A 57671-nucleotide genomic window follows, 5' to 3' on the forward strand; every position below is an offset into this window, starting at 1 on the left:
AGAACAGCAAAATAGTGTCCCCTAGTTCCCTTCCCCTGGCCCTAGTCGCAGATTTGGTTTAAATAGTGCCCCGTAGTTCCCCTCACTCGCCAACAACACACCCTTGAGGAACGACCGTCCCCGCCAGATGTACCAAAGCACCAAAGCACCAAAGTCAGCTGCCCACCAAAGTTTTAGCTTCTAACAAATGCCACAACAAGCTTTTCTGAACATGCATTCTGTTCTCAGCTTGCTGATAAATAATAGAGTGCTCCGACTCAATCAAATCCTCTTCGATTTCATAGCCGGGATGAATGGGCATATCGTGCATGATATAAGGAGAATATCCGCTTAAATTTTGCTTATTAATTTGAAACGGCATCATAGTGCGAATCCTTCTATTTTTCTCCTCCTGATAGTCGGCATCATAAAAATGCTCCATATCAACCCAAGTGTCGGTATAAATAAAATCCGTTCTGCTAATAGCCTCAGACATACTGCTCAAGGTTTCAACGCACCCACTTGCATAGGCCGTACGCATCAATTCCTCATCCCATGAAGCCTCATTCACGATCGGAGTTACTAAAAAAAGTTTAATGCCTAATGTCACACAACCTGCTACCAAGGAATTGGCAACATTATTATGGATTCCTACATAGGTTAACGTTACGCCATCAAAGCTGCCTTTTACCTCGTAAATCGTCATCAAATCAGCTAATGCCTGACACGGGTGGTATTTATCGCAGCATCCATTAATGACAGGGACACTCGAATATTTCGCTAACTCCAGTAAATCAGCATGCTTCTTTAATCGAGCCATGATAACGTCACAGTTTCGTGAGGCATAACGAACTTCATACTGAATTGGGGATAGGCTAAAATTACTCGAATCCCAATCCATGGTTACAGCGTAACCGCCCATTTGATTCATGCCAGACTGGAAAGACAGATTGGTTCGTGTCGACGTTTTTTGAAAAAGCATGAATAACCCTTTTCTTTCAGATGAGTGGTAAAAATCCGTTGGATTGCGCTTGATTTCAATCCCTTTTTGAATAATGGCTAACAAAGTATCCTTATCGAGTTCTTTTAAAGACAATAAATGAGGAGTCACGCGATCACCACCATGTATATTAATACAATAAAATGAATATAAATTCATTTTATTGCAGGAATAAACCGGTGTCAACGGTTGAATCATTACAAGCAATCCTACTCCCCTACCATCGTCGGTGATTGCAAATGGAATCAACTCCCCGCTGCCTCAAAAATCACCGGCTGATCCCCCAGCTTCATTTTAACCGAATAGTAGTGCTCCCCTAGTGGAGACCTCTCCACATGCCCACCAGTAACTGTGCAGGCGCGCACCCAATCCGGCAGCTTGACGACGATATCCGTCTCCCGGTTAGCAGTTAGCTCCGCTCGGAACATCCCTGACTCGGTGTCCCACTTCATAGTGACTTTGCCCGTATGAAATCTCCAGCGGGACAATTTCCCTCGCTTCAATCTTCCAGGCAGCGCAGGCAGCAGCTTGATTATTCCCGGCGATACCTGGAGCAGCATCTCTTGAATGGCGTTCACCCAACCCAGATTGGCATCGAGCTGCACGGGCGCCGTCGGCATGTTCATCGACAGCCCCATCCCCCGCCAATCATTATGCAGGGTGAACAAGTTGGGCAGCAGGGTAGCTCTCGACATCATGTCCAGACAGTCCAGCGAGGCGTCACCATCGCCAAACCGAGCATACATTGCGGCCATGTGCGCGAGTGACCAACCGGTTTGCGCTCCGATCTCTCGTTTTCTCACGGCCGCCTCAAAAGCTTGAAACAGGGCGGAATCCGTCTCCCTAGTCACTTCGTGCCCTGGAAATACAGGATACAGATGCGACAAATGCCTGTGAGCGTACCGGTCCTCAAAATCTGCATGCACCCACTCACTCACCGCACCGTCACTGTTCACCCTATAGTCAGGCAGACGATTCAGCATGTCCTGCCATTCCTCGACTTCCTTCCCGGCATCCCCAACTGTTTGAACCGCCTCTATCAAATGTCGCAACAATTCCTTCAAAATAGCGATATCCATCGTCGCGTTTATCGCTGTAGGCATCGGATGCGCCAGCGGCTTGCCGTCCTTCGGCATATAATTGAGCGGTGTATTTTCCGGTGAGACAGAAGGGTAAATCTTGTATTGGCCCCTTTCGTCAAGGACAAGGAAATCTTTATAAAATTGCAGGGCTTCTCTCATGAACGGCAGCGCTCGCTCTTCCAGGAAGCCGGCTTCTTGCGTAAACTTAGCGTGTTCAACATAATGTTGTGCCAACCATCCAGCAGCTCCCGTCCAGTTTAAAATAACCGGTACGATCTGACTGGGAACTCCGACGCCTGCTGTCGTGCCTGCCGGTATGTAGATTCCCCGGCAGCCGTACAGCTTGCGGGCATTATCGCGGAAATCCTCCATCAGCGACTCGTAATACCGGAAAAGCGAAGGGACCAGCTCGCTTAATCCACCGACATGCGCATGCCAATACATCATTTGGATGTTCTCGTTAGCCATGTTATGGCTCCAGACCAGACGATAGTCTCCTCCCCATAATCCATACAAACCGAAGGGCTCAGCCTCCTCCGCCGTTGAGGTGCCGCTAAGGAATAAATACCTGCCGTAAGCCCACATTTTCCGGATAAGAGTCTCAGAAGCTTCTCCTTCATAGGCATCCAGCAGCAACCGCTCGTTCGAGCGCGAGTCCGGCTCTTCATCACCCAGAACAAGCTGCGCCGAGCGATAAAGCGGTCGATGCAGCGCGACATGCCGTTCCAGCAAGCCTTCATAAATAGCGCCAGCACCCATTTCCTCATCACGAAGCAGATCGGCAAGCTCCAATTTCAAACGAGGCCAATCTTCCGCTCGCTTCCCATGTGTAAATACTTTAACGAACACAAGCACTCGACTTGCTCCCATGAAACGGATTGCGCCATCTGCTCCAGTGGCTTGTCCGCCATCCGTTTGTCCGCCTTCCTGCACAACCCTCAGCACAGCTCCAAAATCAGTTCCGTCATCGTTAGCTGCCGAATACCACGCATAAGCTTCATCCGCCCCTGTTTCCACGGAGCTCTCCAGCTCCTTGTACTCCGGCGTGTCCGCCCAGCGGTCGCTTGGATGAAGCTGCAAACCGATTTCGCCGGTTATGCCGCTCCCCCCTACTCCGTTAATCGCATATACGATGCAATTATCGGCACGGGAAACGAACAGTTTCCGCTTATACCGGCAGTCTCCATCATTCCAAGCTACCGTTATTTCGCCGCTATCCATATCAAGCGTGCGGCTATACCCGCGAAAAGCCTGCTTGCTGGGCATCGTCAGACGGATGGCGGCCAGTGGAAAACGGGAGGCCAGCTTCGTCCCGTATCCCTGCTCTTTCAGGGCATTCGCCAGCTGCCAACTCGCTTCCTGATAGCGCCCCTCGTCCATCAACTTCCGCGTCCGCTCAAGCGTGAAGCTGACATCGGGAAGCTCATCTCGTTGTCCCCAGTGCCACAACTTCGCATGGTTCAGCAGCACCGTTTCCTCCTGAACACCACCGAATACGGACGCGCCAAGCACGCCGTTCCCGGCAGGCTGCGCCTCGCGCCACATATTCCGCCACCAGGAGGCCGGGTAGCTCATCGTCAGCTTATCTTCGTTACGATTTTCCAGTTGATCCGGCATCTTATTCCTCACAAGACTCGCGCAGCTGCTCCATCTCAAGTGTGGCAAGCAGCAGCGGAGCAACCCCCATCAACACATCGCTTACGATCGCTTCGCTTAAATAATACGCATAAGAGCCGTCACGGTATTTTCGGCCGCCAAGGCCCGCACCATGACAGATCTGATGCAGATGCACACCCTGCTCATCTTCCGTCACGAAACGCTGCAGGATACCTTCATAAGCTCGCTCTACGACACTCCGGTCGATTTCCGCCAAATAGTGCAGCCTGATTCCCTTCGCAATCGCATAAGTCAACATGCAGGAGCCCGACGACTCCAGATAGTTCCCTTGTTGGCCATTGCAATCCATAACCTGGTACCAAACGCCGCTTTCTTGGTCCTGCGCACGTACAACGCTATTGGCCATCCTTTCAAAAATACCCATGAGCTGCCCGCGTTTCGGGTGCCCGATTGGAAAATACTCAAGCGCGTCCACCAGCGCCATGGCATACCAGCCCATGGCCCGTCCCCATACATGTCTCGATTGGCCTGTTCCGCTGGCGCACCATCGCTGCTCTTGGGTTTCGTCCCAAGCATGATGCAGCAGACCCGTCTGCGGATTGCGCGTATGCCGCTCGACCAGCAGCAACTGATGAGCGGCCTCATCGAACCAGCTGTTGTCTTGGAAGGTGTGGGCATATTCAGCCATAAAAGGCGAAGACATATATAAGCCGTCCAACCACATTTGGAAGGGATAGATTTTTTTATGCCAAAATCCACCTTCACTCGTACGGGGTTGACCAACAAGCTGAGTGAGCAGCAACCGCGCCGCAGCCTCATATTTCGCTTCGCCTGTTTCCCTCCATAAACGGAAAAGGTTTTTTCCTTTATTAATATGATCAAGGTTGTAATCGTTAAGCTTGTAACCGCGTATCGAGCCGTCTTCTTGAATAAATACGTCCATATGCCGCTTGACGAAATCATGATATTTCGCATCGCCCGTCCAATCCCCCAGCTTATCGATGGCTGCAAGCGCCATTCCAGCGACATATCCCCATTGGTTGGCCATTTTCGGGTGGTAACCGTCTTGACTCTGCGACAAAATCGCTTCGCCGACCTTGACGGACATTCGTTCGATTTTCGTATCCAGCATGGAAGCCTTCATGGCTTATGCCCCCTCTCGCTTCATTTGTTATGGCGTGAATAACGGCAATACGGTAAAGTCCTCCGGGACATGAACCAAATACAAATTCCCATACCCGTTTTTGTCGCTCGTAAATAGCACACGCTTGCCTTGCGCATCAAAACGCGGATGGGCATGCACTTTCTGCGAATGAAAGCTGCAGCGCAGCTCGCACAGCATGCGAGGTCCGTTGTAAACCCCCTCCTGTTTTTTCCATATGCTCAGCGTCTTCACCGCACTTTTGCCGTCAACAATGGCTTGCCCCAAACCGTCTGCATACCCATGCCACGTATCAAAATGAAAATTCGTTTCTTCCAGCTCTGTATTGTCATACCGGATGCTGCCGAAGAAATTCGTTCCGTTCGTACGGAACCCGTGGTAGCCAATCGTTACGCCGTCAGGATAAAAAAATTCGTGGCCGACCTTCTCCTCCGGCTCAAGACGCTCACGAATTTTCCACGCTTTGCCGGTGCGCAAATCCAGTCCCCAAATGCGATGATCAACCAAGTGCCAAGGTCCCTCATGACAAAAAGTCATCAGCCAAGGCTCTTTGGGAGACGCATTGATATGCGTAATAAAGCGATGTGCTTCATAAATGGTTTCTGCGCCTCCATTCACTGCGTCAATGCGTATGATCATGCTGTGGGGAGCCGCTTCCATGAGTTCTCGATGTCCCACATAACCGTTGCCGAGATCCAGTCGAATCCGGTGCGATAAGTCTTCTTGGACACATGTACAGACATGCCGCCCATCGGCGCTGGCGCTTACATTACCGAGGTGATATCCCTGTGGCGCTTCATAAACCACTTTTTCATCGAAATCTCCGAGTAAATCCAGGCGAATAATCCGCGTTCCGAGCTTAATGTATACAGCGCTCCCATCCGGCAGCAAACAAGCATCGATATGATCATTTCCCGGGTAATTAGTCAGCTGCGTAATCTCTCCGCTCTCCACATGCATGCTGTACAAATTGGTGCTGTTGCCACGATCCGAGACGAAGATAAGACGCTGTTCATCATCATACCAACCGCTTTCCGTAAAATATAAATGATGGCTGTGTGACTTGTAATCCGTCAGCTGTATCACTTCAAGGCCAGTGAATCGGTCGGTTGCCGATTTGCGTTCCGAGGGCCATATTGTTCCTTTTCCCATACGCTCTCCTCCTGATTATTCATTTCGTTCAACCTGCAAGTTGACTTACAACCAAGGCTTTAATCCATCCCATTTCACGTTCCAGCTGCCATCCTGCGGAAAACCCGGGTTATTCAAATTCGAGCCACCTTCCCAGCCGGCAGCCATCATCGCAACAGCCGTCAGTAACCCTCCGTTACCTGGCAAATACGCTGACAAACCCGGCCGTTGATAGTTATGACCATTGGTTAAATACGTATTTTTGGCAGCATCCATCAACAGGAAGTCGACGGCCAGATCCGGTTCACCAAGCCTTGCCGCCGTCATGGCGCACATTGGGAAGTCCCATCCCCAGGCGGATCCCCATTTCCATACCTCTTTCACCTTCAACAGCGTGTTAAGCATCACTTCGCGATCAATCATCGTGCCAGGTAAAACGCCAAGCGCACCGAGCATGGAGGGATGATCATGATTCTTAGCTGTAAAAGTATCCGGACACAGCTCATGGGCCAGATACACCCCTTCTGCCTGCGGAGGAGCGGCCATCATCCTAGCAACTTGCACCCACTTTGCATCAGGTTTCTCTTGTAACAGTTCCGCCCAACGAATCGCGATCTCCAGGCCATATTTCCAGTACTCGAGCTCGTACGGAGGATTTTTACTGCCTGCAAGCGAGTGGCACTCCTGCGCCGGGATTAACGGCGGGCCTAGATCAAAGACTTGCTTCGCTTCGTCCCAATGCGCATAAGAGACCATGAAATCCGCCGATTCATAAACAATATCGCGGAAACGCTCCAGCAGCTCTCTTGTCGGCTGAGCTTTATAACATAACTCAGCGAGCGTCATCGGGTGCGGCTGCTGCCAGATCAACCCTGGCGCGACAGGCGAAGGGCACGGTTTTCCTTCAAAGTCGACCATTTTGGGCCAGCGGGCGCCTTCATATCCTTGCGATTGAGCGAGCTCGCGAGCAACCGGTAAGATCCGGCTGTACCAATCCATGCTTTTCAGCAAAATATGTTCCCTTCCCCACAATGGAAAATGCGCTCCATGCCACCAATGCATCTCCAAGTGGGATTTGCCGAACCAGCTGTTGTACATAAGTCCTGTCTCTTGCGGCGGCAAGGAGCCGCCACTGTGCATAGCACACAGGAACTGCGACAGCACAACGCGTCGTTCAAGCTCATAGGCTCTGGGGTCCGAGCTGCCAGAGAAATCGATTGCCGCCCCGCCGAGCCAAAATTGCTCCCAGTGGAGTTTGCTTGCTGCCATCGTCTCTTCAAATGACGGCGCTGTATGTGCCGATTCTGGAGCAAAAGTTACAGAAAATTCAATTAATTTAACTTGCTCTGATGGAGGGAGCAGCGTGAACTCATGCGCTCCTGTCCGCATAAGGCTGCCGGCACTCCATGCCCAGCGCACCTCGTATTTATCTTCGTCCATCGTACGTACCAACAAGGCTTCGCTGCCGCTGCCTTCGCGCAGTTCCGTCCTGTGCCTATCGTCGTTCTCCCAGTCAGGAAATACAGCCTTCGCCCAGCCTGTATTCGTCATATCGGGCGCCGGGAAACGCATGAACACTTGCAGCCGGCCTTGTGCAATTAAACCGGATTCCACCCGCACAGCCATCGCATCAATGGAGGGATGGCAAGCTGTGGTAACATGAACCGGGACGCCTTGAATGGCATACGAGCTAGTCAACACGCCCGACCAGAGATCGAGCTGCTGGCTGATCGGCGTCACATCGGCCGCTTCCGCCACTTCACCCGATTCCAGCAGGAAGCGAAAAGAAACTCGGCCTAATTGCAGGCGATGCGGGTTCATCCTCAGCCAGTGATAAGCCTCCGCCGTACTCCCGGGTTTCATCGGGTAACCAACCAGTCTGCCATGCGTTTCGAACATTTGGTATTCAACATCTTGATCCGTAAATCGATTTCGACCGCCCGTATAGTGCCAACCCCAATTGGACTGTGTGCCAAGCGGTACCTCATATTGATCCGGGAATGACTGTAGTCCGGTGATGTCCGCACTAAAGGCGAATTCGCCGTTCCCTACGGAAAATGGGGACAAAGGGTCCCATTTGTTCAACTCGGGATTATGCCGTTGTACGATCTGTCGTCTGTCCATAGTTCCTCCTAGGTTCGCTTATCCGATTCGACTGACGCAACTTGTCTATTCCAGCATCGCGTCCGTACGGGTTCTCATCATATCCCGGTATTTGCCCGGGGTTATATTCTTGAATTTGCGGAAGCTTCGAATGAAGCTGTTCTCATGCTGGTAACCAACCATGACCGCAATGTCCGAAATCTTGTTTTCGGTCTTCAGCAGCAGGTCCGCCGCACGTTCCAAACGCAGGCGCGTCAAATAGTTATAGATCGTTTCTCCCGTTTCCTGCTTGAAAATCTGACTTGCCAAGCTGCTGCTAATTCCCACATCGTCAGCAATCTCCGGAATCCCGATGGTCTCGCTCAAATGCTGCTTCATATACTCAATCATGCGGTGGCATGTAATAAAATCCTTGCTTTGAATGAGTTTGTGGAAGCGCTGAACCAACGGCTGAACCCGCTTACAGAGATCCTCTTGGATATCCCCCAGATGAAAGGTATAGTAGCTCTCGAACGCGCTGCCCTCCGCACATTCGTCATCAGCCTGCCATAACTGCTCTATGCGTTCAAGCACAGCCCGTAAAAACGTTAAAGCCGCTGATGGATACCCGTATTGGCTTCGAACATCGGAGATTAGACGTTCAACCGCTTCCAGCGATCCGGTTTCGTCCCCCGATTCAATCAATTGCGAAAGCTCTTCCAGCTTTCCTTCATCCACGACCGTCTCCCTAACTTCATGCCCCGATACTTCATGAAACGGGATAATCTGCCCATAACCTTGATACAGCCGGTAGTTCAGGGCATTCTCCGCTTCCAGCATCGCCTGGCGCAGCCGGGCAACTTCCGTTTGAGGGGTACTTACTCCCACCGAAACGCTGAACTTGAGCAGTCTGGAAACTACCTCAACAGCTTCCTCCAGCTTGCGCTCAAGCACGGTTCCCGCTTCAAGCGGTTGTAACAATATCGCCATCTTGTCTTTGCCAAAATCGGCGCATACAACCCGCCACCTCTGCTCGAACAGCTCGGCGACGATGTTCGCCATGGCGAACTTTAATAACGATTGATCGTCGCCCGTGTACTTCCGCGACCAATCCTCATATCGGTCGATTGAAATGACCGCTACCGTAACAGGCTCAGATGACCATTCGCCAAAGTAACGATGCCACTTTTCCTCAATATCCCGCTTGCCGGTCAAGTTCCCCGTGTACATATCGTATAGCAGTTTGGATGAAGCCTCTGACATCGTTTCTCTGACGAGCTGAGACAGATGGGCATGGTTGCTAAGCAGTTCACCGGCCAATTTCTCCAAATCGATGCCTTCGGGATTCATGGACTTGCGGTCGTAGCTGCTAAACAGCTGCATCAGCCTGCGGGCCGGTCGGAAAGCAGCGGCATTAATATAGAAAATCGTCGCGCAACCGAGCGCCAGCGCAGCTACGGAAACGGTCAACACGACATTGCGCACCTTCTTGGACTTAGCTAGTAAACTGTCCTGCACGACAATGGATACGTATTTCCAGCCCGTTACTGGCGAAACAAGCTGATTCACCAGCAGTTTTCGGTACTGATGGGTAATGTCACTGCTGCCATCTTCCCGAAGTTGAGCCAACGCCTGTCGAATCGACTCCTGATCGAAATCATAGTTGGAGACCGCGTACAGGATCTCATCATGCTCGTCGATGATGTAGCGCATCCGATTTAAATTATTGAGCACGGGAGGATTCAGCTTAGCGAACAATTCCTCATCCTTGAGATTGACAGTGACAATCCCCTTAAACTGGCCTTGAATCATAATTTTACGAAACAGCGTAACTTCGGAGCCCTTTCTACCCGCGCCTTCCGGCACTTGACGTTTTTTGATGACCGTCATCCCGTCGCCGAACTCGTCCACCACGTTAATCCAATCCGAATCGTCAAAGTTCAGCTTGTTCGAGCTGTAGCCCTGCGGAATCGCAATGAAGCTCCCTTTTGTCATGTCATACACATAGATGCTCTTGATATATTTAGAATTGCCTATTAGGGTTGACAGCAACTGATAAATGTCCGATATGTTGGCGTACGAATTCTGCACCTCACTGGTCAGAAACTTATAAATATTGGTGTTCAATGCAACCTGAATGGCAGCCTTATCACTCTCTTTGATCGCGTCATCAATGACGTTCATATTCAATTGAAGCATTTGGCGCTGCGGCTCGCTGAGTTCTTCCTGCAGGACAGACTTTGACGTATAGTAGGATGTCAAGCTGACGGCCAGAATAATGAGAAACACCGATATGGTTAAAATGAGTACGAGCCGGGTCTGCGTATGGGCTAAATTGTATTTCAGCCACTTCTTCAAGGATTGCGTCACGTTAGAGTTCCCACCTTATTAGGAGATCTTACCATTATAACGCGATCTGTTCCCTCGCGACACGATCCTTTCCAATGATTCCCTCTCATTCTCACTCTTGAACACCTCAGCTTTTCATACCTAAGCTGTTCATCATGGCGTTCGCTTCAATGCCGGCCAAAAGCACAATGCCAATCCCGTGTGTGTCATTCAAGTTCCAGCCAAGCTCATGCTTATAATAAGCGTTCGAGTAGGACCAGCTGGAGCCTTTGCATACGCCGTACAAGTTCCCGTGCTTATCGATGACGCGAGCGCATAAGCCATTCCAGCCGGACATCACCGCCCGAGTGAATGCTTGTGGCTCCAGCAACCAACCGTGCCGCACGCCGAGTGCAAAACCGTACATGAACATGGATGTACACGATGCTTCCTCATATGACTCAGGATCTGTCAATACCTGGTGCCACAGGCCGTTTTTGCCCTGCAGCCGGAGATACCCTTCCGCCAACTCCCGGTAAAAGCGAAGGATCTCCTTGTAGCTGGAATGCCCTTTCGGCAGCGCTTGCAATAACACGGAGAGCGAGAAAAAGACCCAGCCGTTTCCCCGCCCCCAAGTCGTCAATGACGGCTTGCAGCTGCTTACGTCATACACATGAGACATGATTTGCTGCTCAGGCATATATAAATACTTTTTATACAAAAGCAGTTGACGGGAAGCTTCCTCTACATATCGCATATCCCCGGATAGCTCGCTATAACGGCATAGGAACGGCACACTCATGTACATATCATCGCACCACATCGTGTTATGCATACTCGGGGATACGCCGATACGTCGGTAAAGCGTTCCGTCTTCCAGACGATCCTGTACATTCATAATGTAATGGGCGATGTCGTCTGAAACCGCACGCGCTCCCTTCAACTGCCGTAACCTGTTCGCTAGAATAGCAAGTGCTCCGAAAGACCCACAGTCATCCAGGCTGTCAATATGCGATAACTGATTATTTAATCCTGCCGCTCCAAATTGCTTCCGATCCCAGAGGGAATACGCATAGGTTGACGTCGCAAATTCCACGTGACGAGTTACGTAATCCGTCATGTCGCTGCGCGCTAGCAAACGGCTTGTCTCTAGCAGCCCGAACAAGGTTACGCCAAGCGGGTAGTTCCAACGGCCGAAGAGCTCGTTCTCCAGAAAGGGTCTAACGAAAGCTTCAGGCTCATTCGTTGTCCAGAACACCTCACCTGAAGAGCCGGCCGCAACCGTATCCATCTTCATGTAGTCATTAGCTCGCAGCTCGGCGTCAGCAGCGAAAGGCCCCAGATGCAGCCATTTGCCTGCATAGCCATGGACTTTGACCGGCGAGTGCAGTACGGCATTCGTCAAATTCTCATGCAGCTGAAACCCCCAACTCTCCTCACTGCACGTGCTGTATGCCACGAGGCTTCCGCTTCGCCGGCACGATTCTAAATTAAAACTGAACGAACCTGCCCCGGCAGCTTCATAAACCTTATGTCCATTCCAAATGAAGGTTACAGGGCCATAGGCGACCCCCGATATGGTAACAGGACCGGTCATCGCCGGGTCGACTCGGACGGATGTCCAAGAGATAGCCTTTAAACCCGGGGACAAACCGTAGAGTTGTTCCAACCGGCCTTGCCAGTCACTGGTGTCTGCGCGCTTCGGCAGCCAAGACGCCGCACCACTTACTACTTGTTCACTCATCGTCGCAGCTGGCATTTGTGGAAGCGGACTATCCATCGGAGACGTATAGATCCAGCCCTCTTCCCCCTGACGCTCTAGTGAAGGCGCAAGAAAGGTATAGGGCTTATTCTTGCGATTGCCAGAGCCAATTTCCGCTCCGCATCGTCCATCTGCACGTTGGCCAAGCTCCAAAAGAAAATGGTTCCAGCCCCGCACCAGCCCAATCTTCAGTTTCAGCGGAGGTGCCTCTTCCGCTTCCTCTTCAGGGGCAGAGCCAAAACGCTGCTCCCCGTTGTGGTACAATCGGACAGGCCCGAGACATCGAAGCAGAAAGATAAACTCTTGCGGCTCCTCGATCCACAGCTTCGCCCAGGCATATACACGCTGTCCCGCATGCATCTCCGGAAAAATACGTTCAATCGGAAACGAATACGTGTGATTTTCCAACTTGCGGATTTCACTAGCCCGTGTGACTCTGTATACCGGACCGTGAGGCGGATGCTCACCAATATAACGTTGAGCCATTACGGTCAGAACATGGGGAATGTTGGTTCCATCCGTTTGGGCGGCCATACTTTCCTCTGGATCTATATAGCGGGTTAAAGATGTCGTCATTGTCCTGCCACTCCTTTCCCGCTTAAACTGAGAGCCTTCTCCGTGAATCCTCCATGAAGCACTTCCTCAATGGTAACCGGACGGTGTTCCTTCACAGAGCGCCATACAGCTTCCCCAGTCGCCACGGAGAACGCGCCATCCACAGCTCCGGATAAAATTCGATAAGGCCGCAGACGATCTTCGCCCATAAATAAATCCTCCAGCAATAGCGGGTCTCCGCCTCCATGCCCGCCTTCTCGGTGCACGACATGGATCGTTTCCTTAGAGCCAAACAGCGGGAAATAATCGATGGTCTGCACCGGCGTCGGAAATGGGGTGCGGCTCGGCATATGATACTCCACCGACTCAAGTCTCCCCTTTGTGCCGTTAATAGCCAATCGATATCCCTCGTACGGCAAAGAGAAGTTAACCGAATAACTGAGGAGTGCGCCACCGTTATATTTGACCGTTGCTGCATAGGTATCCTCGATATCAATTTGTGAATCGAAAATACATTGATCAGGCCGATAGTCCGAGTAAGGAAACTTGCTTTTCACTGCACCCAGCGAATCTAGATGATCGTCCTGCACTTGAATATTTTTGCTCCGTGTGTTCCAACGTGAGTAGTAGTCGCATTCCGCCTTTAGCTCACAGGTCGTGCAGAAACGGCCATCCTCCTTCTTGGGGTTCGCTTCCCCTTCAGCTCCATAATAATTCAAGGCGCCATATGCGAACACCTCGACGGGCTGCTGCTCGATCCACCAATTCACCAGATCGAAATGATGCGTGCATTTATGGATGGATAACCCTCCGGACAGCTCTCTAACTCGATTCCAACGTTTAAAATAACTTGAACCATGATAGGTATCGAGATACCAATTCAAGTCAATCGAGGTAATCCTGCCAAGCTTGCCTTCCAGTAGCATTTCCTTAATTTTCGTATGAATGGGCGCATATCGGTAATTGAAAGTAACGGTGACCGTCCCTTTACTTGCTGACTCCGCCTCCAATACACGCCTTGCGTCCTCTCCTGTTGTCACCATCGGCTTCTCCGTGATCACGTCTAAATCATGCTCAAGGGCTGCTATAATATATTGCGCATGTGTATCGTCACGCCCAGCGACAATGATAACGTCCGGGCGCGTCTCTTCCACCATCCGGTCAAATTCATGCTCGCCGTAAGTACGGACTTCCTGCTGCTCTGGAAATCTCGTTCGAAACAGTTCAAAGCGAGCTTGGTCGCGATCCAGTAAGCCGACGAGCTCGCTTCTTGCGGAGAATGTCGACGTAATGGGCTTGGCGAACATGCCAAGCGCTCGACCGCTTACCCCGCAGATTGCATATCGCTTTTTCATGAGCTACATCCCCTTCTATGGCTGCTGTCATTAATCTTCTCAGCGCGTTCGGGCCCGCAGGAAACTGAACCGTCTCTGCGGGCACACCATACGCCGGATACGTTGTTACTTCTTCACTTTTGCGTACCATTCTTGGGCGCGCTGCGTGACCTTGTCGCCTCCCGATTTGTTCCAACGATCCACAAACTCATCGAATTTCGCCATCGGCCATTCACCGATCACAATTTTGGTCAAATATTCTTGGAAAAGCTTATGCGATTGAATATCCGGGAAACCTTCGTATACCGTGTTGGGCAGTCCGTCTCCTGCGATTCGTCGGGCATCCGCTGTATTGACGGTGAAAATATCCTGCACCATCTTCTGCATATTCTCTGGAATGGTTTCCTTGATCCGGATATCCATATCTTCTTTGGTCGTCAGGTTACGCATGCCGAGAGCAAGAGGGCGGCTGTCCTCTGGTGGCAGCAGAACCTTTTTGCCATTCACGACTTGATGTTGAAGTCCTTCAATCCCAAACCGGATGAACTCATCGTTGTTTGTATCATAGAAGAAGTCGAGCAGCTTCAGGGATGCTTCGGCTTTGTTTTTTGCTGCTGCAGGAATGATCCATTCCGGCTCCCCCATCGTTTTCATCGTAACAAAACCTTGGAAACCGTCTACTTTAGGCACGGGCATGCCAACGATATAAGCATCAGGAGCCCCCTTCAGCATCGCTGTATAGCGATCGCGCACACTTGCCGGGAGGTGGTACCAGCTGCCAACCAGATTATTGTTGATTTTGGCCTGCCATACGTCCCCTTTGTTAAGGAATGTCTCGTTATCGAGCAGCTTCTCTGCATACAACTCGCGGATATATCCGATAGCGGCCTTCATGTTAGGGGTAACGCCCGCATACTGAATTTTGCCGTCATACAGGTCCCACTCCGGACTCCCCTCCCACATGGCGACACCGTACATGCCAAACAGGTGATCCATCCATTTGCCGAATTCCCGGCCTGAGGTCGGCAGCTCGTCTTTTAAACCGTTGCCGTTTGGATCCTTGTCGCGGAAGGCCTTCAGTACTTCCTTATAATCAGCTGCTGTCTTCGGCATAGGCAATCCGACCTTATCCAGCCAATCCTTACGAATCATCGGTGCACGTTCAGGGACGAGAAACACCTTCGGCACATAATAAATATGGCCATCGGACGAGGCCGAACGAACGACATCCCACGCCTCCTTGGGAATGTTTTTCCATACATTAGGTGCGTACTTTGGAAGAAGATCTTCCAATGGCAGCGCTCCGCCTTGTTTGATCAACGTCTGCTCAATGCCGCCAATCGGACGAAGGATGTCCGGCAAATCGTTCGAAGCAATCATCAGATTGAGAAACTCTGTCGGTTCTGAGCCCGGAGGTGTGGTCGTCAGTTGATATTCTACACCCGTTTTCTCAGCTACATATTTGACGTGCGCGTTATTCGCATCCGGAATGGTGCCTACGCCCATATGACTTTTGAACACCTTTACCTGTACAAGCTTGCCGTTCTGGGCGGCGCCTTCCGCGACTGGGGTTTTGTCACCGGTTTGCGCACAACCCGCAAGGACTGTAACTGCAAGCAGCGAAGCCGCCGCCGTAATCGCTCCCTTTTTCCCGAATAAACGTTTCTTCATGCATGTATCCTCCCTTTTTATAGCACATCATATGATAAAGCCAGCCGTATTGCGGTCTTTACTCTTTCAGCGAGCCTAGCATGGAACCCTTTACAAAATACTTCTGCAAGTACGGGTATACTAAAATAATCGGCACTGTTGCGAACAGTATTGTTGCCGCTTTCAATGTTGTCGTATTGAAATCGTAATCGCCAAGGAACAGATTCACAGCAGCCAGTTCCTCCGGTGACTGCAAGTAAGCGCGCAGCTTCATTTGCAGCGGCCATTTGTTGGGATCACGGATGAACAGCACGGCTCTCTGGAAAGTATTCCAATACCCGACGGCATAAAACAAACTAACCGTCGCAAGCACCGGCTTGGATAAAGGCAGATAGATCCGGAACAAAATACCTGCATCGGTGCAGCCATCCATTCGCGCTGAATCATCGAGCTCCGCCGGGATCCCCATAAAAAACGTTCGAATAATAATCATGTTAAACGTTCCAATTAATCCTGGCAAAATAAGCGACCACAGGGAATTCATCATGCCCAGCTCCCGAACGGTCAGGAAAAAGGGGATCATCGGCGCATTAAAAATCATCGTAATGATCACAGCCAGCATAAACGGCTTGCGAATGAGAAATTCCTTGCGGGACAGCGGAAACGCTGTCAATACGGAGAACAGCATGCTCAGCAGTGTCCCAACAATCGTGATGTATAGCGTTACGCCAAATGCGCTCCATAATCCCTTATTTTGCAGGATATGCCCCCACGATGCCCAGGTAAATTCTACCGGTAGCAAGAACACTGTTTTCGAATCCGCCGCAAGGGGTGAACTGAGCGAGACCGCCAACAGATGGACAAGCGGCATCAACATCGTGCCTGCCGCTGCGGCCAGGAACAAATAGTTGACTACTTGAAAAACCTTTTCTCCATACGTCTGTTTCATCACCACAACCCCTGTTCTGTCTTTCTGGCCATTCGGTTAAAAATCCACAGCAGCGCGAAACCAATGACGGACTGGAATAATCCAATCGCTGTCGTAACACTGTACTGACCCTGCAGAACCCCTGCCCGATATACGTAAGTCTCAATAATATCACCCACGGAATACGTCATAGGCGTTAATAGGTTATAAATCTGGTCAAAACCAAGCTCAAGGAAATTGCCGATGTTCAGTAGAAATAACACCAGAATCGTAGGAAACAGGACCGGCAGCGTAATATGAAGCGTCTGCTTCCAGCGGTTCGCCCCGTCCATCACGGCCGCCTCATACAGGTTCGGATTGATACCGGCAATTGCGGCAAGGTAAATAATCGTGCCCCATCCGACTTCCTTCCAAATGCCCGACAAGACGACAATCGTACGGAAATAACTCTGCTGCTGCATAAACAAAATCGGCTCGAAACCGAACCATCCCCGGACCAAGTTCGCTACGCCTTGCGTGGACAATAGTTCAAAGACGATGCCTCCGACAACGACCCACGATAAGAAGTGCGGAAGATAGAACATGCTTTGTACGACCCGTTTGAACAGCATCAGCCTCACTTCATTGAATAGAAGCGCTAGAATAATCGGTGCAGGAAATCCGAACACGAGGTGATACGTGGCGATCGTCGCCGTGTTTCTTAAAACATGATAGAAATCTTGATACGTGAAGATGAATTTGAAATTATCCCATCCTACCCAAGAACTTCCCAGCATGCCTTTGAAAATTTGATAATTCTGAAAGGCGATGACACTTCCCATGAGCGGCACGTATTTAAAAATAAGGTAATACACGAGCCCGGGGATGATCATGAGATAAAGCATCCAATGCTTTCGCATATTTAGGAGATATCGATTTTGCGCTAACTTCGCATTGACATCTCTGTGCGTGATTCCGGGCTTAGCCTCCGTATACAACTTTGCCACTGTCGCAAGCCTCCTTCACGTCTAGTACCGCAATCTTACCCGCTGGGGAGATGCCATGACAATCGTTCAATCCTCTATGGGATGAACCGATCCGCGATTTGCACATTTTTCCAGGATTTGAGAGCGAGAGCAAGAAAGTGTTAGTGCAAAAATGTCTCAATTCGACGAATTGTGCATCCTTTGGAGCATCGGTTCATTGCTAACGAATCCTGCTAACACGTGAAAAAGGAGCTATTTCTATGAAATAGCTCCCTGTAGGTTTGCTGGGAGGAAGGGACCCTTGGAGGAGTTCATTTCTCCTCCGTCGTTTAGCTTGTTAAGAGCCTAGTAGGAGCGAATTTTGGGGGTGGAGAAAACCCAGCGCCGCTAAAAATTCAGCGTCACTGAGACATTTGGCGATGGGGGGGTAACCTCATACTAGCGTTAAGTTGGTCAACGATGCATCCTTGAGGAACTACAGGGCGCTAATCTAGCAAATTCAGCCCGTTTCCGCGTTTGAGCGGAACTACAGGGCATTATTTGATTACCTAATCCCGTTTTCTTTAAGAAAACGGACAAATAGCGGACCACAGTTCCCCTCCGCTCGAAAATGAGTTTATTTTGATGAAATAACGCCCTGTAGTTCCCCCTCGCTGGGGGCATGGGTTGGTGTGCAGGGAAGCTTCGCTTACTCCATAACCAAAAACAAAAGCCGCCGGATGATTCCGGCAGCTTTTGTTTTTGAGTTTACGCTGATTCTATTTTCCTATCACCTTGAAACCTTTACTTAAACACATTAATTTTTCTGAGAATCTTATAAATATCATCATAAATGATAATGTTACCTTTTGGATCGATAATAAATCTTTGCGGCGCAAGGCCAATTACGATCCGATTGGGCTCAAATCTCTCCAAATCAATATCTTCAGTACGAGTAGGAAGAGAAATATAATACGGAGTTGGCGTAGGGTCAAACGTATCGGTCTTGAAGTTATATACACCCTTATGGAACACGGCATCATCTAAATTAGCGTACTCTTCCAGTTTCCCTTTCACATCAACACGGTAGAATTTATTACCCGCCACTAAGTAGAAATTACCTTCATGCGCTATTGCGGTTTTAATATTGTCTACATTAAGGGTTGCCACACTGCTCGCTCCTACACCAGGAGTTACCAATTGGATCGTTTTGTTTTCCTGATCAAGCACATACAACTGACCTTTATCCATAAGTGAAGTTAGGTGGTGCGTACGTATACCATCAACACTAGTATGATTTGACAGAGCTTCTCCTTCATGTGCTGTATAGATAATACCTTTGAGCGAGCTGCTAATATAATAGGTCTGTCCATCATCTGACGGCTGAATGAAATCAAACTTGCTTCTCAATTTGCTAGAACTATCGTAGGCAATCAGTTTCACACTTGGATAAACTTGATAAGATACTGTTATTTCTTGGAGAAGATCGTTTCCCATAACAAAGATTTTATCCGAATTCCGATCGTAATATAAAGAGTTTGGAATGAATTCATCATATCGAAAATTCTGCGACAACCCCTGAGCATCCTTATATTTAAAATTGAAATCTTCTTTACTAAAAGTTAACAACAATTCTGTTTCTAATTCATTGCCTTTACTTAAAGTCATTTTCTTTACGGTAAAATCTTGCGGGGAACTTTCAGCTAAAAAGTACAAGTTGTTTTTACCATCTGTGGTCATAACTACGCCTTCTGAATAAGCCCCACTAAATGAATATTTAGAGTGATTAACGAATTGAGGAATTCTTACAATAGTTTCGTTCGTCAAATTATCTACTGTCGGCTTTCCCAGACGCTCTGCAGTTGGCTTTACGTTATCTGGGATTGTCGACACCGCGGGTACGCTCATAATACTAATCTCATGAGCTTGATCGTCAAAAGAAACGGTCTGATGGAAATTTTCTGCAATAAACCGAATTGGCACTAATGTCGTATCATTTTCAATGACTGGCGGTTGTTCCAAATTGATAGAAGCATCATTAACTTTTGCTGATGTGCTTCCGATTTTCATGATAATGTGTTGTGAAGCAAGCGTTAATTGCACACTCTGCGTGTTTCCATCCCATATAACCTCGGCGCCTAAAGCCTCCGTTACAATTCTCAGCGGAACCATTGTCGTGTTATTCAGCAAGTGAGGAGCCATTCCAAGTGCAATCGACTTGCCGTTAACTGAAGCTTGGGTGTCATCTAATTTAAGCTTGATGACGGTTTTGTCATTCGATACCGATGCCATAGTCGTTAAAGTGCCATAGTTCCAAGCAACTACAGAAATTAAAGCAATCAAAATCATTTTTCGCAAGTAGATCAGCATGTTGTTCTTCCCCCAAATTCCACATCCAATAAATTACCATAATTATCTATTGAATCTAGTAAAAAGACAATAGATTACAAAGTCTTTTATTACGCCCGTCTCTGTTTTTCCAAATACTTCAAATAAAACATAACTCCCGCTCTGTCTACACTGGAAAATTGATGGGGATCATCCTTCATTAGTTGTCTTAATTCATCTACAGCAATCCATCTCGGGTTCTTAGTTTCATCACCTGATTGCACTAACTCCCCTTGCACTTTACAACGGAAGTAGACGCCAACCGAATCAAAAGGGCCGTTCAGGGTCTGATAAGCCCCGAAGGGTTTTACACATTCCACTTCAAAACTCGGATCGATACCAACGGTATCAATTTTTGTATCCTCACCTTCAATTTCTACAACATCAAGACCAGTCTCTTCCTTTACTTCTCTAATAAGCGCTGCTATTAACGATTCGTATTGCTCTATTCTCCCACCAGGTAGTTCAATTCGTTGAGGTTCACCAGGTTTATTTCTTGTCTGAACGACAATTTCGATTGTTCCGTCTTGCATTCTTTCAATGATCGCACGAGAATTAACGAAGAACATCCGCCATCACAGCACCTTTCTTTTCTTTTTCTTCCATACTAGTTTCTAGATTTCCCTAATAATTCCTTCGCATCACAAATCACCTTTGACAGCCTCACTTTTATGGATCCTCATCCATTAACAGGAAAATGCCACCACAAAAAGCCTGTCACCCACAGTTCCAAAAGAACACGCAGATTCACAGGCCGAGTACATTTTAGCCGTCAGGCCATTCCAAAACGTTCTAACCCCCGCTTCGCATGCGCTTCAACTCACGCATTACCTTCCCCACTGAGCCGGAAGGTACTCCGAACGCCTCATGCATCGCACGATACTGGGCGTATAACCTGTCGTAAGCAGCCTTGTGCTCACGATTCGGACGGATGGACTGCTCCTTCGTTTGCCCCATCGCCCGAATACCGTCACTCAGGCTGTCGTAGCCGCCTGCATCGCTGCCCGCTGCAGCCGCTCCGCAGATAGCTGCGCCAAGAGCTACAGGTTGGGACGACTTCGCCACCTTGATGTCCAACCCCAGAACATCGGCAAAAATGTGCATCAGCAGCTTATTTTTTTGCGGAAGTCCGCCGCACGCATAAAGAGACTCTATCTGCACTCCGCTCTCTTCAAAGGTTTCGATAATCCGTCTTGTACCGAAAGCTGCCGACTCCAGCAACGCGCGATAGATCTCAGCGTGCGTTGTACTCAACGTCAGCCCGACAAGCAGTCCGGATAACGCTTCGTCCAGGATGGGCGAACGCCCTCCGTTCCACCAATCGAGCGCGAGCAGACCGGACTGACCTGGACTTAACTTACCCGCTTCACGCTCCAACCAGTTATGAACGCCTATTCCGTCGGCGGAAGCTTGACGCGTTATCTCTTCGGATACCGATGTGTTGACGAACCATGCGAACATGTCGCCAACAGCCGGCTGACCCGCTTCATAGCCGAACATGCCTGGCACTATGCCGTCTTCTACCACACCGTTAACCCCTTGAATGAGATGTTCTTCGTCGCCGAGAACCATGTGGCAGAGTGAAGTTCCCATAGCTAGAACCATACTGCCTGGCTCAGTGACACCACAGCCGAGTACGGCGGCATGTGCATCAATGATGGCAGTGGAAATAGCTGTACCTGGTAGCAAGCCAAGCTCTTTGGCCATCCGCGATTCCAATCCCCCAGCACGGGAACCAACGGACACTACGGCGCCAGCCAGCTTGGTTTGGTACAAACTTTCAAACCGCGGATCTAGTTGCTTCAGGAACTCCGTGGACGGGTAACCTTCCAGCTTGTGCCAGATTCCCTTGTAGCCTGCACAGCAGCTGCTCCTGGCCAGCTCCCCGCAAAGCTGCCAGACGACCCAGTCCGCCGCCTCCACGAAACGATCCGCCGCTTCGAATACAGCCGGTGACTGTTCGGCTGTCTCCAGCAGCTTGGGCAGAAGCCATTCCGAAGAGATGCTGCCGCCGTAACGGGGAAGGAAATCCTCGCCCCTCTCTTTGGCCAAATGGTTTATACGCTCCGCCTGCGGGGCCGCCGCATGATGCTTCCAAAGCTTGGTCCAGCTGTGCGGATCGTTCCGATACTCCTCGAAGAAGCATAATGGAACGCCATCCGCATTCACGGGCAGCACCGTGCAAGCGGTGAAGTCAATACCGATGCCGATCACAGACTCCGGCGGAATTTCCGCCTGCTGAAGCACTGCAGGGACCGATTGGCGAAGCACATCCAGATAATCCCCTGGATGCTGCAGAGCCCAATCCTTAGCAAGCATCACTTCCGAACCCGGCAGCTGACGATCGATTACACCGTGTGCATAAACCGTTATATGTGCTGCTATTTCCTCACCGGTCTGCACATCCACCAACACTGCCCGGCCGCTTTCCGTGCCATAATCGACGCCAATCGCGTACTTTTTGCCCCCAATTTGCATCATGCTTGCCCCCTCAACATTTCCATAGCAACAGATACACCTGCATAATCCCCAACCTGTTCCCCCAACCCGGCAGGCACGATCTCGCAAACATCTAAGGAGAACGATAGCGCCTCCTGCCTCAATGTTGCCATTACCAGGGGCTCCAGCAGCTTGTGCTGCCGTCCATAGATACTGCCAATTACAATTTTCTCCGGATTAAGCACATCAATTAACATAGCAATCCCTTGCCCCAAGCGGCGGCCTACCGTCTCATACACGTCAATCGCCATGGAATCCCCTGCTTCCGCAGCCTTTCCTACCGTTTCCGCCGTCAAGCTGCTCAGATCGTTCATTGTTTGGCAATAAGAAGGTGGTTTGCCCTCCTGAATGGCTTGAAGCGACATCTTGCGAGCAAGCTTCGCTATACCGCCGCCACTGCAGAAGCCCTCAAATGAACCCGCCTTGCCATATCCCCAGGGGCCATCGGCGTCCAAACGAACATGCCCTACTTCACCTGCCATATCATTCTTACCTACATAAAGCTGCCCGTTAAGGATCAGTCCCGCTCCCATTCCTGTACCGAAAGTAAGGAAGATCATATGGCGACAGCCTTTTCCCGCTCCAAAACGCCATTCGGCTAAGGCGCAAGCATTCGCATCATTCTGTAATCCGACTGGAACACCGTAACGTACATGCAGAGGAGATACGACATCAACATGATCCCAGCCGGGAAGATTCGGAGGCGAGAGAATGAGACCCGCTTGACTGTTAAGCGGACCTCCACAACTGATACCTATGGCTTCAGGTGTCCGATCTGGATAACGCATAAACATCGTATCAAGAGATGAGCAGATTTCACCAATCGCCATCTCCGGCCCGGATGGGGTCGAAAAGCTTATTTTATCCAGGAATACGACGTTATCCTTTTCTACAATGGCCAAACTCACTGCGCACTTTGTTCCACCAATATCGACTGCAGCAACAAGGGTCATTTTGGGAAAAACGCCTCCTCCAACATCAGGCATAACGCATGATAGATAGGCAGATGCCTCTCTTGAATGTCGAGGGTTTTCTCCCAAGGCACACATATCGTCACATCACATAGAGACTTCAATTTACCGCCGCTATCCCCCGTGAAACCAATGGTTTTCAACCCTTGCACCTTGGCAACCTGCAGAGCCCGAAGGATATTCGTGGAGTTGCCTGATGTACTGAATGCAATCAATACATCCCCTGAACGGCCGTAACCATACACTTGCTGGGCAAAAATCATTTCTGGATCAACATCATTGGCATAAGCACTTATCAAAGCTGAGTGACTTACGAGTGAGATCGCCGGCAGCGCCCCTTGGAGCCTAACAGCAAGATCCAACCCTTCTCCCGGAAATTCACGTTCAAAGCGATCGCTTACGGATGCGGATAAAGGCCTTTTGGAGATAAATCCCTTCATCAGTTCGCCTACAACATGCTCACAATCTGCGGCACTTCCACCATTACCACATAATAACAGCTTGTTTCCTTGATGAAACGAATGGTTTAGCAGCTCAAACCCCAATTCAATATCTGGTAAACAGCCTATTAATTCTGGATAACGTGTCGTCATTGAACTCAAAATAGCGTTCATTCCGTAGTACCCCCTTAATCAAGTTACTTTATTACTCGTGCAAGTGCCGTATTGTAAATCGTTTCAATCTCGGTAGCCCCTTTGGCTTTACATTGCTTGATAAAAGTATCCCAATCGTTTAATGCCCCTTCACTGACAATGAATTTGTCCATATTTTGAGTTAAATAGGCATCCAATTGTGTGCGGAGCTGTTTAAGCCGATCTCGTTCCTGTTTATTAAATGGAGGATCATTGATCTCCCGGTAATTCACCCCGTCAGCCAGATCCTGGGTTGCTTTCTCAGACCACTTAATTAGTTCCGGTGCAGAAGATAACAGGATTGGATGGTCGTCAGATTGAAACGCTAAGCCAAGATAGCCGGTACCAAGGGCTGATTGCATCGAGCGAAAGGGATCTTGTTTATCTTTGAACTTCAGCTTTGTAGCATCCGATATCTGATATTCGCCGCCAACCAGCGTGTAATCCACATTTTCAACTCCGAAACTGGTTAGATTCGTCCCCTCTTCCCCATACATCCAGTCTATGAGCTTAATCACTTCTTCCGGATTCTTCACCTTAGCGCTTATTGCGTACATTTCACCAAGGTGATCAAGTTGATAAATCGTATTGCGTTTAACTCCTTTATCACTCGCCAATGCAGGTAACAATTCAAACCTGGCTTCAGGTTCTTTCGCCTGAAGTGCTTTATTAAAATTTGCTCCGAATCCATTATTATCTTGAAAAAAGAACGATTTGCCTGAGCTTAATTTCTCCTGCCAAATTTGTGAGGTGGCTACAGCATAATCAGGATCGAGGAGTTTTTCTTTGTAAAGTTTATGAAGATAGGCGATAGCCTCTTTGAATTCAGGGGCAAAAGGACCAAATTTATATTGCTGCGTCAGCGGTTCATAGTAAATTTTAGTACCCGTAATATTCGTATAGCCACTTCCAAAGCCGAAAGCAATAGGATTGATCAAATTTTCGGTTCCTGTTTTACCATTCGCCGCTCTACTCGTAAAAGGATAAGACGCTGGATAAGCTTCTTTAAACTTCTTGAGTACCTGATATAGCTCTTCGTACGTCGTTGGCGCTTTTAAATGAAGTTTCGCTAACAAATCTGTGCGCATCATCGGCAGCAGACCAGATTGAACGCTCCATTTCGTTACTAAAGGGAAACCGTACAGCTTGCCATCCACTTTCGTTTTATTGATTTCCGGCTTTTGCGCGATGAGCTTATGGAAATTCGGCATTTTATCCAAATACGGAGTGAGATCCAGAAAAATGCGGGTATCCGCAAAATCCGTAAGATCATTTTGATTGACCATCATGACATCGGGAATCGAATTTGTAGCCATTAAAGTTTTCTTTTTGTCCTCATAGTTACTTTGTGGAACGCTTTGTAAGGCAATCTTGACGTTTTTTCTTTTTTGAATTTCTTGAACAACGACCGAATTTGCATCTAACGCTTGAGAAGAATGCTCGTATCTCATCCAAGAAAGCGTCATCGGATTGTCCGACGGTGAAGAGCTTACTCTCGCCGATGGCTTGACTGTACGATTTGGTATGTGATCACACCCCGCTGCTAAACTCCCTACTACAACCAGCGAACAGCAGGCAGTTACCAATCTCCTGTTTCTGAAATCCATGGTGGTCCCCCTCAATAACCTGGATTACTTCTGGCCATTTTTATTGTATAAGCGACTTGCCTCGCTTTAAAAGAACCAAATCAGCCTACGATGAACCATTCTTCCACTTGAGTCTCCATGATTCATTCTTCTACCTTGCCTGAATCGTCCATTTCCAGGCTATTTCTGCTTTCCGCCGTGTATCTGCCGATATTCATTGGGTGAAATGCCCTCATGTTTTTTGAATAAACGCAAGAAGGTTGTGCGGCTGAAAATGCCGATCTGATCTGCAATATCACTAATCTTTATATCCGTATCGGCTAACAGTTCTTTCGCTTTAGCAATCCGAATCAGGCTGATATAGTCCGAAATGTTCGTCCCTGTCGTCTCTTTGAACATCCTGGAAACATACTTGGCGGACAGACCTATTTCGTTTGCAATGACCTCCAAATATAAATCCTTTTCATAATGCTTCTCAATATAAGCCGTAATAAGCGATACGACCGTACCTGATTTGCTTTCGGGTTTATACAACGTTTCGGTGATCATCTTATCGTAAAACTCAAAAATCATTTTCAACCTTGCATCAAACTCTGTCGGCAATAGCTCCTTTTGGCTTAAAAAATCATGCTCGTTAGCCTCAAGAAAGTCATGCATACGAAGTCCTTTTTCAGTCAAATAACGATTGCCTGTATGGAAAAACTCCACGAGCAAAGCTCCAAGAAAGTGATAAGAAACCCCTCTCGCTTTATTCAAAGCAATTATTCCTTCCAGCTCTCCCCGTAAGCCATCCCGATCGCCTGATTTCAGCTTATTGACGATTTTGGTCTCATCCAGGAAAGAATAATAGTAGTTCTGGTCGATATCCAAATGCGCTGCATCGACGATGACCGTCTTGGATGAATCTGTCCGCTTATCTATGGCCGTAATAGCATCACTATAAGATTTGGAATAGTCCTCAATCTTGTCGTATCTTTTTCCTAAACCAATAACTAATTCACAGTACATGGTGTCGTAAGCAAAGGTCATTTTAATCATCTCTAGAGCTTGTTCAAGTTGTTCACGATCTGCCTCGCTCTTCAAATTGACCATGCAAACATACAAGTAGGGCTCATATTCCACCAAATAACAATTCACATACTTTTTCATAATGCCCCACAGCACGTTCTTCATCTTCTCAAAAATTAATAAGCGGTCCGCCTCCAGAATGTCATGATAGAATTGATCCCTGAACATAAACACAAAGCAGCAGCATAGATAGGTACCTGTATGAAAATCAATTTCTTTTAGAATCTGGTTAACCGCATACGGCTGTCCGCCTCGAACTCCTTTAATTAAATTCGTGAAAAACTGCTCAAGAATTTCCTCTGAGAAGGTATGAATTTTCATATTCGCATCCTTATGCTGCTGGACCAATTGGCTGACGCTATTCCCTATCCGTTGAAGTTCGCCGCTGCGTGGGGTTTCTTGGTTGCCTTCCTCAATTCGTTCCGTTTTTTGTAAAATATCTCTGATATTTTTGATCGGGTTATACAGCCGAACGCTGAATATGGCAGAAAAAGCAATGCCAATGATGATTAAACTGATACAAATCCAGATGATCAAGCTAAAAATGCTCGAAGACTCCTGGTTAAAAGAGCTCACCGGTGTAATCGAATAATACTTCCATCCATATTCGGAGGTCGTTTGAACAATCCAATTCTGCTCTTGGCCGATGTTGAGCGCTCCGTTACTTGCTTTTTCCTTTGAAAAACGAGCAACAACTTGCTCCACACCCTTTTCATCCAAACCGCTGCTTTGTAAAATGATCTGATTATCTTTATCCATAACGATATATTGGGTAGTCGAGAAAATGGAGTTGTTTTGCAGCGTGGCTGCGATTGTAGGGATAGAAATAGTCGTCACCATCGTTGCCAAATGACCATTCAAATATTGGGTCGTAACACTCGGAATGACATCACGATTCGTATTCATATTCGGGTTCGCCACTCTCGTTGGCGTTAGCAATTCGAACAGGCTGCTTTCGTGTAATTGTTGTCGCCAGAAATCTTTATTGTAACCATCAAATTTGTAGAAAGTGTCAAAGAAAACATCGAAGTCAACCATGCCGTCACTAAAATAAACACGCTGATCATCCACAAATAGAAAGATATTGTCGACAAAGTGGCTTATTGTATTGCGATTCCCCGCAATGGATCTCACAATCGAAGGCAACTTAATTTTCTCTTCATCCGTTAGTAATGGATACGGTCGTAAATATTGTTGAATGGTATCACTGAGCAGCAAGCTGTTGTTGGTTGACTGTGCCATGCCTAAATAGATATCAATGGTTTTGGAGGAGGCAACCAAATTGTCCGTAAGCTTTCCGGAGGCATCCTTCTTAATTAATTGATCCGCATTCAAATAGGCGATGACTCCGAGGATGACAATCGGGATCAGCAAAGAAAGGAAATAAAGCAGGATCTTAAAAAACAATCTATTTTTATTCAACGTTTGCTGCAAGTGTCTCCAATTCAAGTTTTACTCCCCCATTATGAATGCTCTACCTTTAATAGTAAGCGGTTACAAATACTATTATTCTAATCTTTCTACATGAATCCTTCTTCTAAAAGGAAAATAAAAGGATAAGCAGGAAGCACGATAGTGTGCTTCCTGCTTATGTGTTAATGCTGGAATGAAAATTGCTGCGATAACTTCTTGGAGAGACGGTATAACTCATCCACTTCGAGTTTATTCGTGGCTGTGAACTCGTCATGATTTCTCGCGCGCGAGTGATAATTCGAACTAATGCCTTCCTTCATTTGATAATATTTCGCGTTAATCGGATATAACTGCCGCTCAATAAATGAAGCTACACTCAGCAAGTCGCTCAAATGCAACGCTTCTTCAGGCTGCTCCTTCCAATGCTGCAGAAGCCAAGCATATAGATCCGGATGAAAGTTGGCCATAACCCCGCTGTAACCGTCAACGCCCAGCTTCAATGTTTCCAAGAGCGTAGCGGTATTGGCATTGAATAGTTTTAATGAAGTTCCTTTGATCACTTCCAGCTTTTCTTTGATCATCTCCACATCGCATGAAGTATCCTTTAAGAAGAAAAACCTTCCGGTATCTGCACACCACTTCAATGTCGATGGCGTTAATAGCCGCTTATAAGGAAATGGACATTCATAGATCCCAAGCGCAATATGCTCCGGCAGTTGTTCGATCAGCTTCTGAGCATTATCCTTCCACACTTCATCCGACTCATCTTCGTCCGCCAATCGGTTCGAGATCAAGATAACCGCCTCAACGCCTGTTTCTGACATCGCCGTCACTTCTCGAACTTGGTCTTCAATCGAGTGAGCGGTGTGTCCCGACGCAATGACGGGAACCCTTCCCGCAGCCTTCTCCACGACATAAGCGGCAAGCTTCACGCGCTCTTCCAAGCTCAAGAAAAACATTTCGCTGGACTGGCAGACAGCAAATAATCCGTCCACTTTGTTATGAATAAACCATTCAACCATACGTCCCATCGCATCAAAATCTATCTCGCCTGACTCCTTGTACAAAGTGATCATTGTCGGCCATACGCCGTTGGGGTTGTTAATCTTCATTGGCTCTCTCTCCTCCATATGTTTCATTTCTATAAAATTCACTTCCTCAATCGGCTCATGCAGCTTGGAAGGCAGGAAGAACGTTTTGATCTCACATTTTCCAAACGTGCTCCGCCAGCTGCGATTCAAGGAAGGCAAGCTCAATTCCGTCTCTACTTCCCTTCCATAAATCTCTTGGCAGCGGAGAATCCATCCATTCCTGACCTCGGCCGGTTTAAAGGCTACTGCAATCACATGGTCTGACGATATGGAAATTCCCTCCGAAATCTGCGGCAAATCCCCCTCGTGATACGTTTCCCACACTTGGAGCAGCGGATTATGCAATTCATAGGCTTTACGTACAACTCCGCTATTTTGCCAAGAACCGCTATGCGGCGAAAGGACATACGAAAATTCCTGTACGCCTTGATCCATAAATTCCACTTCTTCGTCGCGTTCGCCGAAATGATCGGCATAAATCGGACTTCGTACCACTGTCATCCTCAACTCATTGCCTTGCACATCGTATCCATATTTTGCATTATTGATCAGAGAAAGACCGAATGTAGCGGACTCCGTACTGTCCGATGTACCTGGCTTACTGCCGGAAAGATTCACCCACATTTGTCCAGGCACCTCATTTCCATTAGCAGGACGTTCGATATACCCATATGGAATTTCAAACACGGCTTTAGGTTCCTCCACATGAACAGGGAAAGCAAGCTTCAGCATCTTATGCTGTTCTCTCCAGTCCAGCCTTACCTTGACATGTACATCAGAGCTGTCAGGCTGTAAGCTGATATCCTGGCGAAGTACGGAATTTCCATAATAGCTGGTTACTCTGATCGTCGCTTGCAGCGGTCCATGCTCCAGCACCTTTAATTCAGCGCCTCCGAATTGTCCCAGCTCATCGCGATAGTGCGTAAGACCATGTCCCCAGGTATCGCTGTGGCTTTCATCCAAGACAATTGGCACCGCTCCGTCGCCGGCCAGTACTTCTCTGCCGCCATTCCGCTTGTCAATCCAACGACGGATATATCCCTTAGCCGGATCGAGTTCAAGGCATACTTGAGAATTCTCCAGCAAACATCCCTCAGCCCTGACAGCATCCGCTCTTTGTACAACGTCAAAAGCTTTATCACGATAAACCCAAAAGACTTGATAGCCAAAAGCCGGAATTTTCCCTTTGATGAGAGTGTCCCATTTATCACCGGTATTGGTCCGCGAGGCCCTGACCGTTTGAATCGGAAGAGGACTGCCAGCAGCATCTGTCACACCAGCCACTTTCTTGTTCATGACAATGGGTGCCTCCACTTCCCACGATAAGGGGTTAAACACCACTAGCGGCGACCCTAGATCATCTTGCTCCCAGAGGTGCCAATCCTTCTCTTTGCTTAATGATTTTATACCCGGTTTCATCGTATGGATGGACCAAGATATCTTTTGAAAAGCGGCGTTTATTGCTTTTGCTCCTATACTCGACGCTTCGCCGTAAAAATCCCGAACATCGTCAAAAGCTTCCTTGATACTGCAACCGCCCATAATATCGTGAAAATGATTAAACATCACGTTTTCCCACGCGCGATTAAGCGCTTCCATAGGATACGGCAAACCTCGCATCAAAGCAGCCAAAGAAGATATTTTCTCAGCCGTAAGCATCTGGTGCTCGACTCTGCGGTTCGCGGCTTTGGATTCCGAGTGCGTGGAATAACAACCGACGGCATGCATCTGCATTTCATCCTTAATGACAGGAATATCCGGATTCAACTGCCTCATTTCTGAGAAATATCGATTCGGAGAACTTAACTGGATGCCATCCATGTCAGGCCGTTCTTGGAGCTGGTGGATGAGCTCGAGATTCTGGATGGTCGGTCCTCCCCCATGATTGCCAACTCCGTAGAAGGACATAAACGCATGCCCGCCTGCAACTGCCATAGCTCTGTGACTACGAATCTTATCTTCCATGCCATTGCTCGCCCAATTGCCGTAACTGTCGGCTAACCTGAACGTCATCACGCGGCTGCCATCTTCCGATTCCCACCAAAACAAATCATGTGGCAGGGTCTTCTCATGAGCACCTGGACGCATAAATACGTAGGAATCCATCCCGCCTAGCTTCAATAGCTGCGGCATCATGCCGTGGTGACCGAACGAATCCACATTGTATCCGACACGCGCCATCACGCCGAATTTTTCCAAAAAGTATCGTTGTCCGTATAAACTGTGCCGCGCGAACGATTCGCCCGACGGCAAATTGCAGTCCGGCTGGATCCACCACCCGCCTGTAATAACCCATCTTCCTTCGGCAACACGCAGCTTAATTTCGGCAAACATCCCAGGGGCGTTCTCTTCCACCCATTTGTAGTACGCCGCGCAAGCACATGTAAATACAAAATCAGGATACTCATTCAATCGATCCAACGCAGAGCGAAAAGTTGCCTTGATTTCCGCATATCCCTCTTGCCAGCGCCATAGCCAAACCGGATCCAAATGAGCGTTTCCTATTAAATGAAGCTTCGTTTCGGCAGCCATGTTATCCCCCTAAATGAGTAGACTTTAACCTTTTACAGAACCAAGCATTGCTCCTTGTACAAAGTATTTCTGCACAAACGGGTATATGACAAGCACAGGCAAGATCGCAACGAACACGCAGGCATACTTGATATTTTCCGTCATGACCGCCATCCCAGCCTCAGCTGCTCCAAGCTGTGCGGATTGTGTAGCCATATCTCCCGATATGACGATATTGCGCAAGATGATTTGCATCGGGTACAAACTTTTCTCATTTAAATAAATAAGGGCAGGAAAAAAGCTGTTCCAGTGCGCCACCGCGTAAAAAAGAAACATCGTGGCCATAACAGGCAAAGAAAGCGGCAGCACAATTTTGGTGAAAACTCGGAACTCTCCTGCGCCGTCCATAATGGCAGACTCGTGCAGCGCTTCTGGAATATCTTCAAAAAATGTTCTCATAAGAATCATATTGAAAACATTGATCGCAGTCGGAATTAATATCGCCCATACCGTATTGACCATTCCTAATGCATGAACCACCATATACCGCGGGATAAGTCCACCGTCGAAGAACATGGTGAATACCACAAACAAGGCAAGAACAGACCGTCCATACATATGCTTACGGGACAAAGGATAGGCGCAAAGAGCCGTCATCGCCAAATTAATAAGCACCCCAGCAGCCGTGTAAAAAATGGTATTTCCGTAGGAGCGCACAATCGCAGGATCATTAAAAATAACATTGTAGGCTTTGAAATTAATCTCTATAGGTCGCCAAAAAACTTCGCCGCTGCTAACGGATGACCCTGAACTAATGGAAATTATTCCCATATAATAAAGCGGATAAAGCGTAATAAAGATCATAGCCAACATAAAAGCTATGTTAATCGTATCAAAAACAGAAAAGTTACGAAGTCGCATCTCAATTCCTCCTGCTAGAACAACCGGGATCCATTCAATTTTTTGGATATTTGATTCGCTGATATGACAAGCGCAAAAGCCAATACCGATTGGAAAATACCTACGGCTGCAGCGAAGCTAAAGTCACTGTCGATCAACCCACGGCGATAAACAAATGTTTGGATAACGTCGGCCGTCTCGTACGTGGGACCACTGTACAGCAATAAAATTTTCTCGAATCCTACGGAAAGCATTTTCCCCAACGTTAAAAGCAGCATGATCGTAACAACCGTTGAAATTCCGGGTAGTGTAATATGCAGCAATTTCCGCCAGCGGTTTGCTCCATCCATCGTGGCCGCCTCATAGAGTTGTGGATCGATCGTGGTCAATGCCGCCAAATAAATAATGGAGTTCCAACCGATCCCCTGCCAAATTTCTGAGCCTACATAAATCGTTCGGAACCACTGCGGCATAGACATGTAGGTCTTCGCTTCACCGCCAAACAGTTTCACGACTTCATTAATAAGTCCGTCGATGGAGAGAAAGTTAACCAACATACCTACGACTACGACAGTCGATAAAAAATGCGGGATATACGTGATGCTTTGGATAAACTTTTTGAAAACTTTTTGCTGCAGCTCGTTTAACAATAAAGCGAATATGAGCGATGACGGGAAATAAAAAATAAGAGAATACAAGTTAATAAGCACGGTATTGCGCACGACTTGCCAAAAATACGGATCCGTCAGAAATTGGCGGAAATATTTCGTCCCTGCCCATGGGCTATGAAAGAAACCTTTGACGATCGAATAATCTTCAAATGCCATCAGATTCCCAACCATTGGCGCATAATGAAAAATGACAAAATAGGCAAACGGTAATACAAACATGAGATATAATGGCATGCTCTTGCGGATATTCTTTTTAATCTCAACAGCTGGTGTCAATCATTTCACTCCTTCCTGAAAAAGAAAGGGACAGGCCGCCAGGTATGCCTTTGCAACCTGCCCCTCACAATATGAATTGAACTTTGAGCTTATTTCACGCGTGCCAAGGCATCGTTGTAGATTTTGACAATATCGTCTGCTCCCTTGGATTTGAGTTGTTTCACGAAGTTATCCCAATCCTTGAGCGCACCGTCCGTCACAATGAACTTATCCATGTTTTGAGCCAGGTAAGCGTCGAGCTGTGTACGGATTTGCTTGAGTTTCTCACGTTCATCTTTGGTAAATGGCGGGTCGTTCACGAATTGCACATTCTCGCCTGCAGCCAAACCTTTGGATGCTTTGTTGTTCCAATCTACCCATTCCTTCGTATTAAACGGCAATCCGGCATGATCGTCATTATTCAGACCAAGTCCCAGGTAGCCTGTGCCATACTCGGATTGCAGCGCATAAAACGCGCTCGGCTGTCTGTCCTTGTATTTATTCACGACAGCGTCCGTCAATTTGTAATCGCCATTTTCGCCGGTGAAGTCTTCCCCTTTGACACCAAAGTTGGTAACTTCAATTCCCTCTTGGGAATAGAACCAATCCATGAATTGAACAACCTGTTCCGGATTTTTTACTTTCGCATTAACAACGTAGGATTCCGACAAGTGACCTAGTGCGTAGATCAGGTTCCGTTTAGCACCGCTTGGTGTCGTCATCGTATCCAACATATCAAACTTCGCATTCGGATCCTTCTTCTGCAGATTAATGTTAAATGTGCTGGCGAAACCATTATTATCTTGGAAATAGAAGGATTTGCCCGAGTTTAGCTTTTCTTGCCAAATTTGCGATGTAGCCGTTGCATAATCCGGATCTAAAAGCTTTTCCTTGTACAGTTTATTCAACCAGGTAATAGCCTCTTTGAACTCTGGCATCGCCGGACCGAATTTGTAAGTTTTATCTTTTGGCTCGTAGTACACCTTCGTGCCGTTAAACGTTGTGTATCCGCTACCAAATGCGAACGAAATAGGATTGATTAAATTTTCTGTGCCTGTAAGTCCATTGGCAGCGCGAGCCGTGAACGGATAGGAATCCGGATTCGCTTCTTTCATTTTCTTCATCACTTGATACAATTCATCGTAAGTTGTCGGTTTTTTCAAACCTAACTTGTCAAGCACATCCGTGCGGATCATCGACAGCTGTCCGCCTACTCCCTGCCAATTGGCTACGAGAGGGAATCCATACAGCTTCCCGTCAATTTTGTTTTTATTAATTTCCGGCTGCTGGGAAATGACTTTCTTCAGATTAGGCATTTTGTCCAAATAAGGCGTCAAATCAAGGAAGGTTCCCGAGTCGGCAAAGTTCTGAATATCGTCTTGCTTGACGAGCATGATATCAGGCAGGGTATTCGTTGCGATCAGCGTTTTCTTTTTATCATCGTAGTTGCTCTGAGGAACACTTTGGAGATTGAGTTTGACATTTTTACGCTTGGCAATTTCCTGAACAGCTTTCGAGTTCGCCACAATCGCTTGCGACGGGTGTTCGTACCTCATCCAGGTCAGCGATAACGGCTGGGCCGCTGCCGGTGTGCTTGCCGCACCAGTTGTCGTTGCCGGAGCCGAAGTCGAAGCATTATTGGTTGAAGCTGGCGAAATGGTTGAACTGCTTCCACAACCGCTAAGCACACTTGATAACAAAAGCAATGAGCCGGTTACAGTCATAATCCCCTTTTTTGCTTTCATCGAATATATCCTCCTATGTAATTGGATTGCCTTACACGAGGATCATAGCACACCATTTTTGCCCAAATGAACGTCCAATTCGGCGTTTAAAGTGCCGTTTTTCCGCTTATCCGGCAATGATTCATTTCTCCGCTATGATGCAAATAGTCAACATGGCGGGTGGGGCGGAGCGGCGGGACGCGTGGGGCGGAACCGGACGCAATCAGGTTTGCCCGGCAAACATGGTGTGGCAACTCCCCCCGACCGTCTAACGGACTCAGCTGCTCTTATTCGGCGAAATATAGCCGTTTTAAAAATCTAACGGACTCCAGCGCCGCTATTTGCTTGTTTCAACCATGATTTCGCCTCGAAATTGGCAAATAACGCTTCCTGTGTCCGTTAGAAATGAAACAGGGCGATATTCACGATAATAACGGCTGTGGAGTCCGTTAGAGTTGGCCGGGAAGTACGGTTCCAAGGTGGTTCACCTTGGAACCGTACTTGGACTACCTGGGATACTCTAGTTACTCGGGCTGCTGTGGCTTCTCGAGCTACTTGGGCTACTTGAGCTACCGAGGCCAAACAAAAAGGATGTCCCCAACAAACATGGGGACACCCTTTTTCAATTAGTTTAACAATTTCAAAACACGATAAACAATAGTCGCCACTTCAGCTCTCGTTGCTTTGCCTTCCGGATTGATCAGGTTGTCGCTACCCTCGATGATTCCAGCCTCTACAAGTAAAGCGACGCTTTCTTTGGCATAATCCGCAACGCTGGATGCATCCTTGAAGGAATTTAGTTCGTCAAGGTTGCCTTTAGACACCAACTTTCCTGCTTTTTGAAGGGCTCTGGAAACAAGCACCATCAAGTCTTGTCTGCTAATTTCCCCTTGAGGATTAAAGTTATTACCGCCTACCCCATCCGCAATTCCCAAAGCTTTACTTATTGCCAGCGCTTCATAATAATAATCGCTTTTGTTCACGTCATCGAAGTTACTGCTCGTTTCCGCCTTCAGATTAAGCGCTCTGACAACCATTGTCATAAAGTCAGCTCTCGAAATATTTTTCTCAGGCGAAAACGTCGTCTCCGAGGTACCGTTAACGATTCCTTTGCTGGCCAAGGCTTCAATAGCTTCTTGTGCCCATAAGTAGTTGTCATTTACATCTGTAAATACTGGCTTTGGCGTTGTGTCCGGCTGCTTCGTCGGTGGATTCACAGGCGGTTGCTCCTTTACAGGCGGCACTAAAGGCGGAGTTGTTGAGTTGCTGCTGCCAGTGCCGCTGCCCCCAGTATTACCATTGTTACCACCGTTACCGCTACCACCACCGCTGCTACCCAGTACTTTAACGACCGCCGTTCCAGACGCGATGTTGCTTCCATCAACGACTTTTGCGGTAATAATGGCTTGACCAACACTTTTGGCTGTTACTTCCCCTTTATCATTCACTACAACAACATTTTCATCGCTTGAACTCCAGGTGATCGATTGAACCGTTGAGTCATCCGGCGTTACTACTGCTGCCAAAACACTGGATTGTCCGCTATTTAGCGTAATTTCGCCCGGTGTGACAGTAACGCTTGCAGCAGGGATTCTTACTTCAACATTAGCTGTCGCAGTAAAGTTACCGTCAAGTGTTCTCGCTGTGATAACAGCCGCTCCTTTTTTAACTGCCGTGACGATACCGTCCGTATCTACTGTAGCAACACTGGAATCGCTTGAACTCCACAGCACTGTCTTATTCGTGGTTTGACTTGGGAGTACTGTCGTAATTAATGCTTCAGACTGCCCCTTGAACAGAGCAAGCTCAGTTTTATTTAACGCCAAACTTTGGGCCGCAACCGCATTAGGATCATTGTAGAGATATACCCTTAAAGGTGCTTTGAAAAATGGCAGCATATCGCTTGTTATCCCCTGCGGCAGCTTGCTCTCATCCACAACGCCGGTAAGATTGCTAATCAAGGAATTAAGCTTATAGTTCGCTTTAATAGCAGCAACATCCCAAACCACCGGCAGATCAACGGAAGGAAGAACCGCATTTTCTGCACCAGGTTTATAAGAGGTATAAGCTTTAATGGTAGATGGGAAAAGGGCCTTAATCGCACTATCGGATGCCTTACTGATATTGAAAGAAGCAGGTACGGCAACTTCTCGATCGATGCTTTCATATTCTCTGATAACGGTTACAGGGTCACCTTGCTTAATCCAGTCCTCTGTTGTTCTGGAGAACGTAATGTTCTTATAGCTGCCCAAAGATTGATTGGCAGAGTCTGTATCAAACGACGAGAAAAACCGGCTGAAGCTGATCAGGATATCTCCGTTATGCGCTTGCGTAATGGCAGGATAATGGTAACTTCCCATGCTGCTTCTTGTATCCAGGGCAAGATGTCTTCTGTATTTCCACGTTTTCCCTTCATCATCCGAAAGGGCGACAGCCAATGTGTTCCGGTTTGATTCCGTATCTACGTGAACGAATGCCCAATTACCGTCTTTAAGCTGCAAAAGATCATGTCCTACGCCCGGATCCTGCAGTTCCGGCACATCCTTGACCGTTGACCATGTCAATCCTTTGTCTTTGGACTCGGACGCCACCACACGATAAGGTCTTGGTCCGTTGTCACGCATATAAGCTACAATGGTTCCGTCTTTTCTTTGAGCCATCGTGGCCTGAATGTTGGCAATACCTACGATGGGCTCACTCATCTCCCACCGAACTGAGTTGTCCGCAAGAGGCTTGGAAGGATCATACTCTGTAAAAGCCATAATGCTCATTTCCAACATATCCGAATAGAGAGGCAGGAGCAGACGAACTTTGCCGTTGCCTAAATCGACGGCAAAAGGCTTATCTTTGGTTTGCCAGCCGAGTCGGCGGGCGTACGGATAACCGGAACGGGGTTCCGTAATGGTGTCCGCAACTGTAGGAGCATACAAATATTTGGTTGGATCGCCGCCAATTAACTGCATGGTTTCCGTAACTAAACCGTCAAATTCAGCTTCGTTAATTTTCCGGCTCATCCCTGCTCCGCCATCTGCAACCGGTTTGAACAAATACGCTTTTTGCTCATCAAGCTTGGCCTTTACCGTATTGACGAAACCTTTGGCCAACTCTGGACGAGCGACAACAGGTGCTGTAGCCCAAGAAGGTCTTGATGTGGCTCCTGATCTATCATCGAGCGACTGACTAATATTATCGTCTGCGCTGCTCGGATTGACCACACCGCCAATATTTTTACCTAGTTTAATACCGACATTTTCTGAAAATGTCCAATTCGGAGCCTTGTTGCCGACCTCTTCAAGCTCATAACTGCCTTTTTCCGCATACGCATAGCGAGGTTGGGAAGTTTGCCATCTGCCCGCCAAGACGGGATACCAGAAAAACCAGAGGCGGTCCCCGGCATCAACGTAGACGACAGGATTAATGTCAGCGATATCTTGAGCGTCCGTGACTACAAACGGCTTCAGCCATGTTTTTCCACCATCGGTTGAACGTGCTCCCATAATCCGTGTCGTAGTCGCATCCCGCTCGCCATTTCCTTGAAACCATACGCACAGCAACTCTCCGCTTGGTAATTCTACAATGCTGGAGCCGTGTACGTGATCACCTGTAGCCCCATTATCCTTAATTGGTTTAAAAATACTTACCGTTTGATCGGAAATGGTGAATGTTCCCGGACTTGCAGCCAAGGCAGGAATTAGACTTGTTGCAGATATCGCGATACAAACCGTCATAGACATTAATAGCTTGAATTTCCTGTTCATCTGCATGACTCCTTTCATTGGGTAACCTTGACGATGAATTTATATATAGTTCCGTATTTGTTGCTTACAGCCGTTACCATTGCCGTTCCTGCTTGAATGGCCGTGACGGTTCCGCTTGTGTTAGTTGTAGCTACTGCTGGGAGATCGGAAGTCAAAGTAAGTGTATCCGTTGTTGCGTCGAACGATTGTCCGCCTATTGTTAGGTTGTAGGTCATTTGTGTACTCTGTCCTACGTTCAGTTCAATTGTCGGCAACTTGACAACACGATCATAATTCAGCGAACTTCCAGCGCCATAAGTTGCAGTTATAACCGAGTTAAACAACGTCCCTATCTCGCTGCTTGCAATTTTGGAGAAGCCAATCGTAGCCCCAGCCGAAGGAATTTTGTACGTATAGTTCATCAAAGCGTTTCCAGCTCTGTCAACGAGAACCGATGGGTATTCATAGCTTTCGCCATTATTCATGCCATCTTTGATCATGATCGGTTTCCAGTTCATGCCTTCATCGGTAGAGAGCAATAAACTGAAAGAATTTCTATTTCCATCCAGCGTTTTCTTAACTACACTGCGTGAAGTTTCTTGATTGGTAGCTATCAACCAGTCACCGTTTGGAAGCTTGGAAAGTTCAAAGCCGCCATCATTTTTTAAATAAGGATCAACTTTCGGAACACTCCACGTTACGCCGAAATCCGTAGACTCCGAATAGGTCGTGTGCCAAGCCATGCGTCCATTACGGCCATCTAACTTACCGCTTCTAAAATAACCGCGAATCGTGCCATCCGTCTTTTGAATCAGCGAGCCTTGGATTGTTCCTGATCCTACAATGGGATCGCTAAACTTCCAGGTGATGCCGTGATCATCGGTATACGCGCAAACGGAATTCGCCAACGAGTCCGAATACAACGGCAAAATTAACCTTTTGGTGACGCCGTCTGCAAGCGTTACTTCAATCGGCTTATTTTTTGTTTGCCATCCAAGCCTGCGGTAAATAGGCCCCCAAGTATTGACATCGTTATCTGCGCCGGATGAACGCTCAATTGAATTTTTAATAATGGAAGGCTCTTTTACAGAAACTCCCGTGGTCAGCATCGTGATAATTTCATCCGTTCTGCCTACATAGACATCATCGTATGGCTTGGCGGATTTCAAATAGGCAACGTACTGATCATATTTATTTCTCATCGAGACAACGAACCTGTCTGTAATAAAACGGGTAGCGCCGCCAAACCTTGTAGTCACCGGTACATACTGAAATGGGTCCAAGTAGGTTGCAGCCGTCACAGAACTTGGATTTACATACTTGATCTCAGCACCCTTGATGCCATAGTTCCACTGTCCATTGGAGTACTTCCCTTCACCAAACATGCCTTCCCCTACATTCGTGTACAAGGGCTGTGGATAGTGCCACTTTGCATTTCCGCCATTGCGAACGGCATATTCATAGTTGCCCATATCGGCATACATAAATTTAGTTTGCGTAGATACCCATTGGCCATTGTAGATAACGCCGTAGAACAACCATAATCTTTGTTGACTGTCGACGAAAAGAACCGGGTTATTATCGGGGAAATCCCATGTATCATAAACAACAAAGGGTTCAGTCCAAGTTTTCCCGCCATCCTTCGAACGAGAACCGATGAGTTTCGTTAAATTCCCATCTCTTTCTCCAACTCCGTTAAACCATACCGAGAAAAGTGTGCCATCCGGCAGCTCTACCATGGTGGAACCGTGATTGGCGATGTTGTCGACGGGCATCATTCTAGCATGGCTAATGCCCTCTGGCGCTGCTGCATCCGCAACTACCGTATTTAACATGCTAAAAATTAATAATAAAGATACTAGCAGGGTTACTTGCTTCATTTTCTTCAAACAGGGTCACGTCCTTTCAATTGTTAATTAAACCTGCCCTTTAAGTCTTGTTTTTCACAATTGTATACGTTTACAAATAATGAAAGTAAATCAAGATCACCCGTTTTTATTTCATAGAATAAATCCTCCCATGTCGTTGGTTTGTCTTACACGAGGAGCATAGCATACCGTTTTTGACCATTTGAATAGCCAAATTGGCGTTCAAAGTTCCGTTTCTCCGCTATTTGGACCATGATTCATTTCTCCGCTATGATGCAAAAAGTCATATTGCCCTATAAATCCACGATGAAATAAAAATAAAACAGCCTTCTGTGTTTACACACAGCCAGGCTGTTCAGGAATTAATTAATTTAAATCAAACTCTTCATACCGCGAAGCCAGTCATAAAACCCATCATCGAAAAAAAGATCCGGGATGTACGTCTGCATGTAGTTGCAATTTGGGCAGAGAAGCACCAACCCTTGGTCAAGCACCTTAGGATATAGTTTCTCGTGGCTGCTGTTGTTCCCGCAAGTAAGAGATTTCACCCCTTCTGCCTGCTGATAATCCTTAATACGCTGCTTAACGTCTTCTTCGTTCATTTCTATCTCCTTTAATGGCTGAGCTCATCACCAATGTAGATCATTTATGCATATTATTCTAGCAAAAATAATGAATTCCTTCCGAATAAAATCTCCTATTTTCGCCACTTACAAATGAGAGCCTCCACTGGCGTCAATCAATTGCCCTGTTACCCAGCGGCTGTCGGAAGAGGCCAGAAAAGCTGCTATATCCGCGACATCCTCCGGTTGCCCCCATCTGCCAAAGATAGAAAAATCAGCGCCATATTGGTGCGAGGCAGAATCTTGCAGCATGGCGGCATTCATATCCGTGGCTACGAAACCAGGTTGGATGGCATTGATCGTAATTCCACGTGAGCCGAGTTGATTGGATAAAGCAAGCGTTAGCGTGTTGATTGCCCCTTTGCTCATACTATACGCAGGAATAGCAGGAAGTGAAATTCTTGTTATAGAGGATGACAAATTAATAATTCGACCATCATTTCTCAAACGCGGCAAAGCCTGTTGTGTTAGGAAAAATGGCATTTTTACATTTATGTTCATCATTTCTTCGAATGCCTCTTCTGTTGTATCCTCAATTGGGGCTACTAGGGCAATCCCTGCGTTATTCACCAGGATATCAAAATGGGTGTCACCTGTCCGCTCCTTCAATACCTCATCCAATGTCTTAAAAAGGCTCTGGATGCTCTCGATCGTACCGAGTTTCGTGCCAATGGTGAATGCAGTCCCCCCATTTTGCTCAATACCCCGTACTACCTCTTCGGCTGCGACCTGGTTTGTGCCATAATGAACAGCCACTAAGGCTCCTTCTTGTGCTAACCGTGTTGCAATGGCACGACCAATCCCCCGGCTTGAACCTGTAACCAAAGCAACTTTACCATGTAATCTACTCATGTCTTAATCTCCTCCTGTGTCAAATAAGTACACGATAGTTATAACACAAGGCCAATTATGAAATGTTGCTCTCCTATTCGTAGAATTCGAAAGCAAAAAAGCCGCCAACATTGGCCGCCTTGTTATGCTCATCTATGGAGCTGTCGTTCCGAGCTAACTATGCTCCTTTATTACCTCTTCGATCCCCAACAGAATCAGCTTTAAGCCAAATTCAAACGACTTATCTGTCCCTATCAGCTCGAACAGCCCGCTTTTGTGCATGCTCCGGAACAGCCCGGCATCTACCTCGCTCATGGCGTCCAGAAGACGAATCATCTCACCGCCGAGTTCCTCTTCCTGTTCCTTACTGACCGTGGAGAAAAGACGCTGATGCTGATAATTATCCAGCACGAAGTAGAAGACATAGTTCACTAGCGTAAGAACCGCTTGTAGTTTCTGCTCTTCTTCCAGGGGTGTCGACTCCACGCAGAGAAGCATACGGTTGCTAAACCGTACTATGTCCGGCTCGATGGGTATCGTTTGCATCATCAACTGCGTAGAGCAAGGGTATCGACAGAGCACGTTCCGCACCGTTACCGCAAACGCGGTCAGCTGCGTTTTCCAGTCCCCTTCGGAGTGGAACTCCTCCACGATCATTTTCGATACCTGGTTGGCCAGACGCTGAAAGAGATTCTGCTTGCTCTTGAAGTACCAGTACAGAGAAGGAGCCTGAATCCCTAAACGGTCGGCTAATCGTCGCATGCTGAACTTCTCGATGCCATCCTCTCCAAGAAGCTCCCACGAGGTTTCCAAAATTTTATCCTCCGAAATCTGAGGCTGCTGCTTTTTCATCGGTATCCGCCCTTTATCTAACAGTGTAAGATTGTGCTTTACAGGTGCATAAGCATATGATAACATCTAACACTGTAAGGTTCAATCTAACACTGTAAGATTGAATCAATCCTATCTAACAATTAATCAGAAAGTGGTGACGCATATGGAGACAGAAAACCTTCATTATTTTGAAAAAGCCCCCATCGCAAAAGCCGTAGCTCACTTCGCAGTACCCATGATGCTGGGCATGTCAATGAGTGTCATCTATTCCATCTTGAACGCCTTTTTCCTAGGCACACTCGACAATACAGCCATGTTAACCGCACTCGCACTAACATTGCCGTTATTCGCGGCTATTATGGCCTTAGGCAACTTGATTGGCATGGGCAGCAGTGCCTTCATTTCCCGTTTGCTGGGAGAGAAAAAATACAATGATGCCAAACATGTGTCCTCGTTCGCTTTTTACAGCAGTATCGTGCTTGGCCTAATCCTGATGGCCGTCGGTCTCCCCTTCATCGATTCCATCGTTCATGGACTGGGAGCGACGCCTGACTCCTTCGGCTTCACGAAGGACTATGTCACACTTATGATTGCTGGCTCCCCATTTATCGTCTTATTTTTCACACTTGAGAATATCGTGCGTGCGGAAGGCTCATCAATCACGTCCATGGTCGGTATGATTCTCAGTGTTGTCGTCAATATTATTCTTGATGCGCTAGCCATCTTCGTCTTTCATTGGGGTGTGATCGGAGTAGCTTCTGCTACCGTCATTGCTAACCTGGTGGCGAGTGCGTTCTATGCTTTCCATATCGGATATAAGAGCCAATTCTTAACTGTCTCCTTAAGATGGTTCAAGGCTTCTAAAGATATACTAAGCAATGTATTCAAAATCGGAGTTCCCGTCTTTATTATGAGTATCTTCTTGGGTGCAATGTCGCTGATCTTTAATCGTTATCTGGTTGAATATGGGGAGCAGGCCGTAGCCGCATTCGGAATTTCATCACGTTTATTGCAATTTCCTGAGGTTATTCTGATGGGCTTATGCGAGGGTGTCGTGCCGTTGATTGCCTTCTCTTTTGCAGCGAATAAATTGCGCATGAAACATACCATTCAATTCACAATCAAAGCAATTGTGGCGTTAGCCGTCTTTTTCGGCATCATCGTTTTTCTAATTTCCGATCACTTGATTGGCCTTTTTACGAATGACCCGCAATTAATTCAGATGGGCAGTTATATTCTGCATGTGACGTTTCTGTCCTTGTTCATAACAGGAATAACCGCGTTGTTTACGGGAATTTTCCAAGCAACAGCGCAAGGAACCGCCGCATTTATTATGTCCATTATTCAAGGGGTTACGTTAATTCCTGTGTTATATATCGCCAATCAAATGAATGGTTTCCACGGAGTTGTCTGGTCGCTCGTCATCTCAGATGCCGCCGCGTTCCTTGTTGGGGCTGTCATGCTGTATGTTCTGCGGAATAAATTGCAGCCGGACTTAGAGAGTCTGGCCCAGTAAACGTGTTTTTTGTTGCTTCAATGACCACATTGCGTTGAATAATAGCTTCCTATCTTTTTCCTTATTTAAAATATACTCAAGTGCTTCTGATGCTCTGATATCGTAGGGTTGATTGCCCAGCATATGCACAGCACTGCGTCTAACCGCAATACTTGTATCCTTCATAGCACGTTCGATCAATAACGCGATGATGTCCATGCACAACGATTCATCTTTACAAGATTGACAACCAATGCTATGCACGGCATGCCTCCTGACATCCGCATAGGAATCAGTTAATCGGGCGACCAGAGGGTCTATGGAGCGTTGATCCGCATTGTGATCCAACAAAGCCGTGCACCATTTCCTTATTTTCCAGTTTTGATTTTCAAGACCTTCCAGAATATCATCTAAAGCTAATTTCCCGGCATGGTCTAAAATGGCGTAGGCTGCTTGCCAGCCTTCTTTTGTTGCTAATAGTGGAATGTACCGTTTGTAATCTCCCATAAGATCCCTCCACAGAATAATCGTTAACCTTATTATATATATAAGTTCAAACCCTTTATAAGGTGGGGTCTGTAGATTATTTCCCGTGCCTGTCTCCTGAATGACGCCGTCCTTCATCACGGCAACCCGATCGGCGAAGCCGGCAATCGTCTCCAGCCGATGCGTAATATACAGAATCGTCATGCCTTCCGATTGCTTAAGCGACAACAACAGCTGCTGCAGCTCATGCTCGGTGGAAGGATCCAGCGCCGATGTAATTTCATCGGCCACCAGCAGCTCCGGCGACATAGAGAGCGCTCTCGCCACGGCGATTCGCTGCTTTTGCCCGCCAGAGCACTCGTTTATTTCAATGTCTTTATTAGATTATAGTGAAAATAATTATCAATTTCATTTAAAGGCAAATCTCCTGATTTATATGTCGTTTCTATGAAGGCAATAATTGGGTTATCCCCCACTGATTTCACCCCAAGCGCGTCCAAGGGAACTGGCGTCCGTTATTTGGCGGAAAACAAGCTTTTCCCCCTCCCAATGGGAACTACAGGGTCTTATTTGTCCGTAATAGCGAGTTATACAGGTGAAAACCCATAAAATAACGGCCCATAGTTCCGCTTCCACGTGGAAAGTGTCCTTTTCAGCAAAATAGCGGACGCTAGTTCCCTCCAAACAACAAAAGACCGCTTTCGCGGTCAGAGCACACCTTTACCTGGAAAAAGTACCGCTAATTTCTTCATAACTGTTAAGCCCCCTAATTGAATTGGAGAGTACCTAGGGAAATGAAGTCATACTCCGCGTCATTTTAACCGTAGAAATTCCAGTTACTCCACCTACAAATACCAATAAGGGTAGGCAGAGCCTACCCTTGGCATGAAATTGACATACACATAAAAAAAGACGTCTCCTTCAAGCTATTTCAATTCCGCAATAAGCCGATCCACATCACCAGTCGGCGTAGGGATGGTTTCATAAACTTTAACGGATATATGGGATTGGACCTGGTCTTGCGTTAGGTTGCTGAAGGTGAGGATTTGGGAACCGTTGACCAAACGATTTGCCCCGGTGAAAGGAAAGGAATTCGAGCCCAGCGAACGTCCTGATGCATCCACCAATTCAAATTTCAACTTGGAAAAGGCATTATCCAGGACCACTTCGGATTCCCGCTGCATGTCCATATCCAAACTCAATTTATACGTGTATGAAAATCCAGTGGTCCCCATCGCAGTCAACTGCGATAACGTCCAACTTTTCAAGTTTAGCTTGAATGGAAACAACGAGATGTTGTTATGATCGTTCTCACTCTGAACATTTATTGGATAGCTGGCAATTGTAGATTTGTAGGCAGAATTTGATAACACTTCTTGTACGTTCAATTGAAACTGTTCACTTTGCTCCGTGGTTGGAAGGGTGAAGCCGTAGCTAACGACGATTCCTGTCCCTGGTGCGATATCTGTTGCGCTTACAGTCTGGCGTTTTCCTGCGTACGCGTTGCCATCTTTCCCCGCTAATTCCGCTCCAAAAGCGGGCACCGGAATAGGTTTATCGCTTTTATTAAAGAGCTTAAATTTAGCCGCTCCCGTTTTATTTCCTGTTTCTTCGTTATCTGTTACATGAAGCTCTTCCAGTGAAATAGTTAAATTCGGATTAATGAAATCATTCCTTGACGTGAATGCGATCGGCGTGCCAAAAACATAGCTACCTGCAGCTGGTCCTGAAACGTTCCCTTCGTTCGCAGGGAGTCGGAATCCTAAGCGCCCTGTGAAATATTGAACCGGAACAGTCTGACCTTGTTTCAAGAAACTCTCAGGTGAAAGCACATAGAAGGCGTCCATCTTCGTATTCGTATCGGTTGTAATTGCAAAATGAATGGACTTCTTGGCTCCTGCATCAAGACGAATTGGCGTCTCCTCCACCCTTTTGCCGATAAAGGATTGCCCCTCCGATTTCCCGCTTAAGGTGAAATCCGGTATGGTTTCCGCATAGCTTCCTTCGTTTTCCGCTTGAATTTCCACGATATAGCTCGGTGTTTGACCCGTAAACTGCTTAGACAGCTTCACCGCAGAATATTTCAAATCGGAATGGATGCCAGGAAGGGAGAATCTTGCGCCCCAATCTCCTAACCGGGAGGGATTGTCTATTTTGGCATCTTGACCACGCCATATGATAGAGCTGATATAAGCATCGGCTAGTACCCTCTCTACTTTAGGGTACACTTTTTCGTCGACATCTACCCAAAGAAGTTTCGTCAACTGGACATCCTTGTTCACACCGATGTCTGCCATATAGCTTAAAGTCACATTCCCCTGCGGGGGTATGGAACGAGTATTGCTTGCGCTCGCTTGAAGCGTATAAACGGTCCCTTCCGCCGTTTGGATGCGCAGCTCATAATCGGGAATTCGGTTTGTTGATCCGGATGTGTTAGTTAATGTAAGGACCACTCCGACTCTCCAGCCATCTGCCGATTTTTCTTGGGTAACACTTTTCACTTGAGCCTGCGTATTTTCTGTCAGACCATAAGCTTTCATATCTTCTACGGGGAGCTCAGCTGCAATCGGTGTCACAGGGACATACTGGCGCTTCGCTTCATAAGAAGATATAACTAACAGCTCTCGAATGGCTGGAGTCATTCCGCCGAATGTACCGTCCGCTTGATTCCCCATCAAATTCATTTGTACAGCCAGAGCGACATACCCCTTGGCCCAGCTGGATACCGTGCTGTCATCCGTTGCAGCATCCCGTTTCACTTCAGCCTCTTTATTCAAACCCCTGATCAAGAATGCGGCTAATTGCTCTTTGGTTACCTCACCAGCGGGATTATAGGTGCCTTCGCCAAACCCATCCGTCAGATTGGCTTTTTTCAATGCCTCAATGTACGGAAGCGCATAGCCATTGGCGGGATCCGCAGCGCTCACATCGCTAAAGCTGGAAGTGCTGCTTAAGGTGTCCACCTTCAAGTTGAAAATCATGGCCGCAGCTTTCGCGAATTGGGCACGGTTCATTTTGTCATGGAGACCAAATACCCCCTCGCTCACACCATCAAAAATCCCTGCGGCAATCATGGTATCAAATTTAGTTTTCGTACCCGCATCCAATTGGCCCAAATCATTGAAATCTACAGTGGATTTAGGCGAAGCAGCACCTTGCGCAGCCGCAGATAACAGGGTAGAGGCCATGCACGCGCTGATGATAACAGTTAAACTCTTTTTCATTGTCTTAAGCCTCCCGATGAATTCTTTCATGCTGTTACTCTTTTATTTCAACTGGTGTTTTTCTCTTAATAAAAAATAGAACGAATGGAATACAGATAAAAGCCGGTATGGCTGAGATATAAAAGGTATCTGCAATAGACCTGACATAAGCTTCTTTCTGCATGAAACCGGCAAGGTAAGAACTCGCTGCACCGGCAGCCGTAGCCCGATCTACCGCCCAAGCATAAATCTCCCCGGTGAGTGCGGATACCGTGTTATTTGCCATAATGGAATCCACAGCTACACTTTCCGAAATGTGCTGATAATGCACGATCTGACGGTTGCCCATGATAGCGGTAAATATCGCAATGCCTAGCGAACCCGCTACCTGCCTTAGAACGTTGGAAAGCGGCGAAGCGTTACTAATTTGTTCCGGAGCCACTGCGTTCATTCCGGCAGAGGTTAGCGGCATCAGGCAAACACCAATGCCAATCCCTCGGATCGTTAATAGGGCATTCAGCCAATGATTCGGAGTATCAGCCGTCAACAGATGCAATTCCGCCGTCGTGATCCCGAGTACAGCCAAACCGGCAATACAGATGGGAACAACCCCGAATTTCTCAACCAGCTTCCCGCTAATCGCCATCATCACCGCCATGGCAATCGATTGCGGCATCAAGAGGATTCCCGTCTGCATGGCATTAAGCCCTTGAATACTTTGCAAATACACAGGGGCTAAAAATGTTCCGCCCATCATGGCCATCATGACCAAACTGCCTGAGATGACGCTAATTGTAAACTTAACATTTTTGAATAAATTCAAGTCCAGAACAGGCTGCTTGGCTCCTAGCTCCACCCAAATTAAGAGCATTAAACTGCAGATAGCAACAAATAGCAGGCTGACAATGAACAACGAGGTCCAACCTTCGGACTGCCCTTTGCTTAATGCCAGCAGCAAGCTCCCGAAGAACGTCATGGACAAGATGGCCCCTGGCGTATCAAATTTTAATCCTGTTGTGCGAGGTGATTCCTTCATCAGAATCTTGCCCAGCACGACAGCCAGAATTCCGATCGGCACATTGATGAAGAACAGGAGCCGCCAGCTGAAATTCTGGATCAAATATCCGCCGAAAGTCGGCCCGAGCGCGGGAGCCACCATGGCTGCAATCCCCCATAGTCCCATGGCCGTACCTGTCTTTTCCTTCGGGAACGTGGTGAAAATAATCGACATCCCGACCGGCATGATGAAGCCGCCGGCGAACCCTTGAATAATTCGAAATATAATCATGGTATTGGCGCTCCAAGCCAAACCGCATAATACAGAAAATATCGTAAACCCGGCTACAGAGTAGATAAACAAATTCTTATTGCCGAATCTTCCGCCCAAATATCCACTCATCGGAATAACCATGGCGGAAGCCAACGTATATCCCGTAATAATCCACTGCATGGTGGTGAGATCCGAGCCGAATACGGCAACGAATTTATTCATGGCTACGTTCATTAAGCTGCTGTTCAATACAGCGACAAACGTACCTGTGACGATAGCAACCAGCGATAGCCACATCTGGCCATTGCCTTCTGATTTATGTTGTGTAACCACCGATTCATCAGCCATTGTAGCGCCTCCTATTCGGCTTTGACCTTCGTGCCTTCAGCCAAGTTATCTGCAGGCTTCACGATGATTTGTTGATTGGCTTTGATCTTATCGTTAGGCATCACGTAGAGCCAATCCTGGTTTTTCTCTTCTGTTTTCACTTCAACGAGATGCGCTGTGCTGCCCTCTGCAGTGAACAGATATTCTTTTTGATCCTTTTTGACCACTGCACTCTTCGGCACTTCCAGACGACTCATCTGTGCAGCATTCAGCTGGACTTCCGCCACCATGCCGGCAAATAACAAACTGTCTTTGTTATCGACTTTTACTTTAACAGGAAATGTGTTGCTGTTGGTGTTGGCTACCGGGCTGACGAATGAAATCACGCCTTGAAAACTTTTATCCGGCACATTCTGCACGTTCACTGCTACGGTCATGCCTTCTTTCACCTGTGTAATCTGGCTATCCATCACACTAAGTTCTACTTGGACTTGATCCATATTAACAAGCGAGAGGATCTGCACCCCGGCCTGTGCCAACTCACCTGGCGAAATGCCTTTTTTCACAATGACTCCGTCGATAGGAGCCGTAATTGTCGCATTGCTCAGCCCGCTATTTGCAAGCTCAAGCGTAGCATTCAACCGCTCAACATCCGCTTGGAGCGCTTTAATCGTATTTTCTGTCGGGCCCACTTTGGCAAGCTCCAGCTTTGCTTCGGCCCCTCTCAATTGGGCTTCGGCGGATTTCTGTGCACCTAAAGCCTGCTCGTAACCGGCTTTTGCCTTTTCATAGTCGAGCGTCCCTTTATCCAAATCATCTTGCGATACACTGGAGCTGCTCTCGAATGCATTGCGAAGACGATTATAACTGCTCGTAGAAAGATCCAAGCCTGCTTTAGCTTGCTCTACGGCCGCTGTTGTCTGTTGGTAAGCCCCACCCGCTGCAAGGATAGAACTCTGGAGTCCTGCAATCTCTTGTGTACGGGCACCCGCTTGCGTATCAGCCAGCTTAGCCTGAGCTGCGGTGGAAGAGTATTCGGCTTGTTTGACCTGTTGGGTCAACTCGCTGGTCTCCAACTGAACAAGCACATCCCCCTTTTTCACCTTGCTGCCCTCTTGCACGCGAACTTCGGCTACTTTACCGGACGCCTTCGAAACGATATTAATGCTCTGATCAGGAATGATTTTGCCATTCAGGCCAGCCGTTGCTCCTTGCCCCAGCTTGATGACTTGAACAGGAACGCCGGACGTTCCTGATTCTTCTGCTTCAATCGCCCCACATGCAGGTAGAACAGCAAGCGCAGCAAGCACGATAACAGCGGGAACTATTAATTGATTTAATCGATTCATTTGAACTGGCTCCTCTTTGTTTAATTGCTCTTCAAGTGAATTTTGATGGTTGTGCTGATTCCCGGCAATAGGTCAAGCCCTTGATTGTCTTCAATCGATATTTTGATAGGAATACGCTGAGTGACCTTCGTGAAATTCCCGCTTGTGTTCGTTGAAGGCAGCAGCGAGAAGGTCGATGCTGTAGCTTTGCTTATTTCTTTTACCTTCCCTGTTAAGACCTTGCCTGGGAAATTATCCAGTTTAATATCAACTTTCTGTCCTTCATGAATCTTATTGATGGCCGTTTCCTCTATATTGGCTGACACAAATAGCTTTGTAGGGTCCACAATCATCGCGACAGCCTGGCCTACTGACGCCACTTCGCCAGTCTTAATCAAAGTCTTGATCACCGTGCCTTCGATCGGAGATCTTAATGCCGCTTGATCCAGGCTGCTCGTGGCCAAATTGTTGCTATCCTGCTGTCCGACAATCTGATCGGCAAGCACATGCGCACCTTCATCGACCTGCAGGGACGTCACTTTCCCCGTGATACGTGGCATCACTTTATAGACATCGCCGGCCAGTCGGGAATCCTCGGTTGAGATGAAGTTCTGCCCTTCATACCAGAAATACCCGGCAATACTGCCTCCGCCAAGAACGATAACGGTTAAAATGACATACAGCATAATTTTTCGTTTCATGTTTTCTCCTCTTTCTTATTCTCCATTTTAACACTCGTTTTTAACATTTGTTTTTAACAAACGTTAAACTCTATGGTCGTTATTATATGACCTCGGGATTAGAGCCGTCAATGAAAACTTTTTCGATAATCGATTCGCCAAAAATGAAATAACCCGCCCTCCTTTTTAAGGAGCTACAGGCGTTTGACTATTGTGATATTCTCCTATAAAATTCGTTAGAACAGGTGTTGCTAGCAACTGTTATACGGAGGTGCAGTTGAATCCTACATGAACAAACAAGAAATCGATGTTAAACAAAAAATTATCATATCTGCCAAAAAGCTGTTCTCCGAACAAGGTTATGAAGGAACAAGCGTCAGAAAGATTTGTGACGAGGCTGGTGTATCATTGCCGCTGGTTTCGTATCATTTCGGAGGCAAGGAAAACGTATTTCTCGCTATTCTTGAACCGCTTGAGAAACTGCCCTTTTCTGCCGAAACCGGGGACCCCAAGCAAGATTTGCAGAAATATCTAGAGGTTATGATTGCTTTTTATCAACAAGATCGGGAAATTTCATTAATTGTTAGACAAGAACTAGCTATGAATAGCACAAGAGCGGACAAAATCATTACGTTTATTCAAAACTCTACAAATAAATTAAAGAGTATTCTGGAGAACGGACGGGATCAAGGCGTTTTTCAATATGAATCCATATCGAATGCTTTGCGTTTCATCCTTGGATGCATGAGCATGATTTCGGTCTCCAATACGGGGATGCTCGAAGTGATTCTTGGAGAAAAAGAGCTCGGCGACTATCCGATTGAGAAAGAAGTCATTGAATTTATTTACAAGGGAATTCGAAGTTAATAGCTGAAACTATAACGAGAAGCCTCTCCCATCTGTCAGGGTAAGGGGCTTTTTGTGCGCAATGAAAAAGGAAAACGCTGCTCTTTGTCCAATTCTTTTAATATACATCTTACGTGGTGGTTTAGGAGGGTATATGGCAAAGGATTTAGATATTTCTCAACCCGAACTGTTCGCTCAAGTATTTGAATATTCTCCAATTGGCATGGCCTTACTATCAACGCAAGGAAAATGGCTGCAAGTGAATGCTTCGTTATGTCGATTCACCGGTTACACGGAATCAGACTTCCTTGCCATGACGATTCAAGACATCATGCATACAGATGATTTAGAGAAGGATCCATTTCTAGATGGCAAAAAGGATAATTTCCAAATGGAGAAACGTTTTATCCACAAAAACGGATTCACCATATGGGTATTATTGGCTATTCATTGCATGAGGGACGAAAACGGGCAGCCCTTATATTTCATAGCCCAAACGAAGGACATTACAGAAAGAAAGTTAGCTGAAGAGGCTCTTAAAGCGAAAACCGAGCAATTGGAATCATTTATTGAAAATAATGCGGATGCCATTCTAATTTTTAATAACGAAGGTTTTGTTCAGCGGGTAAATGAAGCATTTGTCCATATTTTCGGGTGGTCGAAGGAAGAAGTCATTGGCGTTGAATTACATCTCCTCCCCTTCATTCCTCCTGAATGTTCAGAGGAGTTCAAACATAGCCGTGAGCAAGTGCAGAACGGGCGGTCCGTAAATGGTGTCGAAACGAAACGGTTGCATAAAAATGGGCATCTGGTGAACGTGTTATTAACCGCTTCGCCTATTCTAGACGGTAAAGGGAAACAGATTGGTTGGTCCGTCATCTTCAGGGATATTACAGAGTGGAAAATTGCCCAAGAACACCTTCAAAATTCCGAGAAATTATCCGTAGCCGGGCAGTTAGCCGCTGGTATCGCTCATGAAATCAGGAACCCCATTACCTCCATTAAAGGGTTCATTCAATTGATGAAATCAGGGTTTGGAGATAAACCCGTCTATTTCGATATCATGACGTCCGAAATCGAGCGGATTGAATTGATTCTTAGCGAACTGTTAATCCTGGCGAAGCCGCAAACGATTAAATTTGAGAGAAAAGATATTCGTGTGCTGCTTAGCCAAGTCATGACGCTTCTGGATTCACAAGCGATCCTGAACAATGTTGAATTTCTGGCTGAATTCAAGCCGGGAGCTACGCATCTTTACTGCGATGAAAATCAGTTGAAGCAAGTATTTATCAATTTCATCAAAAATTCCATTGAATCCATGCGTGATGGCGGTAAAATAACACTTGAAGTCAGTAGTGAAAATGATCAAGAGATGATGATTCGTCTAGCTGACGAAGGCTGCGGAATTCCCAAAGAAGCTCTCTCCAAGCTAGGTCAACCTTTTTATACAACCAAAGAAAATGGAACCGGCCTGGGCTTTATGGTAAGCAAAAAAATCATAGAAAATCACGCTGGTAAAATCAAAGTTGAAAGTGAAGTCAATAAAGGGACTCTCATTGAAATAACGCTGCCTACCTCCAGTTAAATGAATCCAGGAAGCAAAAGACCGCCTCATACCCGTGAGCCGGTCTTTTTCAATGGACTATTCCTTATTTCTGATCTTCGGACCGTATAAATCGCTTCGTTACTTTCATCAACATGAACCCGACCCCTAAACCAATTGGCGCGCAAATCATAGGAAGCCATATGGGGCCTAGCAGCACATTTTTTATACGGAATGTTGTAGAATACATCACACCGACCGTAACCAAGTAGGCAGAGAAAGCGAACGGTATATACATGAATGGCCTTTTTTCACCGATCGCATCTCGATAAGCGTCCCACATAGCAAAGAAATAGAGACAAGGATAAAACATTAGCCATTGATAATTGGTTAGCTGCGCTGCTTCCTCCATTTTCCCTTGAAAACTTAACATGATAGCTGTATTAAAATTGGATTGGACATTGATTAGTATTTCTAATCCAATGAAAAGAATGCCTTTAGCAATCTTGCCATCCAATAGTTGAGGGAATCCTGGCAGTGCGATGCTCCATAAAATTTTCTCAAGTTCATCTTTTGTCATAGGGGTCTCTTCTTTATTTGTTTTTACTGCTTGATCAGTTGTTTGCGGTCCTCCATTTGCGGCGGTTCCTCCAACCAACCATGTTTAATCATCAGCTTAATGCCATCGTGGGTATAGACATAGATATCTTTGGCGATTAATCCTGCCTTTAAATTCAAATCATTTCGCAGCGTAAAAATAGTGCCAAAACTGCTGCTGACCATGCCGAACGTATTGAGAAGGTGAATGCAAAACATCATCAGTTTCTCCGAAAATGGGGCCATCGTAGAAGTTGTTACGGTACTCCCGGAAGTAGCCGAGAACTGGATATTGCTTTGGAGGAGGATATCTTCAAAGGTTGTAATTTGTTTCTTTGCAAGTTCCATGCCCTTCACAAAGTATTCCTTTACTTCCGGGGTATTCGCACATTGGGCAAAGCCTGAAATGAGCTGCAACCCGACATTGTTTGTCTCAATCCCATGATGCAGAATGCCGACTTCGATGGTATTTAAAGCCCTTTTATCCCCAAAGAGATTGAATCCGCTTAAATAGTCTTTGCTCTCAATAAACTCATTTGCAATAGGCATCGTCACTTTGGGCGGCGCGGTGAGAATCCCTTTTTTCAGCAAATATTCGGTCGATCTTTTATAGATATTCTGAGTAATGACGGTTAACCCCTCATAAATATCCATCACCTCGCCCTGGTAGGACATATTTAAATTGAGGGTATACATGCCCATGCTTATTTCTTTCAAAATGCGAAGGAACATGATATCAAATCCATTGTCATACAGTTTCGGCGCCTCTAAATTGACATCTCCTTTGGTAAAACCAACAGGTACGACTATGCCTTGATTTTCAAACAAGTTGGTAATTTTATTCACATAATGATCGAGATCCTGCCATAAGCCACCCATAATATTTCTTGCTTCATGATCATCAGTTTTCGCTATGAAGTAATCCAACACTCGCAGAATCAGTGTCTTCTGCTGATAGGTAAGCCAAAGTGTCCCAAGCTCTGATGAGCTTATGGAGTCTGCTTGCTTTATCATAATGTCATCTCCAATTAAAGAGCAGTCTTATGGAGCTCTCTATTCATCTTATTTTCTTTTTGTTCCTAGTATTAAAATTGATGACCAATTCCCGATCAATGTTAAAATGGAGCACGTTGCTCTGAGTCAAGTCAACGAATCCTTTTATCAGAATTGCAATGGGAACTAATACGATGAACGACTGCCAATAGGACCATCTCATAAGCTGATACATACCGAGGGACACGAAAATGGGCTCACCGATAAACGAAATGACTAGCGAAGCCACTATACCAGCAATCAGAAATGACTTCCAGCTGGAAAACCTCTGATACAAATAGGCAAAAATACAGGGAACCACAAAGAAGTCGACGGCATTTAAGTTCTCAGTAAATGGAATTAGCTGATGCGGGTAGCGCCACAAGTCGAAAAACTTACCGATTTGGTCGACAGCCCCGACAATAATAAATGCCGTCATGAAGGCTAATACGGTGCTGAGTGTCCTTTTACGATCCATAGCGATCAGCAGCAGCACAAAAACTACCAGATTAACAATGACGATAACCCACCACTGGAATGAAAAAACGTCTTGATGCAGCCAGTAATCGAACTCCATTTGGCTCTCTTTAACGTTTAATTCCTCTATTTCATTAGGCATATCTTTCTCCCTGTTCGCTACAAACTTAAATTCTTGTTCTTTATTATTAAACAGGAAGTCAGAAATATGTATCGTTGGGAAATGTTATTTTGGTCAAATATATCTTTTCATGCTCTGTTTTTGAAACTGAAGAGGGCTTTAACATTTTTGATAAAAACAGCGGAGCTTCGGACTAGAAAATCATGTCCTAGGCTCCGTGTTCAATTTACATAATTTCCCCAGTAATGATACATGCTATGAACAATCAGATTACTGTGAGGACACTATGATCATTTCCCTGTATGTTTCCCTATGTTGGCTTCTTGTAGCAACTTCGGCAGCTTTGAAAACTAAATTCTCCAACCGGGAGTTTTCATTTATTTATTTACTCGTTGCTTTCATAGATACCAATTTGTATTACTTGTTTGGTGAAACATTTCATGTTTTCGAAATTTCCAAAAACCCATGGAACTATGTTTCTTTTTCACTGATTCAAAGCATTATCATTCCGCTTTTTATAGCGATCATGATCACTCTTTGGCGATTGGCTCGCAGTGTCCCTGCTAAAGTTGGTGTACAGGTTGGTGCCATTACTTTTATTGTGGGGATGGAGACTCTCAGTTTTCTGTTAAAAATTGTTATTTACAGTGACCTAACCGTATTATGCTGGCTTATTGCGTACAGGCTTGTTTTGTTCTACTTGCAATTCGTGACAATTCGTTTCTTCAGGAGGATGTGCAGCCATTCATGAAAGGTAGTATTCCCTTTGTAGAAAAAGCCTTTGATCTTAATGATTGGTTCGTCATTGGCTGCATTGCCCTATCCTATCTGATCATCTATCTCCTGCCAAAACGTTTTACTGGATCTGTAACTTTGTTACTATTTCTATTTAGCTCAACGATGGCCTGTATGCTGGATAACTCGATTGGCGGTCACATTTTTGATTTGTATGACATCATGGATGGACCTGCCTACACGGTGATGGATTTTGCTGTTTATTTTCTTTACGCACCATTCGGGTATTTCTTTATCTATTTCTATGATCGTTTTCAATTTAAAGGGATTAAAACTGTAGGTTATATTTTACTGTGTTCGTGTATGTCCATAGGT

At 46.8% G+C, this 57671-nt stretch carries 40 protein-coding genes (1 of these 40 running past the window's edge); 5 read left to right on the top strand and 35 right to left on the bottom strand.

Going from position 1 to position 57671, the window contains the following annotated elements:
- Nucleotides 1–154 precede the first annotated feature (154 nt).
- From PCH02S_RS25820 to PCH02S_RS25950, 27 genes are all read right to left on the bottom strand, one after another.
- Nucleotides 155–1177: an ornithine carbamoyltransferase gene (locus tag PCH02S_RS25820; RefSeq protein ID WP_246069254.1), complete on the bottom strand. Its 1023-nt coding sequence runs from the start codon at nt 1175–1177 to the stop codon at nt 155–157.
- 47 nt (nt 1178–1224) lie between these two features.
- Entirely contained in the window at nt 1225–3678 is a 2454-nt protein-coding gene (locus PCH02S_RS25825) for a glycosyl hydrolase family 95 catalytic domain-containing protein (protein WP_127456990.1), read from the bottom strand.
- 1 nt (nt 3679) lies between these two features.
- A complete protein-coding gene (locus PCH02S_RS25830; protein WP_246069255.1) occupies nt 3680–4822 on the bottom strand; it encodes a glycoside hydrolase family 88/105 protein in 1143 nt (380 codons plus the stop codon).
- Nucleotides 4823–4849: 27 nt separating this feature from the next.
- Nucleotides 4850–5992, bottom strand: coding sequence for an oligogalacturonate lyase family protein (locus PCH02S_RS25835; RefSeq protein ID WP_127456991.1), 1143 nt, complete (start codon nt 5990–5992; stop codon nt 4850–4852).
- A gap of 45 nt (nt 5993–6037) precedes the next feature.
- Complete coding sequence (locus tag PCH02S_RS25840; protein ID WP_127456992.1) at nt 6038–8095, bottom strand: glycoside hydrolase family 65; 2058 nt, start codon at nt 8093–8095, stop codon at nt 6038–6040.
- A gap of 45 nt (nt 8096–8140) precedes the next feature.
- Complete coding sequence (locus PCH02S_RS25845; RefSeq protein ID WP_127456993.1) at nt 8141–10423, bottom strand: helix-turn-helix domain-containing protein; 2283 nt, start codon at nt 10421–10423, stop codon at nt 8141–8143.
- A 106-nt stretch (nt 10424–10529) separates the two neighbouring features.
- Nucleotides 10530–12719, bottom strand: coding sequence for a glycoside hydrolase family 88/105 protein (locus tag PCH02S_RS25850; protein ID WP_127456994.1), 2190 nt, complete (start codon nt 12717–12719; stop codon nt 10530–10532).
- Nucleotides 12716–14053 (bottom strand): Gfo/Idh/MocA family protein, encoded by a 1338-nt coding sequence (locus PCH02S_RS25855; protein ID WP_127456995.1) that lies wholly within the window; start codon nt 14051–14053, stop codon nt 12716–12718. Before PCH02S_RS25855 ends, PCH02S_RS25850 begins: the two co-directional genes overlap by 4 nt.
- Nucleotides 14054–14158: 105 nt before the next feature.
- Nucleotides 14159–15703: an extracellular solute-binding protein gene (locus tag PCH02S_RS25860; RefSeq protein ID WP_127456996.1), complete on the bottom strand. Its 1545-nt coding sequence runs from the start codon at nt 15701–15703 to the stop codon at nt 14159–14161.
- 58 nt (nt 15704–15761) lie between these two features.
- Complete coding sequence (locus PCH02S_RS25865) at nt 15762–16631, bottom strand: carbohydrate ABC transporter permease (protein ID WP_127456997.1); 870 nt, start codon at nt 16629–16631, stop codon at nt 15762–15764.
- Nucleotides 16631–17509, bottom strand: coding sequence for an ABC transporter permease (locus PCH02S_RS25870; RefSeq protein ID WP_127457041.1), 879 nt, complete (start codon nt 17507–17509; stop codon nt 16631–16633). Before PCH02S_RS25870 ends, PCH02S_RS25865 begins: the two co-directional genes overlap by 1 nt.
- An 849-nt stretch (nt 17510–18358) precedes the next feature.
- On the bottom strand, nt 18359–19924 hold the full coding sequence (locus tag PCH02S_RS25875) for a copper amine oxidase N-terminal domain-containing protein (protein WP_127456998.1): 1566 nt from the start codon (nt 19922–19924) through the stop codon (nt 18359–18361).
- Nucleotides 19925–20013: 89 nt separating this feature from the next.
- The gene (locus PCH02S_RS25880; RefSeq protein WP_127456999.1) at nt 20014–20511 is read right to left on the bottom strand and encodes an NUDIX hydrolase; all 498 of its coding nucleotides are present in this window, start codon (nt 20509–20511) and stop codon (nt 20014–20016) included.
- 223 nt (nt 20512–20734) lie between these two features.
- A complete protein-coding gene (locus tag PCH02S_RS25885) occupies nt 20735–22423 on the bottom strand; it encodes a ribulokinase (RefSeq protein WP_127457000.1) in 1689 nt (562 codons plus the stop codon).
- Nucleotides 22420–23394: an ROK family protein gene (locus PCH02S_RS25890; RefSeq protein WP_127457001.1), complete on the bottom strand. Its 975-nt coding sequence runs from the start codon at nt 23392–23394 to the stop codon at nt 22420–22422. Before PCH02S_RS25890 ends, PCH02S_RS25885 begins: the two co-directional genes overlap by 4 nt.
- Entirely contained in the window at nt 23391–24026 is a 636-nt protein-coding gene (locus PCH02S_RS25895) for a D-sedoheptulose-7-phosphate isomerase (RefSeq protein ID WP_127457002.1), read from the bottom strand. Before PCH02S_RS25895 ends, PCH02S_RS25890 begins: the two co-directional genes overlap by 4 nt.
- 23 nt (nt 24027–24049) lie before the next feature.
- The gene (locus tag PCH02S_RS25900; protein WP_127457003.1) at nt 24050–25651 is read right to left on the bottom strand and encodes an extracellular solute-binding protein; all 1602 of its coding nucleotides are present in this window, start codon (nt 25649–25651) and stop codon (nt 24050–24052) included.
- A gap of 159 nt (nt 25652–25810) precedes the next feature.
- Nucleotides 25811–28147: a helix-turn-helix transcriptional regulator gene (locus PCH02S_RS25905; RefSeq protein ID WP_127457004.1), complete on the bottom strand. Its 2337-nt coding sequence runs from the start codon at nt 28145–28147 to the stop codon at nt 25811–25813.
- A 146-nt stretch (nt 28148–28293) separates the two neighbouring features.
- Nucleotides 28294–31734: a dihydrodipicolinate synthase family protein gene (locus tag PCH02S_RS36890; RefSeq protein ID WP_127457005.1), complete on the bottom strand. Its 3441-nt coding sequence runs from the start codon at nt 31732–31734 to the stop codon at nt 28294–28296.
- A 24-nt stretch (nt 31735–31758) separates the two neighbouring features.
- A complete protein-coding gene (locus PCH02S_RS25915; protein WP_127457006.1) occupies nt 31759–32634 on the bottom strand; it encodes a carbohydrate ABC transporter permease in 876 nt (291 codons plus the stop codon).
- A gap of 14 nt (nt 32635–32648) precedes the next feature.
- Nucleotides 32649–33560, bottom strand: coding sequence for an ABC transporter permease (locus PCH02S_RS25920; RefSeq protein ID WP_246069256.1), 912 nt, complete (start codon nt 33558–33560; stop codon nt 32649–32651).
- 89 nt (nt 33561–33649) lie between these two features.
- Entirely contained in the window at nt 33650–35284 is a 1635-nt protein-coding gene (locus PCH02S_RS25925) for an extracellular solute-binding protein (RefSeq protein WP_127457007.1), read from the bottom strand.
- 605 nt (nt 35285–35889) lie between these two features.
- A complete protein-coding gene (locus PCH02S_RS25930; RefSeq protein WP_164819740.1) occupies nt 35890–39021 on the bottom strand; it encodes an exo-alpha-sialidase in 3132 nt (1043 codons plus the stop codon).
- Nucleotides 39022–39035: 14 nt separating this feature from the next.
- Complete coding sequence (locus tag PCH02S_RS25935) at nt 39036–40880, bottom strand: exo-alpha-sialidase (protein WP_246069260.1); 1845 nt, start codon at nt 40878–40880, stop codon at nt 39036–39038.
- Nucleotides 40881–41239: 359 nt separating this feature from the next.
- Nucleotides 41240–41470, bottom strand: coding sequence for a hypothetical protein (locus PCH02S_RS25940; protein ID WP_127457010.1), 231 nt, complete (start codon nt 41468–41470; stop codon nt 41240–41242).
- Nucleotides 41471–41578: 108 nt separating this feature from the next.
- Complete coding sequence (locus PCH02S_RS25945) at nt 41579–42343, bottom strand: SDR family oxidoreductase (RefSeq protein ID WP_127457011.1); 765 nt, start codon at nt 42341–42343, stop codon at nt 41579–41581.
- Between the two features lie 153 nt (nt 42344–42496).
- On the bottom strand, nt 42497–43174 hold the full coding sequence (locus tag PCH02S_RS25950) for a TetR/AcrR family transcriptional regulator (protein ID WP_127457043.1): 678 nt from the start codon (nt 43172–43174) through the stop codon (nt 42497–42499).
- Nucleotides 43175–43319: 145 nt separating this feature from the next.
- On the opposite strand from PCH02S_RS25950, the gene PCH02S_RS25955 reads away from it, so the two are divergent.
- Complete coding sequence (locus PCH02S_RS25955; protein ID WP_127457012.1) at nt 43320–44672, top strand: MATE family efflux transporter; 1353 nt, start codon at nt 43320–43322, stop codon at nt 44670–44672.
- Here the strand turns inward: PCH02S_RS25955 and PCH02S_RS36510 are convergent.
- The 5 genes from PCH02S_RS36510 to PCH02S_RS25980 form a co-directional block, all read right to left on the bottom strand.
- Nucleotides 44652–45509 carry a HEAT repeat domain-containing protein gene (locus tag PCH02S_RS36510; protein WP_307719953.1) on the bottom strand — a complete coding sequence of 286 codons (858 nt, stop codon included), beginning with the start codon at nt 45507–45509 and terminating at the stop codon, nt 44652–44654. The genes PCH02S_RS25955 and PCH02S_RS36510 overlap by 21 nt on opposite strands.
- Nucleotides 45510–46063: 554 nt before the next feature.
- Nucleotides 46064–48361 carry an S-layer homology domain-containing protein gene (locus PCH02S_RS25965; protein ID WP_127457014.1) on the bottom strand — a complete coding sequence of 766 codons (2298 nt, stop codon included), beginning with the start codon at nt 48359–48361 and terminating at the stop codon, nt 46064–46066.
- Between the two features lie 34 nt (nt 48362–48395).
- Nucleotides 48396–49958, bottom strand: coding sequence for a DHA2 family efflux MFS transporter permease subunit (locus PCH02S_RS25970; protein ID WP_127457015.1), 1563 nt, complete (start codon nt 49956–49958; stop codon nt 48396–48398).
- Nucleotides 49959–49969: 11 nt separating this feature from the next.
- On the bottom strand, nt 49970–51286 hold the full coding sequence (locus tag PCH02S_RS25975) for an efflux RND transporter periplasmic adaptor subunit (protein ID WP_127457016.1): 1317 nt from the start codon (nt 51284–51286) through the stop codon (nt 49970–49972).
- 20 nt (nt 51287–51306) lie between these two features.
- Complete coding sequence (locus tag PCH02S_RS25980; RefSeq protein ID WP_127457017.1) at nt 51307–51966, bottom strand: HlyD family efflux transporter periplasmic adaptor subunit; 660 nt, start codon at nt 51964–51966, stop codon at nt 51307–51309.
- A 267-nt stretch (nt 51967–52233) separates the two neighbouring features.
- Between PCH02S_RS25980 and PCH02S_RS25985 the strand changes: the two genes are divergently transcribed.
- Together PCH02S_RS25985 and PCH02S_RS25990 are read left to right on the top strand one after the other, a co-directional pair.
- Nucleotides 52234–52812 (top strand): TetR/AcrR family transcriptional regulator, encoded by a 579-nt coding sequence (locus PCH02S_RS25985; RefSeq protein ID WP_127457018.1) that lies wholly within the window; start codon nt 52234–52236, stop codon nt 52810–52812.
- Between the two features lie 133 nt (nt 52813–52945).
- Nucleotides 52946–54376, top strand: coding sequence for a PAS domain-containing sensor histidine kinase (locus PCH02S_RS25990; RefSeq protein WP_164819741.1), 1431 nt, complete (start codon nt 52946–52948; stop codon nt 54374–54376).
- A gap of 64 nt (nt 54377–54440) precedes the next feature.
- On the opposite strand, the gene PCH02S_RS25995 is transcribed toward PCH02S_RS25990, so the two are convergent.
- The 3 genes from PCH02S_RS25995 to PCH02S_RS26005 are packed head-to-tail and all read right to left on the bottom strand — an operon-like array spanning nt 54441 to nt 56582.
- Nucleotides 54441–54914, bottom strand: coding sequence for a hypothetical protein (locus PCH02S_RS25995; RefSeq protein WP_127457020.1), 474 nt, complete (start codon nt 54912–54914; stop codon nt 54441–54443).
- Nucleotides 54915–54937: 23 nt separating this feature from the next.
- Entirely contained in the window at nt 54938–55945 is a 1008-nt protein-coding gene (locus PCH02S_RS26000; protein ID WP_164819742.1) for a DUF3231 family protein, read from the bottom strand.
- 43 nt (nt 55946–55988) lie between these two features.
- Nucleotides 55989–56582 (bottom strand): CBO0543 family protein, encoded by a 594-nt coding sequence (locus PCH02S_RS26005; protein ID WP_127457021.1) that lies wholly within the window; start codon nt 56580–56582, stop codon nt 55989–55991.
- Nucleotides 56583–56847: 265 nt separating this feature from the next.
- Between PCH02S_RS26005 and PCH02S_RS26010 the strand changes: the two genes are divergently transcribed.
- Nucleotides 56848–57312, top strand: a complete 465-nt coding sequence (locus PCH02S_RS26010; RefSeq protein ID WP_127457022.1) for a hypothetical protein — start codon at nt 56848–56850, stop codon at nt 57310–57312.
- Nucleotides 57309–57671, top strand: partial view of a hypothetical protein gene (locus PCH02S_RS26015; protein ID WP_127457023.1) — the 5' portion only. Its footprint extends 177 nt past the window's final position; the window shows 363 of its 540 coding nt (coding positions 1–363); it begins with the start codon at nt 57309–57311; its stop codon lies off the right edge, out of view. The genes PCH02S_RS26010 and PCH02S_RS26015 overlap by 4 nt, the downstream gene beginning before the upstream one ends.

The sequence above is a fragment of the Paenibacillus chondroitinus NBRC 15376 genome (assembly GCF_004000765.1).
Taxonomy (GTDB): domain Bacteria; phylum Bacillota; class Bacilli; order Paenibacillales; family NBRC-103111; genus Paenibacillus_E; species Paenibacillus_E chondroitinus.

Coding starts and splice junctions, on each gene's coding strand:
- PCH02S_RS25820 (WP_246069254.1), bottom strand. CDS start 1,177: ATGATTCAACCGTTGACACCGGTTTATTCCTGCAATAAAATGAATTTA.
- PCH02S_RS25825 (WP_127456990.1), bottom strand. CDS start 3,678: ATGCCGGATCAACTGGAAAATCGTAACGAAGATAAGCTGACGATGAGC.
- PCH02S_RS25830 (WP_246069255.1), bottom strand. CDS start 4,822: ATGAAGGCTTCCATGCTGGATACGAAAATCGAACGAATGTCCGTCAAG.
- PCH02S_RS25835 (WP_127456991.1), bottom strand. CDS start 5,992: ATGGGAAAAGGAACAATATGGCCCTCGGAACGCAAATCGGCAACCGAC.
- PCH02S_RS25840 (WP_127456992.1), bottom strand. CDS start 8,095: ATGGACAGACGACAGATCGTACAACGGCATAATCCCGAGTTGAACAAA.
- PCH02S_RS25850 (WP_127456994.1), bottom strand. CDS start 12,719: ATGACGACATCTTTAACCCGCTATATAGATCCAGAGGAAAGTATGGCC.
- PCH02S_RS25855 (WP_127456995.1), bottom strand. CDS start 14,053: ATGAAAAAGCGATATGCAATCTGCGGGGTAAGCGGTCGAGCGCTTGGC.
- PCH02S_RS25860 (WP_127456996.1), bottom strand. CDS start 15,703: ATGAAGAAACGTTTATTCGGGAAAAAGGGAGCGATTACGGCGGCGGCT.
- PCH02S_RS25865 (WP_127456997.1), bottom strand. CDS start 16,631: ATGAAACAGACGTATGGAGAAAAGGTTTTTCAAGTAGTCAACTATTTG.
- PCH02S_RS25870 (WP_127457041.1), bottom strand. CDS start 17,509: ATGCGAAAGCATTGGATGCTTTATCTCATGATCATCCCCGGGCTCGTG.
- PCH02S_RS25875 (WP_127456998.1), bottom strand. CDS start 19,924: ATGCTGATCTACTTGCGAAAAATGATTTTGATTGCTTTAATTTCTGTA.
- PCH02S_RS25880 (WP_127456999.1), bottom strand. CDS start 20,511: ATGTTCTTCGTTAATTCTCGTGCGATCATTGAAAGAATGCAAGACGGA.
- PCH02S_RS25885 (WP_127457000.1), bottom strand. CDS start 22,423: ATGATGCAAATTGGGGGCAAAAAGTACGCGATTGGCGTCGATTATGGC.
- PCH02S_RS25890 (WP_127457001.1), bottom strand. CDS start 23,394: ATGACCCTTGTTGCTGCAGTCGATATTGGTGGAACAAAGTGCGCAGTG.
- PCH02S_RS25895 (WP_127457002.1), bottom strand. CDS start 24,026: ATGAACGCTATTTTGAGTTCAATGACGACACGTTATCCAGAATTAATA.
- PCH02S_RS25900 (WP_127457003.1), bottom strand. CDS start 25,651: ATGGATTTCAGAAACAGGAGATTGGTAACTGCCTGCTGTTCGCTGGTT.
- PCH02S_RS36890 (WP_127457005.1), bottom strand. CDS start 31,734: ATGGCTGCCGAAACGAAGCTTCATTTAATAGGAAACGCTCATTTGGAT.
- PCH02S_RS25915 (WP_127457006.1), bottom strand. CDS start 32,634: ATGCGACTTCGTAACTTTTCTGTTTTTGATACGATTAACATAGCTTTT.
- PCH02S_RS25925 (WP_127457007.1), bottom strand. CDS start 35,284: ATGAAAGCAAAAAAGGGGATTATGACTGTAACCGGCTCATTGCTTTTG.
- PCH02S_RS25930 (WP_164819740.1), bottom strand. CDS start 39,021: ATGAACAGGAAATTCAAGCTATTAATGTCTATGACGGTTTGTATCGCG.
- PCH02S_RS25935 (WP_246069260.1), bottom strand. CDS start 40,880: ATGAAGCAAGTAACCCTGCTAGTATCTTTATTATTAATTTTTAGCATG.
- PCH02S_RS25940 (WP_127457010.1), bottom strand. CDS start 41,470: ATGAACGAAGAAGACGTTAAGCAGCGTATTAAGGATTATCAGCAGGCA.
- PCH02S_RS25945 (WP_127457011.1), bottom strand. CDS start 42,343: ATGAGTAGATTACATGGTAAAGTTGCTTTGGTTACAGGTTCAAGCCGG.
- PCH02S_RS25950 (WP_127457043.1), bottom strand. CDS start 43,174: ATGAAAAAGCAGCAGCCTCAGATTTCGGAGGATAAAATTTTGGAAACC.
- PCH02S_RS25955 (WP_127457012.1), top strand. CDS start 43,320: ATGGAGACAGAAAACCTTCATTATTTTGAAAAAGCCCCCATCGCAAAA.
- PCH02S_RS25965 (WP_127457014.1), bottom strand. CDS start 48,361: ATGAAAAAGAGTTTAACTGTTATCATCAGCGCGTGCATGGCCTCTACC.
- PCH02S_RS25970 (WP_127457015.1), bottom strand. CDS start 49,958: ATGGCTGATGAATCGGTGGTTACACAACATAAATCAGAAGGCAATGGC.
- PCH02S_RS25975 (WP_127457016.1), bottom strand. CDS start 51,286: ATGAATCGATTAAATCAATTAATAGTTCCCGCTGTTATCGTGCTTGCT.
- PCH02S_RS25980 (WP_127457017.1), bottom strand. CDS start 51,966: ATGAAACGAAAAATTATGCTGTATGTCATTTTAACCGTTATCGTTCTT.
- PCH02S_RS25985 (WP_127457018.1), top strand. CDS start 52,234: ATGAACAAACAAGAAATCGATGTTAAACAAAAAATTATCATATCTGCC.
- PCH02S_RS25990 (WP_164819741.1), top strand. CDS start 52,946: ATGGCAAAGGATTTAGATATTTCTCAACCCGAACTGTTCGCTCAAGTA.
- PCH02S_RS25995 (WP_127457020.1), bottom strand. CDS start 54,914: ATGACAAAAGATGAACTTGAGAAAATTTTATGGAGCATCGCACTGCCA.
- PCH02S_RS26000 (WP_164819742.1), bottom strand. CDS start 55,945: ATGATAAAGCAAGCAGACTCCATAAGCTCATCAGAGCTTGGGACACTT.
- PCH02S_RS26005 (WP_127457021.1), bottom strand. CDS start 56,582: ATGCCTAATGAAATAGAGGAATTAAACGTTAAAGAGAGCCAAATGGAG.
- PCH02S_RS26010 (WP_127457022.1), top strand. CDS start 56,848: ATGATCATTTCCCTGTATGTTTCCCTATGTTGGCTTCTTGTAGCAACT.